Raw genomic sequence first — 52,971 nt, forward strand, 5'->3', positions numbered from 1 at the left:
GACAAGAATATCGCTGATGGGGCGGCCGTAGCGGCCATGCGCCACATTCTCAACCAGATCGAGATCGATGGTGAGATTGTGATCGGCGAAGGTGAAATTGATGAAGCGCCGATGCTCTATATCGGCGAGAAGGTCGGTACCGGACACGGCGACGCGGTGGATATCGCGGTCGATCCCATCGAGGGTACCCGCATGACCGCCATGGGTCAGGCCAACGCGCTGGCCGTGCTGGCGGTGGGCGACAAGGGTTCTTTCCTGAAAGCGCCTGACATGTACATGGAAAAGCTGATCGTCGGGCCCAAGGCCAAAGGCGCCATCGACCTGGATCAGGCTCTCGAGCTGAACCTGAAGTCCGTGGCCAAGGCGCTGGGCAAGCCGCTCTCCCGTCTGACCGTCATTACCCTGGCCAAGCCGCGTCATGACAAGGCAATCAAGGAGATGCAGGGTTTGGGCGTGCGGGTGTTCGCCATTCCTGATGGTGACGTTGCCGCCTCCATCCTCACCTGTCTGCCGGACAGCGAAGTCGACATGCTGTATGGCATCGGCGGCGCACCGGAAGGGGTGATCTCCGCGGCGGTGATCCGTGCGCTGGATGGCGACATGCAGGCCCGTCTGGTGCCGCGTCACCGCGTCAAGGGTGACAGCCCGGAAGTGCGTGCGCTGGGCGAGCAGGAAATTGCCCGCTGCGAAGCGCTGGGCATCGACGTTAACAAGGTGCTCAAGCTGGAAGACATGGCGAAGAATGACAACGTCATCTTCTCCGCCACCGGCATCACCAAGGGTGATCTGCTGGACGGCATCACCAGCGATGGCGTGATGGCGACCACCGAGACTCTGTTGATCCGTGGTAAATCCCGTACCATTCGTCGTATCAAGTCGATCCATTACCTGGAACGCAAAGACAGCGTGGTACGCGACATCATCCTGTGATTATGTCTCGCTGAACCGGCTGTGTTGTCTGAAGCCTGATCGCCCGTGCGGTCGGGCTTTTTCTTGTGCGCCAGCTACGTTTGTGCCGCCGCTTCGGCTATGGTGGCTCAGACCGTCCCAAAGGAGTGGAGTCTATGGAGTGTCGTAGCGGCTGCGCTGCCTGTTGCATCGCCCCCAGTATCAGCAGTGCCATTCCCGGTATGCCAGATGGCAAACCGGCTGGCGTCCCCTGTATCCAGCTCGATAGCGCCCTTGGCTGCAAGATCTTCGGTCAACCGGAGCGGCCGGCGGTGTGCGGCGGTTTTCGCCCCATGATGGATGTGTGCGGCAGCCATCGCGCCGAGGCCATCTGGCTGATCGGCGAGCTGGAGCGGCTCACCACCTGACGAGGGCAGGGCGAAGAGATAAAAAAAGAGGCCGCATCATGCGGCCTCTCGCGTTTCTGTTCGCCGGGGATCAGACTCCCGCCAGTTCCAGTGCCTGACGATAGTACTCGTTGGCCTTGTTGGTGAGGCGGCGCTTGTCCATCAGCTGGCCGAGGGCGTGGTAGGCGGCGGCGCTCGGCGCCCGCTCCACTTCCTGCTCCAGCAGCTTCTGGGCATCGTCCAGCTGACCGGCCAGCAGATAGAGCTGGGCCAGTGCGGTGTCCACCTCCGGTTGCCCCTGCTGTTTTTGCAGCAGCGCCAGCAGCGGCTGGTAACTGTCGAGTTTCAGCTTGGGCAGGCGAGCCAGCAGCTGCGGCATCGGCTGTTTGCGCAGCGCCTCCTGCCACAGGGTGGCGGCTTCGCCGTCGGCACCCAGCTGGCGCAGCAGATCGCCGTAGCAGGCCAGCAGTTCTGGCTCGAGGCGCAGCTTGCGCGGCAGATCCTGCCATACCGCCTTGAGGGTCTCGAGGCTGCCGGCAGCCTGTTGCAGACGACCAGACCAAGCCTGTTGCAGCAGATCTTCTTCCTGTTTGGGGGTCAGCTTGCCCACCTTGTGCAGCGCCGGGATCAGGTCGCACAGGGCGCTCCAGTCCTGACGGGCCAGATGTACCTGACGCAGCTGATCCAGCACCATGGGGTGGCGCGGGTTGAGGGCGTAGACCGACTCCAGCATCGCCAGCGCGGTATCGTACTGGCCCTGCTCGATCTGCAGCTGGGTCTGGGTCAGGGTGAGCGCCAGCTCGGCTTTGGGGTTCTCCTCCTGCGCTTTTTGCAGGTATTGATCCCGGCGGGCGTCGTCACCACGGGCCTGTGCCGCCTTGGCGGCGCTCAGGTAGTTGAGCAGCGGGGTGTCGCTGTTGCTGGCCCCCTTGATCAGCAGCTTTTCAGCCTGACTGTAGTGCCCTTCGGCCATTGCCAGGGTGGCGGCGACGGTCTGTTGATTGGCCTTGCGGCGGCGGCGCGAGCCGTACCAGCCGAGGGTCTTGCGGCGCAGGCCGAATACCCGACCCAGCAGCCACTCGACGATCAGCAGGGCGCCGTAGAACAGCACTGCCATGATCACCGCGCTGGTGACGGAAGATTCGATGGTGTAATTGCCAAGGGCAATCAGCACATAGCCCTTGTTACCGGAGGCTTGCGGGCCAAAGATCAGCCCTGCGACCATCACGGCAACCAGAATGATTATACGGATCATGGTGCCCTCCTCAGCTGCTGGCCAGAATGCGTTGCAGGCGTTCGGTCAGCACCTGCTCCAGCATCGCCTGGGTCTTGAACTGGGCCGGATAGTCGATCTGGATCTGCTCACCCTTGAGCTTGTCGATCTCGCCCTGCATGTAGCGGGTGGCGCTGTTGTCGGTGTCGAAATACTGGGTCAGCCAGCGCTGGGCCTTGTCCAGGCTGTCTTCGTAGAGCGCCTGCTGCTCGCGATAGACGGAGAGCTGGGCCTGCAACAGCTTGGTTTTGAGGTTTTCACGCAGGAAGATCTCCTGCTGTGGCGAGAGCAGCGCCTCGACCGCGCCATCGCGGCGACGGATGGTGACGAAGTTCTCGGTGAACTTGACCCAGTTCTTCTTCAGGTTGCTCTCCCACTCGTCGGGATTGGTGCTGACCGCCTGATCCGGCTCGGCCTTGGCTTCCGGCATGCTGACGGTGGAGAGGGGCAGCAGCTCGATCTGGTCGGACAGCGCCGCCAGCTTGAGGGTCAGCCCCTCGCGGTCGATGCGCGGCATCCCCTTGAGCTTGGCGATATCCTCGGCCAGCGCCTTGCGGATCGGCATCAGGCTGGGGTCGTTGAGGGCGGCGATCCGCTCGTCGGCATTGCCGAGCAGGGTGATGGCGGAGACGAGGTCATGCTCCAGCCACAGTTTGCGGCCCGCCATCCGTACCAGATACTCGGATTCGGCCAGCATCCAGTCGTTGGGGCGCTTGTCATTCAGATCCAGTACCCGGTTCTGCAGACCCTGCATCTCCCCTTGCAGCCGCTGCTGGGTTTGATCCAGTGCGGCCAGCTGCTCGGCATCCTTGCTGCTGGTCTGGTCGATCTTGCTCAGGGCGCTCGCCAGCTGCTGCTTGAGCTGGGCCAGTTCAGCCTGCTGGGCCACGGCATTCTTGTGACCGTGCAGATAGAGACCGCCGGTCAGGCCAAGGGCCAGCAGGATGGCAACCCCTCCCAGTACGGCACCGGAGCGGCTCTTGCTGCCATTGACCGCAGCGGTCGGCTGGGGTTTGACCTGGGATTCTTGTTGTTCTGTCATTCCATCTTCCTCAGTTCCAGTGCGGCCGTCAGGGCCTGGTTGGATGCACCTTGGGCAATCGTGATATGGATAAAGCCAGCGGAGTGGGCCATCTCGGCCACGCGCGGGCTGGGGACCACCAGCAGGCGGTCAAAAAGCCAGGGCTGCTGGCTGGTGGGAACCAGCTCCAGCAGCCGTTGCAACAGTTCACCACTGGTAATGAGCAGGCTGTCCAGCCCCGCTGCCTGCCAGTGGCGGGTTAATGTGTCCCCGTCTAGCTCGGGGTAGTGGCGCTCATAGGCCGCACAATAGTGCACCAGAGCACCGCGTGAGGCCAGCGTGCTGGCGATGAGATCCCGCCCGCCATTGCCGCGCAGGATCAGTACCCGTTTGCCAGCTACCTGCTGCAGGGCGGGCAGGGCCAGCAGCCCTTCGCTACACGGGTCATCCGGGCAACTTGCCGTGATGCCGATGGCTGCAAACGCATCTGCGCTGGCCTGACCCACCGCAAAGTACTCAATATGTGGCCAGGTCTGACCAGTTTGCAACAGAAAATCGTGTGCAAAATGAACGGCATGGATGCTGACGGCGATAACCGCGTCGGCACTGCGCAACAGGTCGGGCAGGAGAGGGAGTTCGCTGCCCGCCACGGTTTCCAGCAGCGGGCAGCAGAGTGGTGCATGGCCGTGCTGGCGCAGCAACTGCACCAGCTCGGCGGCCTGGGCGGCCGGACGCACCACCAGCGGGATCATGTGCGGTAGACCTCGGCGAGGATCTCGTCGGCACCGGCGGCCAGCAGGCGCTGGGCCAACTGCTCGCCGAGGGCCTCACCATCGGCCAGTGGGCCGCGGATCTCGTCGCGGATCACCTGGCTGCCATCCGGGCTACCCACCAGACCACGCAGCCAGATCTGCTCGCCGTCGACCAGTGCGTAGGCACCGATAGGCACCTGACATCCCCCTTGCAGAGCGCGGTTCATGGCTCGCTCGGTCAACACCCGGGCGCGGGTCTCGGCGTGCTCCAGCGGCGCCAGCAGAGCGTGCAGCTCAGTATCGTCGAGGCGGCATTCGATGCCGACGGCGCCCTGACCGTTGGCCGGCAGGCTCTGCTCCGGCTCGATAAAGGCGGTGATGCGGTGCGCCATCTCCAGTCGTTTCAGACCGGCGACGGCGAGGATGATGGCGTCATACTCACCCGCATCCAGCTTGGCGAGGCGAGTATTGACGTTGCCACGCAGGTCGCGGATCACCAGATCCGGGCGGGCGGCGCGCAGCTGGCACTGGCGGCGCAGGCTGGAGGTGCCGACCACGGCCCCTTGCGGCAGTTCGGCAATGGCCTTGAAACGATTGGAGACGAAGGCGTCGCGGGGATCTTCCCGCTCGCAGATGGTGTGCAGACCGAGCCCCTCGGGGAACTCCACCGGCACGTCTTTCATGGAGTGAACGGCGATATCGGCCCGTCCTTCCAGCATGGCGGTCTCCAGCTCCTTGACGAACAATCCCTTGCCACCGACCTTGGCCAGCGGGGTATCGAGGATCTTGTCACCCTGAGTGCTCATGGGCACTAGTTCGACCTGCAACTGCGGGTGCAGGGCTTCGAGCCGGTCTTTGACAAAGTTGGCCTGCCACAGGGCCAGAGGGCTCTTGCGAGTGGCAATTTTCAGGGTTCGGGCTGCCATATCAATCAGTTGTTTCATTTTTAGAAGGAAATCGATATTACCACCCTTTGCCCGGGCTTTCATGGCGGAGCCAGCAAAAGCGGGGCCAAGCTCAAAAATGCATGCTGAAAATGATTTTCATTAAGCATGTGGTGTTGATTAATTAATTGAATTTATTGGAATTTAATGATTTCCCCTGATACTTGATGTGGTCATACCAGAAATAATCTGGTGTTTAGCTGAAGGCTTGTTTACCACCGCTGTTTGCATTGTTAACATGATCACACTTTTTTGACGTATCCCCCTTTTGGTGCGTCATTTTCACTTAGGTGATAGGCAGGGCATTGCAGGAACACATCGATACGCTGGTTGCGCGTTATGACGACATTACCCGTCTCAAGACGCAACGGGCGTTAGGCCTCATGAGTCGCTATGGGCAGCAGGTATTCCAACTGCTGCCTGTCATGCTGCACTTCAATCATCCCCTGCTGCCCGGTTATGTCTCCGGTGATGTCCCTCATGGCATCTGGAGCTTCAGCGCCAGCGCCGAGCAGCAAGCCTTTATCGATGACCTCTGCCGCAACGCCAACTGTCAGAGCGGTCTGGCAACCCATGATCGAGCCATTCAGGGGCTCTACTCCATGGGCAGCACCTCCTCCATCGGCCAGTGCTGTCACTCCGATCTCGATATCTGGGTCTGCCACGTGGCCGGTTTGTCGCAGGAGCGGCTCGATCTGCTGGAGCTGAAGTGCCAGCAACTCTCCAAGTGGGCCGAACAGCGCGGGGTCGATCTCAACTTCTTCCTGATCCCGGAAGATAAGTTCCGCCAGACCAACGATGCCCAGATGCAGGGGGAGAGCTGCGGCAGTGCCCAGCACCTGCTGTTGCTCGACGAGTTCTACCGCAGTGCCATGCGTATCGCGGGCAAACGCTTGATCTGGTATCTGGTGCCCACCGAGTGTGATGATCACTACGATGCGTATGTGAACGAGCTGTTCGAGAGTGGCAAGCTCAAGCAGGAAGACTGGCTCGATCTCGGCAGTTTTGACCGTATTCCGGCCGAAGAGTATTTCGGCTCCGCCCTGTGGCAGCTCTATAAGGGGATCGACTCCCCCTACAAGGCGGTGCTCAAGTCGGTGCTGATGGAGGCCTACTCCCACGAGTATCCCAACACCCGCCTGCTGTCGATGATTGGTCGCGACTGGTTCCAGCACAACGAGGGTATGCACTACCGGCTCGACAACTACTGTCTGATGCTGGACAAGGTGACCAACTACCTCAAGTCCATCGGCGACATGGCGCGGCTCGATCTGGTGCGCCGCTGCTTCTACCTCAAGGTGTGCGACGGTCTCAGCCATCCCAAGGATGATCACTCCCCCGAGTGGCGCCGCGAGCAGATGAGCCAACTGGTCTCCTACTGGGGCTGGAGTCAGGACAAGCTCTATCAACTCGATCATCGCCACGAGTGGAAGATCGAAGAGGTGAAGATCGCTCACGCCGAGCTGCTGGAAGCCCTGATGCAGAGCTACCGCAACCTGATCCAGTTCGCCCGCCGCAACAACATCAGCGAGTCGATCAACCCGGAAGATATCGGCATTCTGTCGCGCAAACTCTACGCCGCGTTCGAGAGCCTGCCGGGCAAGGTGCAGCGCATCAACCTCAAGATCGCGCCAGATCTGAGCGAGCCGGATCTCAGCTTCGTGCAGGTGCCCCACGGTCGCCTCAACCGCGCAGGCTGGTATCTCTACAAACATTCGCTGGAGCCGGTGGACATCATTGGCCGCGCGCCGCTGGAGTTCAACGGTTACATCAGCAAGCTGGTCTCCTGGGCCTACTTCAACGATCTGTTGACGCCCCAGTCGCGGGTGCACCTGTTCAATCAGGGGTCGGATCTGCACATCGACAATCTGCACCAGTTCTGCCGCGATCTCTCCGGCTGCTTCCCCGAGAAGTACCCGCTGGCCACCAACCTGGCCCTCAGCCGACCATGCGAGATCCGTCAGCTCTCGATCTTCCTCAATCTGGAGATGGACCCGACCAGTCACTGGGTAGGTCAGGTGATCGAATTTGACGCCAACACCGTTGATGTCTTCTCGTTTGGTCGCAATCAGGAGTGTCTGGTCGGCTCGGTGGATCTGGTCTATCGCAACTCCTGGAGCGAGATCCGTACCCTGCACTTCCAGGGGGATGAAGCCGTGGTCGATGCCCTCACCACCATCCTCGGCAAGATGCATCAAGATGCTGCCGCCCCCGAGATGATCGAGGTGTTCTGCTACAGCCAGCACTTCCGCTCTCTGGTGCGCTCCCGCTTCCAGACGCTGGTGGCGGAGTGTATCGACCTGCGCCTTGCCCGCGACAAGCAACAGCTGGTCAAGACCATGGCCCTTGGCCGCGAGAAGTACGGCATCTTCTTCGAGCGGCGCGGGGTGTCGGTGAAGAAGCTGGAAAACGCCATCGATTTTTACCGCCACATCTCCCACAACAAGCTGGATCACCTGCCGCTGCGGCTCGACAAGACCCACAGCCAGCATCTGCCGAGCATCGTCGATGCCTATGCCAGCGAAGGGTTGGTGCAGTTCTTCTTCGATACCCGGGATGCGGGCACCAACATCTATATCCTCGATGAGGCGAACCGGGTGGAGATCTACCAGCACTTTGCCGGCAACAAGGATGAGCTGGTGGCGGGGGTCAACCGCTTCTACACCTCCAATCACGAGCGGTTCAGCGATGATGGGCAGTTCATCAACTTCAACCTGCCTCAGTACTACGAGATAGTACAGGTGAATGGCGAGCTGGATGTGATCCCCTATCGCAGTCAGGGCACTCTGCGCGAACAGGTGCCGCCCGCTCGAGAAGTGGGCTGACCCGCCAGTTGGAATCGCCATAAAAAACGGCCTGCAGATGCAGGCCGTTTGCTTTGCCGGAAGGGCTCACGCGCCGAGGCGGGCCAGCAGCCAGCTGCGAATGTCGCCCAGCTGCGGGCGGCAGATCTCGTGACGCATCGGGTACTCGTGCCACTCGGGGGCGAGCCCGGCAGCTTCAAGCCGGTTCTTGGCATCCCAACCGAGCGACAGGCTCACCACATCGTCATAGATGCCGTGCATATAGCAGATGGGCAGGGTGCGAGCAGCCTCGCTCATCTCGCCGAGCAATTTGTCGGGGGCTGCCAGATAGGTGGACATGCAGAGCAGGCCAGCCAGCACTGCCTGGTAGCGCAGCGCGGTGAAGGAGGCAATTACCCCGCCCTGAGAGAAACCTGCCAGCACGATATGCTCGGGGGCAAACCCGTCGGCCACCAGCTGGTCAAGCAATGCGGCAATCTGGTCGGCCGATTCACGGACATGGGACTCCACGGCCCGCTCGGCGGGATCCTCGAAGCTCCTGATGTCGTACCAGCCGCGCATCTTGTAGCCCATGTTGATAGTGATGGGGCGCTCGGGGGCATCCGGCAGCAGGTGACGCACCGGTAGCTCGGCGGGCAGATCCAGCGCGTCCACCAGCGGGGCGAGACCGGCGCCGGAATCACCCAGCCCATGCAGCCAGATCACCGCGTGACGGGCGCCCTGCGGGTGCAGATCGATCATGGGAACACCACCTCTTCGCCCGCCTGAGCGGTGCAGGATTGGCTCAGCAGCGTCTTGAGCTCGTGGCCGAAGCGGTTGTCGATCCAGGTGTCACCCTGCAGTTCGAAGTGGAAGCCGTTCTCGCGGGTGGCGACCCAAATCTGGTGCAGTGGCTCCTGCTTGTTGATGATGACCTTGGTCTTGTTCTCGAAAGAGAGGGTCAATACGCCGCCGCTGCGTTCGCAGTCGATATCCGGATACCCCTCGTCGAGCGTGTCTTCCACATATTGGAAAAAGGCGTCGGTCAGGGCGTGATACTCGTGATCCTTCATCGGTTTATCCTGTTGCTTTTAACAATGTGAGTGCGATTATAGAGGGCCAAAAATTTTTTCGCAGCGAACCATTATGATCACTCAGTTCACCAAGTGTCTGCTTGCCACTCTTCTGTCCCTCGGGTTGGCCGCGTGCGGTCTGAAGGGGCCGCTCTATATGCCGCCCCCCGAGCAGCCACAGAGCCAGAGTACACCGCAAGCAGCACCGCCTGCGACCTCCGAGGCTGCCACCGAGGCCGCGCCGCACTAATGCCGCACCCATTCTAGGAAGGAACCGCCCCCTTGGATCACTTTAACTACGACGCCGACGGCCAGCTTCAGGCCGAGCAAACCTCGCTGCAACAGCTTGCCGAGCAGTACGGTACCCCGCTTTACGTATACTCCCGTGCGACCCTCGAGCGCCACTGGCACGCCTTCGACAAGGCCGCTGGCGATATTCCCCATCTGATCTGCTATGCGGTGAAGGCCAACTCCAATCTGGCGCTGCTCAACCTGCTGGCACGACTGGGCTCGGGGTTTGACATCGTCTCCGGTGGCGAGCTGTCGCGGGTACTGGCGGCGGGCGGTGATCCGGCCAAGGTGGTCTTCTCCGGGGTGGCCAAGAGCGAGGCCGAGATGCGCCTTGCGCTGGATAAAGAGATCCTCTGTTTCAATCTGGAGTCGGAAGCCGAGCTGGAGCGCCTCAATCGGGTGGCAGGCAGCATGGGCAAGAAGGCTCGCGTCTCGGTGCGGGTCAATCCGGATATCGATGCCGGTACTCACCCCTATATCTCCACTGGCCTCAAGCAGAACAAGTTCGGCATTCCCATCGAGCTGGCGCCAGCCATCTATCGCAAGGCGGCCGCGATGGCGAACATCGAGATCGTCGGGGTGGATTGCCATATCGGCTCGCAACTCACTGAATTGAATCCCTTTATGGAGGCGGCTGACAAGTTGCTGCGGCTGATCGACGGTCTGGCTGCAGAAGGGATTCATATCCATCATCTGGATGTGGGGGGCGGTCTGGGGGTCAACTATGGTTCCGAGCAGCCACCCCTCCCACCGAATATGCCGAAGCGCTGAAGCAGAAGCTGGCGGGCCGGGATCTGACCCTGCTGTTCGAGCCGGGCCGAGCCATCGTCGCCAATGCCGGCGTGCTGCTGACCCGGGTCGAGTACCTGAAGCCGGGCGAGACCCGCAACTTCGCGCTGATCGATGCCGGCATGAACGACATGCTGCGCCCTTCGCTCTACGGCGCCTGGATGAACATCATCGAGGTGGATAGCCGTGCCGGCCATGCTCCCGCGGTCTATGACGTGGTGGGCCCGGTGTGCGAGACCGGCGACTTCCTCGGCAAGGAGCGCACCCTGGCCATTGCCGAGGGCTCCCTGCTGGCAGTGCGTTCGGCCGGAGCCTACGGCTTTACCATGTCATCCAACTACAACACCCGTCCGCGCGCAGCCGAAGTGCTGGTGGATGGTGCCGAAGCACACCTGATCCGCGAGCGTGAGCAGTTGGCCGATCTCTGGCGCGGTGAGCACCTGCTGCCCTGATGGCGCAGGCTGGGACAATGATTTCATAACGGTTGACGGTGAGTTTTTACAGCCCTAACAGCACAGGAATGCACGATGTTGATAGATTTTTCCAAGATGCATGGCTTGGGCAACGACTTCATGGTGGTGGATGGCGTCACCCAGAAGGTATTTTTCAGCAATGACGTCATCAAGAAGCTGGCAGATCGCCACTTCGGGATCGGCTTTGACCAGCTGCTGCTGGTGGAGCCGCCCTATGACCCTGAACTCGACTTTCACTATCGCATTTTCAATGCCGATGGCAGCGAGGTGGAGCAGTGTGGCAACGGTGCCCGCTGTTTTGCCCGTTTCGTGCGTCTCAAGGGGCTGATCAACCGGGATCGCATCGCGGTCAGTACCGCCCGGGGTCGCATCGTGTTGCAGCTGGAGGGGGAGAATCAGGTCACGGTCAACATGGGTGTTCCCCAGTTTGAGCCGGGCAAGATCCCGTTCCGGGCCCAGAAGGCAGAGAAAACCTATCTGCTGCGGGCGCAGGAGCATACCGTGATGTGTGGCGTGGTCTCCATGGGTAATCCCCACTGCGTCATCGAGGTGCCTTCGGTCGCCGATGCACCGGTCGAGACGCTCGGTGCCATCATGGAGCGCCACGAGCGTTTTCCCGAGCGGGTCAACGTCGGTTTCATGGAGATGGTCAACGCCACCGAGATCAAGCTGCGTGTATTCGAAAGGGGCTGTGGCGAGACTCTGGCCTGCGGCACCGGTGCCTGTGCGGCGGCGGTGATTGGCATCAGTCAGGGCAAGCTCAAGGAGCGGGTCACCGTCAGTCTGCCGGGCGGCAAGCTGACCATCGCCTGGAAGGGGCCGGGACAGCCGGTCTATATGACAGGCCCCGCCGAGCATGTGTTTGACGGCCAGATAGAGGTTTAGCCGATATAAGGTTCAGGTACGGGGGGCGTTGGCCCCCTTTGCCCATGATGTCGGGGCAGCGAGCCCCATTTCTCTGATGGATCAACCAATTTATGAGCGAACTCAAACGGCAGGAGCAATCGGTGGATGAAGCCACTGTGCTGGAGTACCTGGCCCGTTATCCCGAGTTTTTCCAACGCCATGCCGCCGTGCTGGACCGGATCCGCATTCCCCATGAACGCAAAGGGTCGGTCTCGCTGGTCGAGCGCCAGCTGGAGCGCCAGCGCGAGCGGATCGAACAGCTGGAGCAGGAGATCACCGAATTGATGGGGATCGCCAGCGAGAACGAGCGGATCTTCAGGGTCTATGCCGATCTCTACGGCGAGCTGTACGGTTGCCAGACCCTGTTCGAGGTGAGTGCCGTGATGGGCAAGGCCTTTGTCCAGCGACTGCGCCTGACCGGGCTGCGACTCTGGCTCAATCCCAAGAAGTTTGCCCTGAGCGGGCCCGAGCAGCGTTTTCTGGCACAGGGCAAGCAGCTCGAATCCCTGCTGGGTCAGCGTTTGCCGGGGCAGGATTACTACTTTGGCCGCCTAAGCCAGAGCGAGAAGCAGGCGCTGTTTGGCCACGATGTGCTGGTCAACTCGGTGGCCCTGATGCGGCTCGGCGATCTCGGCGTGCTGGCCTTCGCCAGCTCGGATCCCGGCCACTTTACTCCCCACAACGACACCCTGCTGCTGGGCCAACTGGGGCGCCTGCTGCAACTGCGTCTGCCCGAGTTGACTCATGGCTAGAACACCGGCCAGGGCGCCCGCCAAAGCTCCCGTCGTCGCACCGCCACTGCCTGCGGTACTGGCGGACGAGCTGGCGGCCTTTATCGAATATCTGAGGGTCGAGCGTCAGCTCAGCCCTCATACCCGCAATAACTATCAAGCCCATCTGGAGGCGATGACCGCCGAGCTGGTGGCCCTGGGGCTCACTGACTGGGGTCGGCTCGAGGCGAGTCAGGTGCGCACTCTGGTGACCCGGATGCACAAGGGGGGCCTTGCTCCTCGTTCCCTTTCCACCAAGGTCTCTGCCCTGCGCAGCTTTTGCGACTGGCAGGTGCGGCAGGGGCGGCTGACCGCCAATCCGGCCCGTGGCATCGTCACCCCCAAACAGGGGCGGCCGCTGCCGAAAAACCTCGATGTGGACGAGATGCATCAGCTGCTCAACATCACCGACGAGCAGGATCCGCTGGCGGTGCGGGATCGCGCCATCATGGAGCTGATGTACTCTTCAGGGCTGCGTCTGGCCGAGCTGGTGGGGATCAATCTGGTGGATCTGAAGCTCGACGACCGCCAGCTCAAGGTGACTGGCAAGGGCGCGCGGGAGCGGGTGCTGCCCATCGGCCGGATGGCGGTCGAGTGGCTGCAGAAGTGGCTCAAGGTGCGCCCGCTGCTGGCCGGGGACGAGAGCGAGGCGCTGTTTGTCTCCAGCCGCAAGCAGCGGCTTTCGGCCCGCTCGGTGCAGGCCCGCCTTGATGGCTGGGGCAACAAGCAGGCGCTCAACGCCCACGTCCATCCCCACAAGCTGCGCCACAGCTTCGCCACCCATATGCTGGAGTCCTCCGGCGATCTGCGGGCGGTGCAGGAGCTGCTGGGACATGCCGACCTCTCCACCACCCAGATCTATACCCACCTCGACTTCCAGCATCTGGCCAAGGTTTACGACAGTGCCCACCCCAGGGCCAAGCGTGACCCGGATGCGCAGGATGATGAATAACGGGCCAGAGCCCGTGATGCAGAGGAGAGTCCATGCACTTCTATCGCCGCTGGCAGCCGGTTGCTGCCATCTCGTTTGACCTCGATGACACCCTCTATGACAACGGCCCCGCCATCGTGCGCGCCGAGCAGTGGATGCTGAGCCATCTGCGCAGCGAATATCTGGCCACCGCCATGCTCGACAAGCCGCGCTGGCTGGAACTCAAGCGCAGTGTGCTGAACGGTTCCCCCGAGCTGCGCCACGATGTCAGTCTGGCGCGCCAGCAGACCATCCGTACCGCCATGGTCGAGGGGGGGATGGCCGACCAGCAGGCCAGTCGCGAGGCGGAGCAGGTCTTTGCTGCGTTTCTGGCAGAGCGCTCGAAGATCGAGGTGAGCGAGTCCACTCATCAGCTGCTGGCCAGACTGGCCGAATGCTACCCGCTGGTGGTCATCACCAACGGTAATCTGGATCTGGCGCAGGCAGGGCTGGATCGCTACTTCACGCTGGTCTGCAAGGCGGGGGCGGGCGCCAGAATGAAACCGGCACCGGATATGTTTGAGCAGACCCGCAGCACCCTCAAGCTGCCAGCAGAGCGGATCCTCCATGTGGGGGATCATCCCGAGACCGATGTGCTGGGTGCCCGTTTGCACGGCTTTCGCGCCGCCTGGCTCAACGAGCGGCAGCAACCGTGGCAACAGCTGCAACTGTTGCCGGACGTGGAGCTGACTGCACTGGAGGAGCTGGCCGAGCTGCTGCTCTGATGGCGCTGGCGGGTTGCCCGGCTCAGGCGGGAATGGCTGTCATCGAATAGCGATATATGGCAAGGGGTTACGCCCGCTATTTGCGACAAACCAGCCCGAGCAGGGTGTAGTGGTCGCGCTGGTTGACGCGGCAGTAACTGATGCCGACGGGCAGCGCCTGCTGCAGGGTGATGACGCTGTTCTGATAGCGGCAGACCAGATAGAGCGGGCGCAGGCTGCTATCGAGCTGGCTCCAGTAGTGGATCTCGTCGCTGTCGCCATTATCCGGTTTGAGTTGGGCCAGTTCGGCAGGATCTCCGTCGAACAGGGCCAGATTATCGAGCCGGTGGCTGAGGGTTTCGTCCGGTTTGCCATCGTCATTGCGAGTGAACGCCTGCCAGCCCTGCTGCGGGGTCAGCAGCTGCTGGCGACTCTCGATGGTGGCGGGACAATCAAATTGCAGGCTGGCGGCAAGGGCCAGGGTAGTCAGTAACATGGCTGCGGTTCTCTCTTCACGTCCTCAATACGATGCCATGCTACGTCATCTTCCGCCGAACAGCTTCATCAGTTTATCAAGCAGATCAAGCTGTTGTGGTGGGTGCTTCATGGCTTCCGCCTCCCGCTCCAGCAGCGCCCGCTGCTCCAGCTGGCGGTCGCTCAGCACCCGGTAGAGGGGCTCGACCAGCGCCTCGCGCTGCATCACCAACTCCTGAAACATTGCCTGATTGATGCGATAGGTTTCGACGGTGGCCACCGCCCGCACCGTGAAGGAGCTGGGCTCGCCGGTGAGCAGGCTCAGTTCGCCAAAAAAGTCTCCCGCGTTGAGCGTACCGAGTTTCAGCTCTCGCCCTTCGACATTGACCACCATCTCTGCCTCCCCTTTGACCAGCACGAACAGCCAGCTGGAGACATCCCCCTGCTCCAGCATGATGTCGCCGCTGACGAAGGGGGCGAACTTCACCTGATCGGCCAGCTGGAGCAGCTCGTTCTCCTGCAACATGGCAAACAGCGGCAGCTTGCGCAGGGTATCGGTTCGTTCGGCGGTGTGGCGCTTGTGGCGGGCATCCAGATGCTGCTTCTCCTTGGCCATAAAGACGTTGAAGATCGGCGGGGTGAGGCGGCGATCGTTGCGGCGCAGGGCGGCATCGATAAGGCTGCGCACCATGGAGTCGGTCGGATCGTCGCGAGCCAGATCGGTCAACCAGTAGCGCACCGCATAGCGGGCAATCCCACCCTCGACATTCATCAACAGGCAGTCCGGTTGCGGATGCTTGGCGACGCAGGGGAGCTTGGTCTCCCGCAGGGATTTCTCGATCAGCGCGATGATCTGGGTCGGCAGGGTATCCAGGGTCAGATCGAACCAGACCCAGCGCCGCCACTGCAAGGGTTCGCCACGGCGGCGCCCGAGCACGGTGAAGCGCTGTTTGAGCAGGTGGCTGTTGGGGATGACGACTGTCTCCCAGTTGCGGGTCTCGATGGTGGTGGCACGCCAGTTGATCTCCACCACCCGGCCCTGGGTGGTGTCAACTTGCAGCCAGTCACCGATGGCGATGGAGTTGTCGAGCTGAATGGAGACCCCGGCCAGCAGGTTGCCAAGGGTGTCCTGCATGGCGAAGGCGATGACCGCAGTGATTACCGCGGAGGTAGTAACTATCTCTCCGAGCGCCATGCCGGAGGCGTAGAGGCGAAACAGACCCCAGCCGATATAGCCGATGGTGATGACGATATCGGCGATGATCCGCGGGATCCGCACATGGCAGAGGGGGAGCAGAAATTCGAACAGCAGGATCCCCCATATCTTGACCAGTATCAGGCCAGCCAGCAGGGTGGAGATCTCGATCAGCAATTGATGGGGCAGCGGCAGTTTGAACCAGCCCCCTTCCAGCTGGATCAGCAGGATTACCACCGCGCTAATCATCACGAAACTCAGCTCGGAGAGCAGCTCCCGTCGCTGTCCCGGACGGCGCCAGAAGTGGATCAGCATCAGGGAGAGGGTGAGCAGGGTCCAGAACGGGTGTTCGCCAATCCAGCTCAGCGTCGGTAGCGCGGTGAGGTTTTCGCCAGCCATAGCAGCACCTTATTGTGGTTTTATTTCCAGCATAGCTGCTGCGGCGCGGGGAAATGGTGCGTTGGGGCGGCAATTTATTTATCCTGTGCAGAACCGGGCAAAGGAGTGCGATTGAGTGAAATTTTCAAAGAAAATCATCTGTTTGATGGCCCTGTTGCCATTGGCTGGCTGCGATCTGCTGGCCGAGAAGTATCGGGTCGAATTCCGGGATGGCTCCTGGCGTGAAATAGCCATTACCCCCTTCTCCAGCGAGGCGCGCTGGCGCGAGGGGTGTGCCACCGGCGAGGTGCTGAGTGATATGAAGGTGCCCATCAAGCGGGGTGACACGGTCAATGGCCGTGAGCAGTTGCTGATCGGCGGCGAGAAGTTCGAGCTGGATGACAACAACCTCTACCGCAGCAACGGTATGGTGTTTGGCCATTCGCCTGATCATATCCAGCGCGGGCTCAAGGGGATGGATATTTGCCGTACCCTGCGCCCCGAGCGGGGTGGACTGCCCAAGCTCAAGGCGCGCGGGTTTGGCGACTGAATCGATGAGGGATTAACTAGCCGCTATCAATGCACTGCGTTGGCGGCAGGCATCGCCAAAGGCTTGAAAGATCTTGATGGAGTGGGGGTTTTCATTGGCCTTCCACTCCGGATGCCACTGCACTGCCAGCAAAAAGGGTGACAGTGCGGGAGCATGAAGCGCCTCGATCAGCCCATCTTCGGCGTTGGCCAACGGCTCCAGACCCTTCCCCAACCGGTTGATACCCTGTCCATGCAGGGAGTTGACCTGAATCTGTTCTTCCCCCATCAGCTTGGCAAACCAGCTGCCTGGCAGCAGTTTGATCTGATGGCTCGGCCCATACTGCTCGTCGACCGGATCGTCGACATCCTCCCGGTGATCGTCATAACCCGGCTCGCTGTAGACCTTCTGATGGATGTCTCCCCCCAGCGCTACGTTGATCTCCTGCATGCCGCGGCAGATCCCGAGGATCGGCAAGCCACGGGCGAGCGCCCCCTTGATGAGGGGCAGATCGAACAGGTCGCGATCCCTGTCTTGCTGTTTTTCCGGCGTGAGGTTCTCCTGGCCGTAAAGGGCTGGATCGATATTGGAGCCGGCGCCGCTCAGATAGATGCCGTCAGCCAGATCCAGATACTGCTCCAGATCGGCGGTGCCGCAGCAGGTGGGCACCAGCAGCGGGACGCAGCCGCTTATCTCCACCAGCGGCATGATGTATTTGTGGGTCATCACCTGATAGGCGTGGCCGTTGCGGGGCTGGGCACCCATGGTCATCAGCACGACAGGTTTACGGGGTGCGGGAGGCTGGGGATTTGGCATAGGGCACCTTGATTATCCTTGGCGTTGAAGTCTCATCCTGCGCCTTGGGCAGGCCCTTGCAAACCGGCAGGGCAAGGGCATGCCTCAAGGCATGGTCATGGGATCCCGCGTCGGGCCGGGTGACAGAATCGTTGGTCAGCCTGGGCAGCGACGGCATGGATCCTCTCTTCAGTCTGCCAAGGCCGTTCAATATGTCAAACAAAATGATACCAAGTTGTTAACTGATTTGTCTTGAACTGCTCTGAAGCGGCGATTTAACGGGGTTGTTGAGATGGGCCGTTATGGCTGGGGTAGCAAAATGGTGGATATATTAAACGCGCAGGGATGGCGGGGTATGGGGAGAGGAAAAGGCATCAATAGAAGCACGCCTCCCCGAGGGGAGGCGTGTTTCGGGGATCACAGCAGGTCTTCGATCTCGCCGCGCAGATACTGATACATCTCGCGGTAGGCGACCGGCGGCTTGTTCAGCTCCCGCTCCTTGTTGGCGGAGCGGATCAGCTGGCGCAGCTTCTGGCGATCCAGCTCGTGGAACTGGGACATCAGCTCATTGAGGGCGCTGTCACCTTCGGTGATCAGGCGCTCGCGCCACTGCTCCAGGCGATGCAGGCGTGCATTCACGGTGGAGTGACGGTTCTTGATGATGGAGAGCGCTTCGGCAATCGGCTCGATATCGCGGCTGCGCATCAGGCGGCCGATGAACTGCAGATGGCGACGGAAGGACTCATCCTTCTTCGGCTTGAGTTTGCGACCCAGCTCGACAGCTTCTGCAAGCTCTTCATCCAACGGGATTTTTTCCAGCTCGCTGTGGCTGAGGGAGACGATCTCTTCCCCCATTTTCTGCAATGCTTCGGCATCGCGCTTGAGCTGGCTCTTGCTGGGGCCCCAGTCTTCGAACTCGTTGTCGTCTTGATATTGACTCATCGGTCTCTTGATTCCTGTCATTCACGTTTGGCGGATATGTTACCAGCTTCTCCCGCTGGGCGCAGGGGTCTGATATGCTTACCCCCCTTTCCTTCTTTCATACAGATGTGAGTTATGGATCAGCAAGACCAAATCCGCCAGGATCAAGCCCATCTCGAGGCCGTGGTTGCCGAAGCCCTGGAGATAGCCAAAGGACTGGGCGCCTCGCTGGCCGAAGTCTCCATCAGCAAGCAGACCGGGTTGTCGGTGAACACCCGGGGTTGTGAACTGGAAAGCATTGAATTCAATAAGGATGGCGCCCTCGGTATCGCCGTCTATCGCGATGGTTGCAAGGGATCCTCCTCGACCACCGATCTGAGCAAACCCGCCATTCGTGCCGCCGTTGAAGCGGCCATCGAGATTGCTCGCCATACCTCGGCGGATGATTGCGCCGGTCTGGCGGACGCCGAGCTGCTGGCCTGGGATGCCCCTGATCTGCAACTGTGCCACCAAATCGAACTGGATCCCCAGCGCGGGATCGAACTGGCCATCGAGTGCGAGCGACTCGCTCTGGGCCGCGATGCCCGCATCAAACACTCCGACGGTGCCGGTTTCTCCAGCCATCTTGGCATCAAGGTCTACGGCAACAGCCATGGCTTCGTCAAAGGCTACGCGGCGTCGCGCAACTCCCTGAGCTGCGTGCTGATCGGCGAGCAGGATGGCGATATGCAGCGGGATTACGGCTACTCCTCCAGCCGTACCCTCGACGGGCTCTGGAGTCCGCAGCGCATTGCCGACGAAGCCGTTGAGCGTACCGTCTCCCGCCTCGGCGCCCGCAAGATCTCTACCCGTCACGCGCCTGTGCTGTTCCACCCAGACACTGCCTCCGGCCTGTGGGGCCATCTGGTGATGGCCATCAGCGGTGGCAACCTCTATCGCAAGTCGAGCTTCCTGCTCGACAAATTGGGCAAGCAGATCCTGCCCGAGTGGCTCACCATTCAGGAGTTCCCCCACCTGCTGGGCGGGCTCGCCAGTACCCCGTTCGATGGCGAAGGGGTGCGTACCCGCGACATGGATATCATCCGTAACGGCGAGCTGATGAGCTGGCTGCTGACTTCCTACTCTGCGCGCAAGCTGGGGTTGACCACCACGGGTCACGCCGGTGGCATCCACAACTGGCAGGTCTCCAATACCGGCCAGGATTTTCAAGGCATGCTGAAAGAGATGGGCACCGGTCTGCTGGTGACCGAGTTGATGGGGCAGGGGGTCAATATCGTCAATGGCGACTACTCCCGCGGCGCCGCCGGTTTCTGGGTCGAGAATGGCGAAATAGCCTATCCGGTCGAGGAGATCACCATCGCCGGCAATCTGGCCGAGATGTTCAGCCATATCGTGGCGGTGGGCTGTGACGAGGATGAGCGATCCAGTCTCAAGACTGGCTCGGTGCTGGTAGAGAATATGAAGCTAGCGGGCCACTGATCCCGGTTTCAACAGAACCGAAACCATGAAAAAGGCCCCCTCGCCAACGCGAGGGGGCCTTTTTATAGGCTAGCGATCAGTGGGCTATCAGCCCTTGATGCGCTCGATGCGGCCACCCAGACCCTGCAGCTTCTGCTCGATGTCTTCGTAGCCACGGTCGATGTGATAGATACGGTCGACGATGGTGGAGCCTTCGGCCACGAAGCCGGCCAGTACCAGACTGGCGGAGGCGCGCAGATCGGTCGCCATTACCTGGGCACCCTTGAGTTGCTCGGTGTCACGGCAGATGGCTACGTTGCCCTGCAGTTCGATGTCTGCGCCCATCCGTACCAGTTCGGGAACGTGCATGAAGCGGTTCTCGAAGATGGTCTCGGTGACCATGCCGGTGCCTTTGGCGACAGCGTTCAGCACGGTGAACTGTGCCTGCATGTCGGTCGGGAAGGCCGGGTAGGGGGCAGTCTTGATGGTGACCGGCTTGAGGGTGCGGCCGGTCATGTCGAGGGTGATCCAGTCTTCACCCTTCTCAATCAGGGCGCCAGCCTCTTCCAGCTTGACCAGTACCGCTTCCAGCAGAGTCGGGTCTGTCTTGCGGCAGGTGATCTTGCCGCCAGTGACCGCTGCGCCCACCAGGAAGGTACCGGTTTCGATGCGATCAGGCTGCACGCTGTAGTTGCCGCCGTGCAGACGCTCGACACCGTCGATGGTCAGGGTATCGGTGCCCGCGCCCTGGATCTTGGCGCCCAGAGTATTGAGGAAGTTGGCCAGATCGACCACTTCCGGCTCGCGCGCGGCGTTTTCGATCACGGTGCGGCCATCAGCCAGGGTCGCGGCCATCATCAGGTTTTCGGTACCGGTGACGGAAACCATATCCATCAGGATGTGGGCGCCTTTCAGGCGACCATCGACACGGGCCTTGATGTAACCATCTTCGATGGTGATCTTGGCACCCATCAGTTCCAGGCCGTGGACGTGCAGGTTGACCGGACGGGCACCGATGGCGCAGCCGCCGGGCAGGGAGACATCAGCCGCGCCGAAACGGGCGGCCAGCGGACCCAGCGCCAGAATGGAGGCGCGCATGGTCTTCACCAGCTCGTAGGGGGCAACGTGGTTGTTCACGGCACCGGTCAGCACGGTCACATTGCCGTTGACTTTGGTGGTGGCGCCCAGCATCTCCAGCAGCTTGATGGTGGTGCCCACATCTTTCAGACGCGGCACGTTGGAGAGGTGTACCTCTTCATCACAGAGCAGGGTCGCGAACAGGATCGGCAGCGCGGCGTTTTTGGCGCCGGAGATGGTCACTTCGCCGTTGAGAGTACAACGACCATCGATTTTGAATTTGTCCATTTTTACTTCGTTACCAAATCAGGAGGGCAATAGGAATTTACGTTCGCGTTTCCACTCGGCGTCGGTGAATGCCTTGATGGAGAGGGCGTGAATGGCGTTGCTGGCGATCTTGTCCATCAGCGGGGCATAGATGGCCTGCTGCTTCTTGACCCGGCTCATGCCGTCAAACATGTCACCGACGGCGATCACTTGGTAGTGACTACCGTCCCCTTTGACATGGACTTCGGACAATGGCAGAGCCTCAAGGAGTATCGCTTCAATTTCAGAGACTTGCATTATGCGTCCTCAGTTGTGAGCGGGGTTGACTGAAACAGCCCGGCCACCCCGTAGAGGTTGGCCAGGGTATAGAAATCACTGGAGGCGCTCACCAGTTGCGGTGTGGCGCCTCGCGCTAATACAGCTTTGGCCCATTTGACCAGCAGGGCCAGTCCGGCAGAGTCGAGGGTGGTGACGCCGCCGAGCTCGAGCTGGTCGTCCTGCCACCATTCGGCGCGGCGTTGCCACAGGTCATTGACCTGTGGCGCTTGCAGCTCACCGCTGAGGGTCATGGTTTGAGTACCAGCGGCTTGGCGTTGTGTTCGCGCAACTGGGCGATCACCGCATCGATGCCGTTCTGGCGGATCAAACCGCCGAGCTCGCTCTGTTTGGCGGAGAGCAGGCTGATCCCCTCTGCCACCATGTCGAAAGCTTTCCACTCGCCGGTCTTGTTGTTCTTGCGCAGCTTGAACTCAAGGAAGATGTCCGGCTTGCCGGCCTCTTTCACGCTGACGTTGACGGCGGTGATGTTGCCGCTGGGAGCTTTGCCCGGCTCGACCTTGACGGTCTGCTTGTCAAAATGGGCCAGCGCATCGGCGTAGGAGCTCACCATGTACTCGGTGAACACCTCGACGAAAGCATTGCGCTGCGCTTCGGTGGTCTCTTTAATCTGGTTGCCAAGCACCTTGTAGGCGGCGAAGCGGTTGTCCACATAGGGCAGCAGCTCTTCGCGGATGATCACCCGCAGGTGATCCGGATTGCTCTTCACCTGGGCCTGATCGGCTTTCAGGCGGGCAAAGGTCTGCTTGGCAGCCTGATCCACCAGCGCGTTGGGGTCGGTGGCATCGACTGCGGACTGGGCAGACAGGGAAAAGAGCATGCTGGTCATCAGGCCCAGCAGCAGGGCGATTTTCTTGAACATGATTACTCCTTCTTGCTGTCTGATTTGCTGTCGGAGGATTGGCTGTAGAGGAACTTGCCAATCAGATCTTCCAGTACGATGGCGGATTTGGTGTCTTCAATCAGGTCGCCATCCTTGAGCATCTCGGTGCCCATCTCCTCATCGCTGAAGCCGGGGGCCAGACCGATGTACTGCTCGCCGAGCAGACCGGAGGTGAGGATGGAGAGGGAACTGGTATCGGCGAACTCGCCAGCGCTCTTTTGCATCATCAGGGTGACTTCGGGCACCTGGGTTTTCGGGTCCAGTACGATGTCGCTGACCCGACCGACCACCACGCCGCCGACCTTGACCGGCGAACGGACTTTCAGGCCGCCGATATTATCGAAATGCGCGCGCAGGGTATAGGTTTCTCCTTCCGGTTTGAAGCTCAAACCGGCCACTTGCAGGGCCAGTGCCAGAATGGCACCGATGCCAGCCAGCATGAAGGTGCCGACCAGGAATTCTACTTTGCTGAACTTCATCTTTACCTTATCCAAACATGACTGCAGTGAGTATAAAATCCAGGCCGAGCACGGCGAGGGATGAGTGGACCACGGTACGGGTCGTGGCCTGACTGATCCCGGCCGAGGTCGGCTTGGCATCATAGCCGTTAAAGAGCGCAATCCAGGTGACCACCAGGGCGAAAATCAGGCTCTTGATGGCGCCCTGCATGATGTCCTCATGCCAGTCGACGGAGGCCTGCATGGCAGACCAGAAGCCCCCTTCGTCCACGCCGAGCCAGTCCACGCCGACCAGCTTGCCGCCGAAGATACCGATCAGGCTGAACATAAAGGCCAGCAGCGGCATGCTGATGACGCCAGCCCAGAAGCGGGGGGCAACCACCCGGCGCAGTGGGTCGACCGCCATCATCTCTAGGCTTGAAAGTTGCTCGGTGGCCTTCATCAGGCCGATTTCAGCGGTCAGGGCCGAACCGGCACGGCCGGCAAACAGCAGCGCCGTGACCACAGGCCCCAGCTCCCGCAGCAGAGAGAGGGAGACCAGCGGTCCCAGGCTCTGCTCTGCGCCGAAATCCTTCAATACGTTGTAACCCTGCAGCGAGAGCACCATGCCGATGAACAGGCCGGAGACCAGAATGATGGCCACCGACTGCACACCCACCACATAGAGCTGCTGGACAAGCAGCGGGAAGTGCTTGCGCGGCTCGGGTTTGCCCGCCAGCGCATGGAACAACATGATGGTGGCGCGACCGACGGAGCTGATAAACCGCACTCCGACCCGCCCCAGCTTGCTTATTTGACTTATCAACATCAGAGATCCTGTAGCAGATCGCCTGCCGGAAAATGAAACGGAACAGGACCATCGGGCAATCCTTTGAGGAACTGCTCGACTTCGGGATTGTGCTCCTCGCGCAGCTGATCCGGCGTGCCGTGCGCCACCACCTTGCGATTGGCAATGATGTAGGCGTAATCGGCGATGCTCAGCACCTCTTTCACGTCGTGGGTGACGATGACGGAGGTGATGCCGAGGGCATCGTTCAGCTCCTTGATCAGCTTGACCAGCACCGCCATGGTGATGGGATCCTGCCCGACGAACGGCTCGTCATACATGATGAGGTCAGGATCGAGCGCAATTGCCCGAGCCAGCGCCGCCCGGCGCGCCATGCCGCCGGAGAGCTCGGAGGGCATCAGTTTCGCCGCGCCGCGCAAGCCCACCGCCTGCAACTTCATCATGACGATGGTGTGGATCAGCTCCTCCGGAAGGCCGGAGTGCTCCCGCAGCGGGAAGGCCACGTTGTCGTAGACCGTCATGCCGGTAAACAGGGCGCCGCTCTGGAACAGCATGCTCATCCGCTTGCGCACTTCATAGAGGCGCGAACGGGAGAGGGTGGGGATATCTTCCCCGTCAAACAGAATGTGACCGGACTCCGGCTTGAGCTGGCCACCGATCAGCCGCAGCAGGGTGGTTTTACCGATGCCGCTCGGGCCCATGACGGCGGTCACCTTGCCACGAGGAATGGTCAGGTTGATCCCGTCATACAACAGCCGATCTCCGTGACTGAAAGTCAGATCGGAGATGGTGATCAGGTCATTGTTCAAACAATTGTCCATCCGGTGTAAATGAGGTGCGAATTTTATGGGGTAGTCTAGGTCTAAGCAACAGCAAGGAACAACTATTGAACAGGCTGCAAGCCCATTTGCACGACAGTTTTCTGTAACAAAGTGCGTCATTGAGAGCGGGACTTGCCATCCGATTCGCTTATCCGGGCAGACTTTTTTATAATCCCGCAGCTAATTTCGGCCCGGAGCTGTGTCTTTATGTCTGTAAAGCCTGAGAAAGTGTCTGAACTGTTCGATTTTCGTCGCAGTGCCCGCGCGGTGCTGGACACAGAAAAGCAAGCCATTGATGGACTCTATCAGTATCTGAACGACGCCTTCGACAAGGCGTGCGAAATGGTGCTGCGCTGCGGTGGCAAGATAGTGGTCACCGGCATGGGCAAATCGGGCCATATCGGCAGCAAGATCGCCGCCACCCTCGCCAGCACAGGCACACCGGCCTTCTTCCTTCACCCGGGAGAAGCGAGTCACGGCGATCTGGGGATGATCTCCAGTGGCGACCTTATCATCGCTATCTCCAACTCCGGTGAGAGCGACGAAATCCTGGCCCTGCTGCCGGTACTCAAGCGCCGCGGCATACCGCTCATCTGCATGACCGGCAATCCGGCCTCCACCATGGCCAAAGAGGCCAATGTGCACCTGTGTATCAAGGTGGAGAAAGAGGCCTGCCCGCTGGGTCTGGCACCAACTTCGAGCACCACGGCAACCTTAGTCATGGGCGATGCCTTGGCGGTCGCCCTGCTGGAAGCACGCGGTTTTACCGCCGATGACTTCGCCCTCTCTCACCCAGGCGGTTCCCTTGGCAAGCGTCTGTTGCTGCGGGTTGGCGATCTGATGCACAGTGGCGAGCTGTTGCCCCGGGTGGGGATAGATGCCACCATCAGCCAGGCGCTGCTGGAAGTGAGCCGCAAGGGGCTCGGCATGACGGCGGTGGTCGATGGCAATGGCCTGCTGGCCGGGCTCTTTACCGATGGCGATTTGCGCCGCATTCTCGACCAGCAGATCGATATCCATCACACCCCCATCAGCCGTGTGATGACGGCCAACTGTGTTACCGTAGGTCCAGAGATGATGGCTGCGGAAGCCGTCAAGCTGATGGAAACGAGAAAAATCAACGGATTACTGGTCGTGGATGAAGAGAAACGCCCGCTCGGCGCCTTCAACATGCACGACCTGCTGAAAGCCGGAGTAATTTGATGCAAAACGTACCGACCCTCTATGGTCCGGTGACGCGCAGCCAGTTCGACAAGGCGGCGCAAATCCGCCTGCTGGTGTGCGATGTGGACGGGGTGCTCTCCAACGGCCTCATCTACATGGGAAACAACGGCGAAGAGCTGAAAACCTTCTGCACCCGCGATGGTGCGGGCATGCGAGCGTTGCTCAATGCCGGGATCGAGATCGCCATCATCACCGGGCGCAACTCCCGTATCGTTAGCGATCGGATGAAAAGCCTGGGTGTGGCTCACGTGGTGCAGGGAGCTGATAAAAAGCTGCCTCACTTCGAAGCGCTGCTGGCCAAGCTGGGGCTGAGTCCGGAACAGGCCGCCTATATGGGCGATGACACCATCGATCTGCCGGTGATGGCCGCCTGCGGCCTGGGTATCGCGGTGGCCGATGCCCATCCGCTGGTGCTGAGTCGTGCCGATATGGTGACCCGGCTTGGCGGTGGCATGGGCGCGGTGCGTGAGGTGTGTGACCTCATTTTGCAGGCGCAGGGCCACGACGATTATCAGCCCGAGGCTTCGGTATGAGCAGACAGACCTTGTTGTTTGCCCTGCTGTTTCTGGTCGCGCTGGTTGCTTGGCAGTTGGGCAAGGTTGAGCTGGTGCCTGAGAGCGCCGTCAAAATCGAAAACTATCAGCCGGATTTTGTCGCCAAAGATCTGGTGACCACCCGTTTTGATATCAACGGCAAGCGCACCGAGCGGCTGGAGTCGACCTACGCCGAGTATTATCAAATCCTCGAGCAGGCCACCTTCGACAAGCCGGTGGTCTACATGTATGACGATCAGGGTGCCGCCGAGTGGAAGGTGACCGCCGAAACCGGCGTGCTCAACACCGGCGACAACGTCATCCTGCGGGACAAGGTGCATCTGGATGGTCTGCTGCCCACCTCCTTTATCTCCACACTGGATACCCCTTATCTGGAGCTGGATCTGGTGACACAGGATGTGCGCAGCAACCGGGAAGTGAACATTCTGGGTCGGGATTTCCAGACCCAAGGGGTTGGCCTCAAGGGCCATCTGGACCGCAAATATTTTGAGTTACTGGATCAAGGCCATGCCATCTATTTCAATGAAAAACGCTAATCTGGCCCTCGCAGCCCTATTGTTGTGTGGTGCGGTGACCGCCAAAGAGTCCGACTTTGCCGAGAAGGTCTACGTCGATGCCGTCAAACAGGTGGCCGAGATGCAGGACAACCGCATCACCTTCGAAGAGGATGTGACCATCAATCAGGGCACCATCCGGATCAAGGCTGACAAGGTGGTAGTGACCCGTTCCGGCGAGAAAGGAGCCGAGGTGATGACTGCCTACGGTAAGCCCGCCACCTTCTTCCAGATCCTGGATAACGGCAAGCCGGTCAATGCACACGGCAATACCATCCGCTACGAGCTGAAGAACCGGCTGGTGACCATCACCGGCAACGGTCAGCTCAAGCAGGAAGATAGCCAGGTCAATGGCGATCTGATCCGCTACGACATCGTCAAACAGAAGATGATTGCCGAGAGCAAGAGCCCGAGCCAGCGGGTCAAAACCGTGTTCCTGCCGGATCAGGTAGAGAATTTCGACAAGCCCGCCGACCAGAAGAAGCAGGGAAAATAAGCCATGGCAGTGTTAAAAGCAGTGGGCCTGCAGAAGAGCTACAAGCGCCGCATGGTGGTGAGTGACGTCAGTCTTGAAGTGGGCACCGGCCAGATTGTCGGCCTGCTCGGCCCCAACGGGGCGGGCAAGACCACCTCCTTCTACATGATCGTGGGGCTGGTGCAGCGCGATGCCGGTCTCATCACCATCGACGATCAGGACATCAGCCTGCAGCCCATGCATGTGCGGGCGCGCAATGGCATCGGTTACCTGCCGCAGGAGGCCTCCATCTTCCGTCGCCTGTCGGTGTTCGACAACCTGATGGGCGTGATGCAGACCCGCAAGGGGTTGAGCCGTGAGGAGCGTGAGGACAAGGTTCAGCAACTGCTGGAAGAGTTCAACATCACCCACATTCGCGACAACCTGGGTCAGAGCCTCTCCGGCGGTGAGCGCCGTCGGGTCGAGATCGCCCGTGCCCTGGCGGCCGAGCCGCGTTTTATTCTGCTGGATGAACCCTTTGCAGGGGTTGACCCGATTTCTGTGATAGACATCAAGAAGATCATTCAGCATCTGAAAGATAGGGGCCTTGGCGTCTTGATTACCGACCACAACGTCAGAGAGACTCTGGACGTATGTGAGAAGGCCTATATCGTCAGCCACGGCAAGATGATTGCCGAAGGTGCACCGGCTGACATCCTTGCCGATGAGCAGGTCAAGCGCGTCTATTTGGGCGATCAATTCAGTCTATAGTAAGGGGGCATGCCTTCATTTCCTTTGACGAGTGCCTCGCTGAACATAAGGATATCCCGACGTAGATGAAGCCGACATTACAGTTGCGTCTCGGTCAGTCCCTGACCATGACGCCGCAATTACAACAAGCGATTCGTCTGCTCCAGCTCTCCACTCTGGAACTTCAGCAGGAAATTCAGCAAGCGCTCGAAAACAACCCTCTGCTGGAGCAGGAAGAGAGCGAGGCGCAAGAGACCAGTCCGGAAGCGCCGGTCGATGCCAGCCAGCTGGATTCCAGCGATGCCATGGCCCAAGAGCAGATGCCGGATGAGTTGCCGGTGGATACCACCTGGGACGAGGTTTACTCTGCCGGCACCGCCCAGAGCGCGGGCCCCATCCACGATGGGGAAGATAGCGTCTATCAGGGAGAGACCACCGAAAACCTGCAGGATTATCTGTTGTGGCAGATGCGGCTCACACCGTTCAGCGATGTGGATGCCGCCATCGCGCTCGCCATCATCGATGCCATCGACGAATCCGGTTATCTGACCGTTGCGCTGGAGGATATCCAGGCTGCAGTCACTAGCGATGACGTAGAGGTGGAACTCGATGAGGTCGAGGCGGTACTCAAGCGGGTGCAGCACTTCGATCCGGTCGGCATTGCTGCCCGTTCGGTGCAGGAGTGTTTGCTGATCCAGCTGGATCAATATGACCCGCAGACCCCCTGGCTCAACGAGGCCAAGGAGGTGATCCTCGAGCACATGGAGCTGCTCGGCAACCGGGATTACCGCACCCTCGCCCGCAAGACAAAACTCAAGGAGAGCGACCTCAAGGAGGTGCTGGATCTGATCCAGCTGCTGGAGCCGCGCCCCGGCAACGGCATCATCCAGAGCGACTCCCAGTACGTGATCCCCGACGTCTCCGTGGTCAAGAAGGGCTGCAAGTGGGTGGTCGAGCTCAATCCCGACTCCGCCCCCCGCATCCGGGTCAACGAGACCTATGCCGCCATGGCCCGCAACGCCCGCAGCAGCACCGACACCCAGTTTATCCGCTCCCATTTGCAGGAAGCCAAGTGGTTCATCAAGAGCCTGGAAAGTCGCAATGACACCCTGCTGAAAGTGGCTAGTTGCATTGTCGAGCAGCAACAGGGCTTTTTCGAGTATGGTGAAGAGGCGATGAAGCCGATGGTGCTCAATGACATCGCCGAAGCGGTAGAGATGCATGAGTCGACCATCTCCCGGGTGACGACCCAGAAGTACATGCATACCCCCCGTGGTATCTTCGAATTGAAGTTTTTTTTCTCCAGCCATGTGAACACCGAAGGAGGAGGAGAGTGCTCATCGACCGCAATTCGCGCGCTCATCAAGAAGCTGGTCACGGCAGAGAATCCTGCCAAGCCGTTAAGTGATAGCAAGATCGCGGATTTGCTGGCCGAACAGGGTATTATGGTGGCGAGACGCACGATCGCTAAGTATCGCGAATCCTTGTTTATCCCACCTTCCAATCAGCGCAAACGCCTGGTTTAGGCAAACAAAAGGATGATGTTATGCAAATTAACCTGACCGGACACCATGTCGAGATCACCGAAGCTCTGCGTGATTATGTGAATAACAAATTTGCCAAACTCGAGCGTCACTTCGACCACATCAACAATGTTCATGTGGTGCTTAGCGTGGAAAAACTGAACCAGATAGCGGAAGCCAAATTGCACGTCAGCGGTGGCGAAGTGTTTGCCAACTCTGAACATGCCGATATGTATGCTGCGATAGACACCTTGCTCGACAAGCTGGACAGGCAGATCATCAAGCACAAAGATAAGTTAAATAAAAAATAACCATGCAACTTGAACACATACTGAGTCGGGACTGCACCAAGAGTGCAGTCCCTTGTACCAGCAAGAAACGCGCCCTCGAAATCATCAGCGAGCTGGCCGCCGAACGCCTTGGCACCTCCCGTCAGGCACTGTTCGAATGCTTGCTGGCCCGCGAAAAAATGGGTAGTACCGGGATCGGTGCCGGTATTGCGATCCCCCACGGTCGCATTGACGATGAGTTCCCGCCAACCGCGATCCTGATGACCTTTGCCGACCCTATTCCTTTCGACTCCATCGACAATCAACCGGTTGACCTGCTGTTTGCCTTGCTGGTGCCGGAAAGCGAGTGCAAGCAGCATCTCAAGACCCTTTCTCTGATGGCTTCCAAGCTGGGTGACAAGGCGGTTTGCCGCCAGTTGCGTCAGGCAACCAGCGACGAAGAGCTCTATCAGATCATGACCTCGGCCTGACAGCAGGCCAAGGATGAGACACCCGTTTTGGCGTGAGGGAACAAGATGCAGTTAATCGTGGTAAGTGGACGTTCGGGCTCCGGTAAAACGGTAGCCCTGCGAGTGCTGGAAGATCTGGGTTACTACTGTGTGGACAACCTGCCGGTCAACCTGCTGCCCCAGCTGATTGTCTCGGTGGAGAGCCAGTACGACAAGCTGGCGGTCAGTATTGATGTGCGCAACCTGCCGAGCGATCCGGAGAAACTGGAAAATTTACTGGCTCAGGTGCGCAATGAGGGGCGGGTAGAGTTCTCCAGCTTTTTCTTCGACGCCGACAACGGCACCCTGCTCAAGCGCTATGGCGAGAGCCGCCGCTTGCACCCCCTCTCACGCAACAAGCTGTCGCTGGATGAGGCGATTCGGGAGGAGACCCACCTGCTGGCGCCACTCTCCTCGACCGCTGACCTGCGTATCGACACCACCACCCTCAGCATTCACGACCTGAGCGAGCTCATCAAGACCAGAGTGCTTGGGAAGAAAGAGAACGAGCTGGTGCTGGTGTTCGAGTCGTTCGGTTTCAAATATGGCATCCCCAAGGATGCCGACTTCGTGTTCGATGCCCGCTTCCTGCCCAATCCGCACTGGATCCCCGAGCTCAAACCGTTTACCGGCAAGGATGAGCCGGTCGCCAACTACCTCTCGGCGCAGGCTGACGTGATGCTGTTTACCCAGCAGATCGAGAACATGCTGGTGACCTGGTTGCCCCATCTTGAGCGCAACAATCGCAGCTATGTGACGGTCGGCATCGGTTGCACCGGCGGTCAGCACCGCTCGGTCTTTATTGCAGAACGGCTGGCCAGTGCATTCCGTTCGCTCGGCAAGAACGTGCAGATCCGCCACCGCACTCTCGACAAGAGTGCCCCCCAATCCTGACGGACCAATAGGACGACCCGATGACTGTTTCCGCCTCGGTTGAAGTGAAAAACAAGCTGGGTATTCATGCCAGACCGGCCATGATGCTGTTCGAGCTGGTGCAGGGTTTCGATGCCCACGTGCTGCTGCGCAATGAAGATGGTGTGGAGGCCGATGCTGACAGCATCATCGGCCTGCTGATGCTGGATTCCGCGCAAGGGCGGCAGGTGGAAGTGCAGGTTGAGGGGCCCGAAGAGGTCGAGGCCCTGGCCGCCGTGGTGGAGCTGTTCACCTCCGGCTTCAATGAGGAGTAGTCACTCCTCGTTTTATGTTATGAACCGGTACGCGCCAGCGCTTTGAAGCTGGCAAAATCGCGACAAGCCAGCAGATTCCTGCTGGCTTTTTCGTTCATCAGTGCCAGAAACAGGTCGTAGAGACCCATCGCCTCCTCGTAGTCGGCTTTGCTGATGGCCAGCACGAAGATGAGCGTCGCGATTTCCCCGTTGCCCCAGTCGATCCCCTGCGGTGCCAGTACGGTGTACACCAGAGTGCGGCGCGCCAGCAGACCGAGAGAGTGGGGCAGGGCGATCCCTTCTCCCAGCATGGTGGAGACGATCCGCTCCCGCTCCTGCAGTGAGGCTCTGAAGCCGCTCTCCACCAGATCTTCCGCCTCCAGCTGATCACAGATACGGGCAAACAGTTCGGCCTGGGTAAGGGGTTCTTTGACCACCATGAAGTGGTCGGCATCGAAATATTTGTCGAGCATGTAGGGGCGGGTGCGGTCGATCAGCACCAGCTTGCCAAGCTGCTCCAGCTGGTATTGGGTCGGGAAGGGGGCAACGAGTACCACGGGGGCGTTTTTTTCGTTCACCTTGACGGTACTGATGACAAAGTCCTGCGCGATCTGCGCTAGACCTTCGTAATCCCGCACCGATTCAAGTGTGGTCAGCTGCAACTGGGGATACTCCCGCTTGATACGTGCTTCCAGCACCCGGAAGGTGGCGTTGCCCGCATCGCAAAGCAATAGCGCCTGCGGGCGGCGGGTATAGCCGATATCGTAATGGCGCTCCAGCTCGACCCCGATATGGATCACCAGATAGCCGATCTCGTGATGGGTCAGTCGGTAGGGGGTCTGCTTGATCCACTCCGAAATGGCCGCCAGCGTGATGTCGTAGGCGAGGGGGTAGTACTGCTTGATATGATCGGCCAGCGGGTTGTGGTTGCCAATCTGGTATTTGACCCGTAGCAGCATGGCGCTGATATGGGTTTGCAGGTCGGCTCGCAGCTGTTGGTCGCCTCGCAGGTCGTAAGGGTAGTGTTGATGAATGTAGGTCAGCAGATGTTCCACCAGCTGTTCGCTCTCGGCGGCCATGGCAGGGCTGAGCTGGGGAGTATCGGCAATCAGGCGCGCCTGGATTTGGATAGCGAGACCGGCGATCTCGTCCTCTACGGGGGGCGTCAGGGTGGGTAATACCGCATATATATCGCGAGATACTGCCAGCAGCGGCAGAGTCAGATCCTCGCTGGCGAAGTGGCGCAACTCGTGACCGGATGCCTGACGCAGCAGGGCAACGGCGCAGTAGATGGTGAGCTGCTGCAGACTCTCGTCAGCGAGACGCAGCTGATGTCGGGCAAGCTGGGCATGGATGTGATTGCCCACTACCTCCATCGTCTTGCTGGGGCAGAGGTTGGGCAACAGGGTTTGCAACTGGTTGTTGTGCAGCAACTCCTGATAGAGCAGTTGGGTCAAACAGGCTCGGATCGCCGTCTCCTCCCCCTGAATGCGCATCCCCAGGCGGGGTTTGCTCTCGACGCTGAGCCTGAAGTGGCTGAGTTGCTCACGGACTTCCGCCATATCCCCCTGCAGTGCCGCCCGGCTCAGATACCAGGTATCAGCCAGCTCATCGAGCTTGATCCCCTGCTCTGCCGTCAATAACAGGATCTGCAGGTGCAGCACCCGCTCCCGGCTGGTGCGTGGCAGGCTGCTATCCTGACCCTGGGCCGCCAGCAGAGCCTCGAACAGTCCCTGATTGTAGATTTTCAGCTGGTAGCCGCTACCACGCTGGTGGATCAGGTGAGCGCCGTGGGTGGCAATCAGTTCGTTGAGGGTCGCCACATCGGTGCGCACCGTGCGGGTGGAGACATTGAGGCGGCGAGCCAGCTCCTCCTGTGGCAGCGGTTCGGCGTGGAGCTGGATCAGCAGTTGATGGAGCCTGGGGTGTGGCAGCTTGATCATAGGGGGTATGCAAGACTCCTGTTGCGAGATAAAGGGTCGATGTTAACAAGTGGGTCATCAACAAGCCAGGCACCGGTCAGTGATTGAACCGGCGCCCGTGACTGCCATCAGGCCAACAGTCGTTTCACTATGGCCAGCAGAGTGCGCACATCCTCGGGGCGAGTGTGCCCGCTCGCGCTGTCGATGATGGAGCTGTAGACGTGCGGGATCACCTTCTCGACTCCGGCGTCCAGCGCAATCCTCACTATCTCCTCGAAGTTCTCCAGATCGATGCCACCGGTGGGCTCCAGCCAGAAGTTGTTGCGGGCACAAGCCTCGGCCACTGCCTGATACTCGTCGCGGCAGGCCAGCCCGCCCATGGGGAAGAACTTGACCGAGCTGCCGCCCATGTCCTTGAGCAAGGCAATGGCGGTATCGATGGGCACTATGCCATCCGGCTGCCCGGCGCTGAGTGGACCGGTGGAGATCTTTACCATGCCCGACATGCCAGTAGGGGAGATCAGCCCATTCACCAGCGTTTGTGATTGGCCGAGCAGCGCCCGGCTGGCGCCGACACCGGTGAACACCTGATTGACGTGCTGGGGCTGCAGCTGGCAGGCCAGCTCGGCCACCATAGCGGATTGGCGTGGATCCCCGGCGCCCAGTCCGATGGAGAGGGCGTTGTCGATAAGCTTGGCGTACTCCTTCATATCGGCAACTGCGGAGGGAATATCCGGGTAGTTTTTGGAGAGCACACCGACCAGCACGTGGCCTTCGGCTGCGTCGTACACCTCGACGGCATTCTCCTTGGATCCAGCCAGCACGTTGAGACAGACCCGATCACGGTAGTAGTTGGGGGTAAGGGACATCAGCGATTCTCCTGAACGAGGTTGGCAATGGAGGTGTGGATTTGGTCGAGCTGGGGCACGGAGACGCTGCGCACATCGATCTCGATGTGCCCCTCGTTGGCCTTGTAGCCGCGGCAGTAGATGGCAGGCGTGCCCTGTTGCAGACGGCTGACGACCTGCACTGTGGTCATGCCGATCTGTTGGTGGTCAAAAGCGATATCGGTGCGGGCAATGTCGCGTCCTGCGCTGTCCCATACCACCTTGGCGGTGACGCCAGGCAGCTGGTTGAGGCGCTCGATGAAGGGGCTCATCTTGGCGACCATGGCGGCTCCGCTCTCTTTCTCTTTGGCCAGATAGCGCTCGATGGCGTGGGTCAGGCCGAGGATACCCTCCTTGCCCACCTTCATGGCGCGACCGATGCCATTGGCCTGCTGTTTGACCCACTCCACGTACTGACGCTTGCCGAGCACCAGCCCGCTGGTGGGCCCTTCAATGGCCTTGGCGCCGCTGTAGATGACCAGGTCCGCCCCCTGGTTGTAGTAGAGGCGCAGATCCTCTTCGGCAGCCGCATCGACGATGAGCGGGAGCCCGTGGGTCTTGGCCACCTCGGCGGCCTCGGCCACCGACAGAATGCTCTTCTGCACGCAGTGGTGGGACTTGATATAGAGGATCGCAGCGGTGTTGGCATTGATGGCGGCTGCCAGCTGGGAAGGGGAGCACTCGTTGGCGTAACCGGCTTCCACTACTTTGCCGCCACCCAGATTGACCATGGTACCGACCGGGGCGCCGAAGTTGACGTTATGCCCCTTGGGCAGCACGATTTCACTCGGCACCTCATGGGGATGGGCATGCAGGTGCTCGAGGCGGTAGGGATCGCCGCGCACTATCATGGCGGCGACTGACTGGGCGATGCCCGCGCTGGCACAGGAGACTACCACCGCATCTTCCACATCCAGCAAGCCAGCCAGATAGGTGCCGGTCTTGTTGACCAGATCCTTGACCTCGAAGTAGTGGCCCAGGCCGAAATTGACCGCATCTACCACCTCCTGCTCGGGGGTGGAGACGCCGAGAATGGTCATGCGCCCGGAGGCGTTGATCACAGGTTTGAGCTGATATTTCTCATAAACAGAAGGCATGGTGTGATTTCCCATAGTGAGTCAGAACCAGTTCGCCACCGACCAGGGCGGCGAGAGGCTGCAGTTGTTGGTCACCGCTGCGGGACTGGGCTTCGGTATCCATAAACAGGGTCGGGCCGCTGGTGACCTCGAACAGGGTCAGATCGGCATCGGCGCCCACCTCAAGCCGCCCCTTGCCGGAAAGGCGCAGGGCATCGGCCGCTTGATGGGTGACACAGGCGAGCACCTGCTCCAGCGTCATGCCGATGGCGAGAAACTTCGACATCACGTGAGCCAGACTGTAGACCGGCCCCTTGATGCGGTTCTTGCAGTAGATGTCGGAGCTGATGGTGCGGGGCAGGATCCCCTGCCGGATAGCCAGCTCCGCCACCTCGAAGCTGAAGCTGGCGCCGCCGTGGCCGATGTCGAGCAAGAGCCCCCGTTTCATCGCCTCGCGCACCGCGACCCGCAGCTCGCCAGCCGGAGTCAGGATGCGGTTCGGTTTGCCGTTGAAGCAGTGGGTCAGCAGATCACCATCCCCCAGCAGAGCGACGATCTCGTCCAGGTCCGGCGGCGTGTTGCCCACGTGCACCATCAGCGGTAGCCGGCCGTGGGTCTGTTGCAGGGCCTTGGCCATGCGCAGCGGTTGCAGACCGTTTTCTCCGACCACGCTGCCGCTCATCCGCGCCTTGATGCCGACGATAAAGTCGGGGTGGCGGCGAATGGCTGCCGAGGCAAGATCCATATCGAGGTCCCGGCTATCCGCCAGCTCGTTCTGGCGCAGCAGACCGATGCGGGAGATGTTGAGCAGGGCATGCACCCGAGTCTTGCAGCCCGCAGCGATCTGCTGGAAGTCATCCACATCGTCGGCTCCGGTGCTGCCGGCGTCGATGACGGTGGTGACGCCGGACTCTACGCCCACCTTGTCCGGCTCATCGTGATAGATGGGGGAGGCGGGGTAGCAGTGGGTGTGGCCATCGATCCAGCCTGCGCTCACATGCACCCTGCCGCCGAGCTCCAGGATCTGCCGCGCCGTTGCCGTCCCCGGCAGGGAGCCGATGGCGGCGATTTTGCCCTCCCTGATGGCGATATCGACGAGCTGGCCATCTCCCTGGCGCCCCGCTTTGATGATGATGTCGTACATGCTGAAAACCTCTGGCGAGCCGCCCCGCAGGGCGGCTGGTACTTACACAAGGGCGACCGGGAAGAAGGTACCCAGCAGCATGGCTCCCAGGATGGCACCGCCGGTGATGGGTTTGCCCCACACGTAGAACAGCAGGGCACCCAGCAGGGACCCGATACCGATGGGGATGGAGGCACCCATGGCGGAGAGGATGATGAGGGGGCCGAGGAAGCGGCCAGAGCTGTTGCCTGCGCCCATCATCACGTCAGCACCGTAAGTGGAGTTGCTCTGGTTGATGGTGAACTTGCGTGCCAGAATGATGACGTAGCCGATGGCCAGACCAATCCCCATGCCGGTTGCCAGCGAGGCGCCGAAGTTTTCCACCGGATAGACGATGCCGGCTCCCAGCAGCAGGGCGGGAACGCCCAGTCCGACCCCGGTCTGGATAGCGCCGCCGATATCCAGGATCCCCACCAGGGATCCCTCGATGATGCGGGCGAACAGGAAGCTGGCACCGAACGCGGCTACCGCGCCGTAGGCACCCGTGTCCATCCCGGCCTTGAGCATGGCGACGAAGGCTACTTCGTTGAAGGCACCAACCCCGTACAGATAGAACATGTGGGTACCGGCAAAGACCCCGGCCGAGAGCAGGCCGACGAAGATGGGGAAGGACCAGTCGGCGTACCAGAAGTTGTTTTTCAGTTTCTCATCCATGGTGTTACCCCTTATTTGCCGCTCAGCAGGTTATGGACACTTTCCAGCCACAGGGGGACACCCATATGGAAGGATTCAATCAGTTTCATGTCGAAGCCGCGGAAGAAGCCGCTCAGCACGAACAGCAGGACGATGGCTGCCATCATCACCTTGGTGACATGGTTCCAGCCGCTCTCTTCCACGCCCTTGCCGATCAGGATGCCGAGCACCAGACCCGGTACCGCGTTGCCCATGATGAGCTGCGCCAGACCGCCGAAGATGGTGGCCCAGAAACCGGATTTCTTGCCCGCTTCGATGGCAGCGAGCCAGAAGATCACCGGCATAACGGTGTTGACCAGCAGGTTGGCTGCCGGTACCAGCACCTTGACCGCAGTGACCTGCAGGGCGGCCGGGACGGCTGCGGCCGTGCTGTTGAGGAAGGCAACCACGATGGCACCTATGATGCCGCCGGCGATGGCCATCTTTTTCGGGTCGTGCAGAGTGGTGGCGAGATCCCGATTTTTGAACAGCAGTGCCGCCGTGGCCCAGTGCGGGATGATGCGGTGATCCACATCCTGGGTGAAGGCGCCTGCAGCCACGGTCGAGGCCCAGGTGTTGAAGAAGAAGCCCAGACCAAACGAGAAGTGGGAAGCGGGATCCCCTTCGCAGGAGTTGAGTTCGCCCAGGGTGCGGAAGGCACCCATGCCCTGTACGGTCGGGGCGTGGAACATCCGCGCCGCGCCGGCCCCCACCCCGACGCCAACCAGGCCGCCAATGATGAGTGACTTGATAAAAATGATTAGAAACATCCAACGTATCCTTCTTGTGGGGTTGTGCCTGCGCAGGCATCACACCTGGGTGAACGTCACCTTGGCGACATCCAGACTGGTGACCTGAACCTTGATCTCCAGCTGGACGCGGTATTCGCGGCGCTGGCGCGGCAGGAAGAAGAACAGGAACTTCTCCACCCGGACCAACTCCTCGGCTTTGAGCACCTGTACATCGACCGGCTCAATACGCAGCAGTACCTGCTGGTTGTTCTTGAGCAGTGTGGGTTGCACCTGGCTGAGGGCGGAGGCAAACGCCTGCTGGCGGGTCGTCCCCTTGCCGTTGACGATGACCTGGGTGGTGAAGTTCTCTTTCATCAGGCGCGTCCGTGCTTCTTGGCGAAGGCTTCGACCAGCTTCTGGCCCAGCTCTTCCTTGTCCATGAAACCGAAGCCCAGCACCACGCACCCTTCGTTGATGGCGGTGACGCCCTCTTCAACAGAGCGCATGCCGTAGCGGCACTTGTAGCCGTATTTGGTCTGGGCGGTGATCGCCCCGGCGCCACCGCTGCCGCAGAAGGAGATGCCGAGATCCGCCTGCTCCTTGTTCATCACGTCGCCGAGCTTCATGTCAGCGGCCATGCCTGGGATGATGGTCACGTTGGCTCCGGCTGCTTCCGCGCCTGCGCCCACTTTCTGACCCTTGCCGAGACGGTCTCCAATCACGAGTTTGATGGCTGTCATATCGATTTCTCCTTGAGTTACGGGTTCTGCACCGAGCTGAGTTCGTTTTCTTTGGCGACTTCAAAATGGACGGACAAGAGGTGTGCCTCCTCATAAGCAAGCTGATCCAGCCAGCTGACGACCTGTTCGGCGAGACGCAGTGAGAGGGGGGAGATCTCTTCAAACAGGCTGAGGTCAACCTCCGGCAGGGGCTCGCCACTGTGGGAGCGCCACACCATGGCTTTGACATGGGAAGCCAGCATCTGCCGTTGCACCTCGTTGGGGATGATGCCCTGTTCGGCCAGCAGGGGATAAATGCGCGCGAGGATATGATCGGTCTGGCGCAGCAACTCCGGGCTGTTCGGGGTCAGGGTCTGGTCGTGAGTATCTGTTTGCAATGTCTGCTCTCCAAGGCTGGCAGAAGGTATGGAGTTACCCTAAGCCTGCGCGTCGATGTGGAGGAGGCAGTGTTTTTCCGATTCGAAGCGGAAATTCCTGATGAAATGGCCCCGAAGTGATCGTTTGGATACTGAAAAGGCAAAAAGAGTGCTTATTGAAGCTGGTTTTGTGTGATCGGTAGCGCACAAATCGGGGGGCGGGGGCAGGGCAAGCGTTGCGGGAAACTGTGAGTCATCTCACGGTAAGAGACGTTGCCGAGAGGGCAGATATGGAAAAGGGCGGTTTCCCGCCCTTCTCATTAAAAGGAGTGACGCTAGCTGGCCGATGCTGCGCTCGAGCTGGCCGTTCTCTGCTGATAGCGCAGGTCTTCCTCTATAGTGACCACCACTTCCAGCGGCTTGCCGGAGCGGAATACCGAGATGGTCAGCTTGGTGCCGGGGCGGCTCTCGACAATCTTGTCCATGGCGCTGCGTACGCCACTGATGGCCTCTCCGTTGATCTTGAGCAGCACATCCCCTCGCTGCAGGCCGCCTTTGGCCGCCGGGCCGTTGGGATCCAGACTCTCCACCACCAGACCACGTAGGTCGCCGAGGTTCATCATCCGCGCGACTATGGGGTTGATCTCGACACTGGAGATCCCGAGGTAGCCGCGGATCACCCGGCCGTTGGCGATCAGCTCATCCATGATCCGTTTGGCCAGCCGGTAGGGGATGGCGAAGCTGATGCCGTAGCTCTCCTGATTGCCGTTGAGGTGATAGGTGGCGGTGTTGATACCCACCAGATCGCCACGGCCGTTGACCAGCGCGCCACCCGAGTTGCCCTCGTTGATGGCTGCATCGGTCTGCAGCAGATCCTGGCGGCCATTGCTGTCGGGTCCCATGCTGGAGAGGCCGGTACGTCCGGTCGCGCTGATGATGCCCTGGGTGATGGTCTGGCCGACGTTGTAGGGGTTGCCGATAGCGAGCACCACATCCCCCACTTCTGGCAGTCGCTCTGGATCCTGCGGGATCACCGGCAGGTTGTCTGACTCGATATAGAGCACGGCGAGGTCGGTGAGCTGATCGGTACCGACCAGCTCGGCGCTGAAGACCCGGCCATCCTGCAATGCGACGATGATCTGGTCGGCATCGGCGATGACGTGGTAGTTGGTCAGTACATAGCCGCGCTGATTCATGATGACGCCGGAACCCAGCCCTTGCGGGCGCAGTTCCCCCTGATTGCCCTGATTGGGGGCAAAGCTGCGGGTATAGATGTTGACGACGGCAGGGCCTGCCCGATGGGCGGCATAGGAGAAACTCAGTTCACGGGCATTGGTGATGATGCCGGGCAGTTGGGCACCACCACGAAAATGGGGAAACAGCAGCAACAGCAGCGCCGCGACGGTCAATCCAAAACCGACAGACTTGCCCAAGTAACTGACTAAAGGGGGGATTTTCATGTCATTCTCATCCGTACAGGCTGCGCGCAGAGAATAACACTATCGATGGATAAAAATCACCCGCGGTGAAGGCCGCGGGTGATAGAGGGGTTGGCGAACAGCTTGAGCGTTAGCGGATCACCAGATAGAGCGAGGAGTCGCCGCGCTGGATGTTGAGCGCCAGCACGTCAGGCTTGTTCTTGAGCGCCTTGGTCAGCTCGCCCAGGGTGTTGATGCGCAGGCGGTTGACCCCGATGATGATGTCACCCTTCTGCAGGCCGGAAGCGGCTGCCGGAGAGCGAGGATCAATATCGGCAACCGCGACACCGGAGACCGGGTCGGTGGTGGTGCTCAGCTTGGCCCCTTCCAGTGCCGGATGCAGCGCGCTGGCGCGTACTTCGCTGTCATCGGCCTGCTTCAGGGTCACTTTGGCAGTTTGTGACTTGCCATCGCGGATCAGCCCCAGTTCGACCTGCTTGCCAGCGCCCATGGTGGCAATCTTGGCGCGCAGCTCGCCGAAGGAGCGAACCGGTTTGCCATCGATGCTGACGATGATATCGCCGGCCTTGATGCCCGCCTTGTCGGCCGCCGAATCAGGCATGACCTGATTGACGAAGGCACCATCCTTCTTGTTGTAACCGAAGGTTTTGGCGATGTCGGAGGTGAGCTCGGTGCCGGTAATACCCAGCTGGCCGCGACGCACTTCACCGTACTTGACGATCTGCTCGGTCAGATCCCGCACCATGTTGGAGGGGATAGCAAAGCCGATGCCGATGTTGCCGCCGTTCGGGCCCAGAATCGCGGTGTTGATACCGATCAGCTCGCCACGCAGGTTGAGCAGGGCTCCGCCGGAGTTACCGGAGTTGATGGCCGCATCGGTCTGGATGAAGTTCTCCAGATTCTCGATGTTGAGGCCGCTGCGACCCAGCGCACTGACAATACCGGAGGTGACGGTCTGGCCCAGCCCAAACGGGTTGCCGATGGCCAGCGCATAGTCACCTACCCGCAGCTCATCGGAGTCGGCGAACTTGATCTGCACCAGATCCTCGGCCTTGATTTGCAGCAGGGCGATGTCGGACTGCTTGTCTTCACCGATCTTCTTGGCTGCGTACTCACGACCATCCTTCAGATTGACCTTGATCTCGTCCGCCTCGTGCACCACGTGGGCGTTGGTGATCACGTAACCCTTCTTGGCATCGACGATGACACCGGAGCCGAGCGCCTGGAATGGCTGCTCGCTCACCTGTTCATCGGGCATGTTGGGGCCGAAGAAGAACTTGAACTGTTCCGGCAGACGCTGACGGGTAATTTTTTTGCCAGAAACCGAGATATTGACCACCGCCGGGGTGACCTGTTCGAGAACAGGCGCCAGGCTTGGCATCTCCTGATTTGAACCTAACAGGGAAGGCAGTGCAGCCTGAGCAGGGGCCGCAGACATGGCGATACCGACACTGAGGGCTAGCACACTGAGCATGGAAAGAGGTTTACGCATATGAAAAACAGCTCCCAGAAAAAGTTGCATTGCAATCGTCAAGGTCAGACCACGGGACTGGCCAATTAGTTCCGCGAGGAACTAGTTTGGTTGCTTGAGCAGCCCGGAAGAGGCGCCAGCATAGTCGCGAGGCGGAACGCCCGGCTCTTCTGCCACATTGGCAGGGGCTTCTTCTACCAATGACTCGCGGAACAGCGGTTCCTGCGCCTTGGCCAGGAATTTGCTCTGCTCGGCCATGTGGCGATAGAGGGTCTGATACTGCTCGGCCAGTTGCTCCATCAGGGCGGCACTGTCGGCGAAGTGGGTGTTGATCTGGCCCTGATAACTCTCGAGCTCCTTGTGGGCCTTCTTCAGTTCCTGTTCGAGACGGCCAGCATCGCGGCTACGCACCGAAAAACGGCCGAGAACGATACCGATAATCAAGGCCGCGACAGCCAGCAGGATCCCAGTTAACAGACTCATAGATGCTCCTTGTTACAGCTAAAACAGAGTGGGTTTATGCGGTCGTCATAACCGCCATGCCTTGATGGCACTATACCGTGCGTCCTGAGGCCGTGATACCATTTTGTCCTCGATTCAGGGACTTGGAGAGGCGCTCAAGGATGACACCGCAGCAAAAATACCAGCAGGATCTGCTGCACCCCGGCTTTGTGGCCGACCCCGCGCAGGGGATGGCCATTAGCAGGCTGGAGCGACTGTATCAGGATTTGCTACGGCGCCCGACTCCGACCAGATCTCGAGGGCTGCTGGGGTGGCTACAAAAGCCCAAGTCGCCGGAGCCCGTCCTCGGTATCTATATGTGGGGCGGAGTGGGCCGAGGCAAGACCTGGCTGATGGATACTTTTTTCGACAGCCTGCCGGGGACGCGCAAGATGCGCAGCCATTTCCACCGCTTCATGCACCGCATTCACGATGAACTGCAGGGACTGAGCGGGCAGTCCGATCCCCTCAAGCTGGTGGCCAGCAAGCTTGCCAGCGAGACAGACATCATCTGTTTCGACGAATTTTTCGTCTCCGATATCACCGATGCCATGTTGCTGGGCACGCTGTTCCAGGAGCTGTTTGGTCACGGCGTCGTGCTGGTCGCCACTTCAAATATTCCGCCGCAGGATCTTTATCGCAACGGGCTGCAGCGAGCCCGTTTTCTGCCAGCTATCGAGCTTATCGAGCGCCATTGCGAGGTACTTAACGTGGATGGAGGTATCGACTATCGCCTGCGTACGCTGGAACAAGCGGAGATTTATCACTGCCCGCTGGATTTACAGGCAAAAGCCAATCTTGACCACTATTTTCAGCAATTAACCGGTGGGCACACGGCTTGCGAGGGGGCGTTCGAGGTCAATCATCGTCAGCTGAGGTCGCTCGGGATGGGGGAAGGGGTGCTCTATATGGAATTTGAGCAACTTTGTTGTACTCCCCGCTCCCAGAACGACTATATCGAGCTGGCCAGGCTGTTCCATACTGTTCTGCTGGCCAATGTGCAACCCATGGGCACAGGCTCGGATGACGCGGCTCGCCGCTTCATTGCCATGGTCGATGAGTTTTATGAACGGCACGTCAAGCTCATCATGTCGGCAGCGGTTCCCATGGCAGAACTCTACGGCGAAGGGCTGCTGAATTTCGAATTCAAACGCTGTCTTTCGCGGCTTCAGGAAATGCAATCGCACGAATACCTTGCCAGAGTGCACCTTCCTTAGTCACAATACCGCGCCTGCCAGTCGGATGGGCATCTGCGGCAGGTAGGGCCGGGCGACATTTGCTGGTTTCATGGCAGTGAAATTAGCAGGTGATATTTAAGGCAACTTCACTTATAATCGCCCGGCCCACGTTACAGCTGTCGATAAGACAGCAACACTTTAAGCTTTACTTGTATTCGAAGGGGTACAGGTAGGCCATCGTTTGTTGTTTGTGGGAGAGCCCCCATAAGCAATTGGGTCTGTAACAGGTAATTGGGTTTAACTTAATGAAAACTTTCGTTGCCAAGCCAGAAACCGTAAAACGTGACTGGTACATTGTGGACGCAGAAGGTAAAACTCTGGGTCGTATCGCAACCGAGATCGCTGCTCGTCTGCGTGGTAAGCACAAAGCTGAGTACACTCCGCACGTTGACACCGGTGATTACATCATCGTTGTAAACGCTGAGAAGGTACACGTAACCGGTAAGAAATTTACCGACAAAATGTACCACGCTCACTCCGGTTTCCCGGGTGGTATCAAGTCAATCAGCTTCGACAAGCTGATTCAGCGTAAACCGGAAATGGTAATCGAAGCAGCCGTAAAAGGCATGCTGCCGAAAGGTCCTCTGGGCCGTGCCATGTTCCGTAAACTGAAAGTTTACGCAGGCGCCGAGCATGCTCATGCTGCTCAGCAACCTCAAGTACTGGATATCTAATCGGGAACTGGCAACATGGCAGAAAATCAATACTACGGTACCGGCCGTCGCAAAAGCTCCACTGCTCGCGTATTTATCAAAGCGGGTAGCGGCAAGATCGTAATCAACCAGCGCTCCCTGGAGCAGTACTTCGGCCGTCCGACTGCCCGCATGGTAGTTCGTCAGCCGCTGGAACTGGTTGAGATGACCGAGAAACTGGACCTGTACATCACCGTTAACGGTGGTGGCATCTCCGGTCAAGCTGGTGCGATCCGCCACGGTATCACTCGTGCTCTGATGCAGTACGACGAAACCCTGCGTTCCGAACTGCGTAAAGCTGGCTTTGTTACTCGTGATGCCCGTAAGGTTGAGCGTAAGAAAGTTGGTCTGCACAAAGCTCGTAAGCGTCCGCAGTACTCCAAGCGTTAATTCGCTTTTTGTACTCACTCTTTCGAGTGTCAAAAAAGCCTGGCAACCGCCAGGCTTTTTTTATTGGTAATATTACCGACATCAATGCTAACCACGCGTCACAAAAGACAAAAAATTGTTTCTTTATTGTTTTCATTGCTCACCGCTCTTTCTTGTCAAGTTGTTATCTTTTCTTTAAAATTTCCCCTGTTTTCTGTGGCAATTGTAAATCCAGCTTCCGCCGCTGTTGTCACGGGAAAAATGGGGAACAGGGACACTATAAGAATGTGCGGAGTCCACATGGGAGAGTTTTTGGATGAGCAATGCGCCAGTTGATACCGGTCGCCGCAGATTTCTTACCTGGTCAACGGTTGCCGTTGGTGGGGTAGGAGCTGCGTTTACCGCAGTGCCGTTTATAAAGTCATGGAATCCGAGCGCCAAGGCCAAAGCAGCCGGTGCGCCGGTTGAAGTCGATATCAGCAAGTTGGAACCGGGTCAGCTCATCCGTGTCGAGTGGCGAGGCAAGCCTGTCTGGGTGGTGAAACGCACCAAACAGACGCTGGATGCCTTGGCCGCGCATGATGACAAGCTGCGGGATCCCTCATCTGAAGAGCCGCAGCAGCCTGACTATGCCCATAACGGGTACAGATCGATCAAGCCCGAAATTTTTGTCGCGGTCGGTATTTGCACCCACTTGGGGTGTTCACCTTCCTATCTGCCTGATAGCTTTGGCGAGCAGGTGCAGGGCGTTACGTCCGGCTTCTTCTGCCCGTGCCATGGCTCCAAGTTCGACATGGCCGGCCGTGTGTTCCAGGGGGTGCCTGCACCGCTGAACCTGGTCATTCCGCCCTATCAATTCATTAATGACACCACCATCCTGGTCGGTGCCGATGGCAAGGAGGCCTGACCATGTTGAGTAAACTGATGGGCTGGATCGATTATCGATTCCCGCTCACGGCCATGTACAACGACCACATGGCCAAGTATCCGGCACCGAAGAACCTGAACTTCTGGTACTTCTTCGGCTCGCTGGCCATGCTGGTGCTGGTTAACCAGATCATCACCGGTATCTGGTTGACCATGAACTACAACCCCTCTGCGGAAGGTGCGTTTGCCTCCGTGGAGTACATCATGCGCGATGTGGAGTACGGCTGGCTGCTGCGTTACATGCACTCAACCGGTGCGTCTGCATTCTTCATCGTGGTCTACATGCACATGTTCCGCGGCATGATCTATGGCTCTTATCAGAAGCCTCGTGAACTGTTGTGGATCTTCGGCATGCTGATCTTCCTGGTGCTGATGGCAGAGGCCTTTATGGGCTACTTGCTGCCCTGGGGCCAGATGTCATTCTGGGGGGCTCAGGTCATCATCTCGCTGTTTGGCGCCATTCCGGTCATCGGTGACGATCTGACCCTGTGGATCCGCGGTGACTACGTGATCTCCGGTGCGACCCTGAACCGCTTCTTCGCGCTGCACGTCATCGCGTTGCCGCTGGTGCTGGTGATGCTGGTTGCCATGCACATTCTGGCGTTGCACGAAGTGGGCTCCAACAACCCGGATGGTATCGACATCAAGAAGCACAAGGACGAAAACGGCTGGCCGCTGGATGCGGTGGCATTCCACCCTTATTTCACCGTCAAGGACATGATCGGTGTGGCGGGCTTCCTGTTCTTCTTCTGCGCCATCATTTTCTTCAAGCCGGATATGTGGGGTTACTTCCTCGAGAAGCCGAACTTTGAAGTGGCCAACGGCCTGAAGACTCCTGCTCACATCGCGCCTGTGTGGTACTTCACTCCCTTCTACGCGATTTTGCGTGCCGTACCCGACAAGCTTCTGGGCGTCATCATGATGGGCCTCTCTATTGTGGTGTTGTTCCTGCTGCCTTGGCTGGATCGCTGCAAGGTGCGTTCTGTTCGCTATCGCAGCAAGCTGCACAAGCTTAACATCGCCCAGTTCGTGGTCTGCTTTATCATCCTGGGGGTGCTGGGGGTGCTGCCGTCGACGCCGACCCTGACGCTGGTTGCCCAGATTTGTACCTTGGGTTATTTCGGTTTCTTCGTGCTGTTGTTCTTCTACAGCAAAAACGAACGCACCAAGCCGCTGCCGGAGAGGGTTACATTTAAATGAAAAAAATAATATTTGCAGTGCTGACCCTGCTGCCATCTCTGGTATTTGCAAGTGGCGGAGCTGTTCATCTGGACAAAGCCAATTACGATCTGAGTGACAAGGCATCGCTGCAACGCGGCGCGGCCACCTTCATGAACTATTGCGCCGGATGCCACTCTACCCAGTATCAGCGTTATAACCGGGTCGCAGAAGATCTCGGGATCCCCGAAGATTTGATGAAAGAGAACCTGATTTTCACCGGCGCAAAGGTCGGTGACCTGATGAAGAGCGCCATGTCAGAGAAGGATGCCGCCAAGTGGTTTGGTGCGCCGCCCCCCGATCTGACTCTGGTTGCCCGGGTACGTGGTGCGGACTGGATTTACACCTATCTGCGCTCTTTTTACGTGGATCCGACTCGTCCGTTTGGGGTGAATAATGTGGTGTTCCCGTCTGTGGGTATGCCTCATGTGTTGGAACCGTTGCAGGGAACCCCCCGTGCCGAGTTCGTCACTCACACGGTCGATGGAGTCGAGACCCAGCAGGTTGTCAGCATCAAATCTGACGGTAATGGTGAAATGGATGACGAAGAGTATGATCAGACGGTACTGGATCTGGTAAACTTCTTGGTCTACTCGGCTGAACCGGTACAACAGGAGCGTGAACGCATGGGCTTCTGGGTGCTTGGTTTCATCGTGATCTTCTTCATCTTCACTGTGCTGTTGAAGAAGGAATTCTGGCGCGACGTTCACTAAGCGACCAGATACGGGTAATATAATGCACGGCAATGAAGACCAAGATGCTTCATTGCCGTTTCTGCTTTTTAATGACGGGAGGGTTCAATGGCTGTAGCTGCCAATAAGCGTTCGGTAATGACGCTGTTTTCCGGTGCCAACGATATGTTCAGCCATCAGGTGCGTATTGTCCTGGCGGAGAAGGGTGTTAGCGTGGATATCTGCCAGGTTGATCCAGCCAATCTGCCGGATGAGCTGGCCGAGCTGAACCCGTACAACTCTGTACCGACCCTGGTTGATCGTGAGCTGGCACTCTACACCTCGCGCATCATCATGGAGTATCTGGACGAGCGCTTCCCGCATCCGCCCCTGATGCCTGTTTACCCGGTTGCCCGCGGTAACAGCCGTCTGATGATGCACCGCATCGAGCTGGACTGGTACTCACTGGCTGACAAGATCATGGCCGGTACCGATGCTGAAGCGGCACGCAACGAACTGCGTGACAACCTGCTGGCCATCGCGCCGATCTTCGGTGAAATGCCCTATTTCATGAGCGAAGAGTTCGGTCTGGTGGATTGCTACATGGCACCGCTGCTGTGGCGTCTGCCGAGCCTTGGCATCGACCTGACCGGTCGTGGCGCCAAAGAGCTGAAGGCCTACATGGTTCGTCTGTTCGAGCGTGAGTCCTTCCAGGCTTCCCTGACCGAAGCCGAACGCGAGATCCGTGCTGGCGTATGAGCATGGAACCGACAATGACACCGAGCCGCCCGTACTTGTTACGGGCGTTCTTTGACTGGTTGCTGGACAACGATCTGACCCCTCATCTGGTGGTCAACGTCAACATTCCCCATGTGATGGTGCCGATGCAGTTTGCTCAGGACGGGCAAATTGTACTGAACATCGCGCCCCGAGCCGTGATGCAATTTCACATGGATAACGAGGCTATCAGCTTCAGTGCCCGTTTTGGCGGGGTCTCCCAGCAGGTTTATATCCCGATGGCGGCAGTGTTGGCTATCCATGCCCGGGAGAACGGTGTGGGCACCATGTTCCCGCCCGAGCCGGGTTACGATATCTGGCTTGAGCAGGCTGAAGCGCCGGTGGAGCCTGAGCCGGAACCGCCGCGTCCAAGCGGTCGTCCGACCCTGAAGGTAATCAAATAAAAAACGCAGCCGATTGGCTGCGTTTTTTTATGTGCGGTCGGGCTTAGTTCTGGGCGAACTCGAAGGCCTTGATCACGCGCTTCACGCCGGTTACATGGCGGGCGATGTTGACTGCCTGCTCTCCCTCCTGGCGAGTCACCAGACCAATCAGGAACACCTCGCCGTTCTCGGTGACCACCTTGACCTTGGTGCTGTCGAAGTTCTTGGTGCCGAACATATCGGCTTTCACCTTGGAGGTGATCCAGGAGTCATTGCTGCGAGTGGTGAAACTGGCAGGTTGGCCGATGCGCAATTCGTTGTAGACGTGGCGCACCCCTTCGATGCGACTGACAATTTTGCCCGCCTCAATCTTGTAAACGTCAGAAGGTGTCTGGCCGACCAGCAGGACGCGGCCATTGTTGCTGTAGACGCTGATCTTGCTGGCTGCGCTGAGTGGTTTGTTGTCGGCCAGCAGATTGGCCGCTTTCAGCTCGATGGTCTGGTCATCCCACTGCGCGCCCAGCGTCCGGCGATCGCCAGAGGCCTTGGCAGTCCCTGCGGCGCCGCCAACAACCAGGGCTGCGCAGCCTTGCAGCAGCAGGGTGCTAACCAGCAGACCGAGCAGGATAGTGTGCTTTTTCATGGTTTCAATCTTCCTGTTGCGGGAAAAGTGTCTGGTCGATGAGATCACACAGGCAGTGCAGGGTCAACAGGTTCACTTCCAGAATGCGAGGGCGACGGGCGGAGGGAACACGGATCTCCACATCGTTCGGGCCGAGCAGACCTGCCATTTCGCCACCGTCACCCCCACTCAGCACCACTATGGTCATGTCGCGGGAGAGGGCGGCCTCGGCGGCCTTGATCAGGCTGCGGCTGTGGCCGGAGGTGGTGATGACCACCAGAATGTCGCCAGGCTGGCCCAGCGCGCGGATCTGCTTGGCGTAGACCTCTTCAAAACCGTGGTCGGTGGCGATGGCGCTGATGGTCGCCATGTCCGGGGTCAGGGCCATACCGGGCAGGGAGGGGCGCTGGGTCTCGTAGCAGTTGACCAGCTCGGAGATGAACAGTTGCGCCAGTGCGGCAGAAGGACCGTTACCGCATGCCAGCACCTTGTGGCCATTGAGCAGGCAGATGGTGATCATCTGGGCTGCAGTATGGATGGCATCCGGCAGCGCCTCGGCGGCGGCTATCTTGGTCTGGATGCTTTCGGTGTAGTTCTCTTTGATGCGGTCAGTCATAGGGTCCTCTTAAAATGCGTTCTGGATCCAGGCTGGCTGGTCGCCCTCGAACGCAATCACATCGAATCGGCAGGCCTGATTGGCCTCGTTGATGGCATGTTGCTTCAAATAGTGGCGCGCTGCCAGCATGATCTTGTGCTGTTTGCTGCGGGTGACCGAGCTGGCGGCCCCGCCATGGCTGCCGGTGGCCCGGTAGCGCACCTCAACAAACACCAGGGTCTGGCCCTGGTGCATGATGAGATCTATTTCACCGCCACGACAGCGGTAGTTGCGAGCTACCGGTTGCAGGCCCCGGGCCTGCAACCAGCGTTCAGCGACTTGTTCAAAGTGCTGTCCCTTGCTCGTTGGTGAGGGGAACAGGCTCGGCAACTGCTGGCGCATCCGTTTCCATAGTTCCTTCATTGGAGGGCTCCTCCAGTTGCTGAACGGCGTTCTCGTCGACCAGTTTGCCGTTCTGGTAAGTACCCCAGCTCAGCATACGTACGATATTGCCCTGGGCATCCACGCTCAGCTGACCGCTCATGCCGGCCTGCTGCATGCCGCCCACCTTGCGCATCTGCTGCAGGTTCTCAGCCAGACTGACGGCATCGTAGCCCATGGCAAACAGGCGCAGCAGGTCACCCTGAGTCTGCGGCCAGAGCAGGGCGATCTGCTCGCGCTGTTTCTCGTAGCCGCCCAGCAGCAGCGGCATATCGGCGATATGCATGCCGTTGAGCTCGGAGGCGACCTCGGTTGCGGCGCTGTCGTAGCCACGGGAGCTGGTGTAGATGGGCAGGCTGCCCATCGGATTGACCGAGACATCCACGTAGGGCTTGATCATCCGGGTTTCCAGGCTGTTGGCCACCACGTAAACGGCATCGATGCTGCGCGGTGCGGCATCAGAGAGTTGCACCACTTCACCAGCTCGGGCGGTAGAGCGGCCGCTCAGGGCATTCTTGACCATCCCCTGCACTTCGTTACGGGCACCGAAGGTGGCAACGACCGGCTTATCCTGGCTCAGGGTGGCCCAGCTCTGCTCGAACGCCTTGATACTGCTGTAACCGATCCGCCCCTGAGCGGCGATCAGCAGCGGTTTGCGGTAGCCCTGGGTGTAGAGGTACTGGGCTGCCTGCGCGGCATCTGCGGCGGCAGAGAGGGAGAAGTAGTAGGTGGTGTCGTTGACGACCGGCTTGTCCAGCTCGTTGAGCGCCAGTACCGGCACGGTCGGATTGGCCTTGAGCAGCTCCTCGACCCTGTCTTTCAGCAGCGGGCCGATGATCATGTCTGCCCCTTCCTGAATCGCCTGCTTATAAAGGTCGCCGGTCGACTTGCTCTGGGTGTCGTAGAAGTTCAGGGTGAATTGCCCCTGATTTTCCTTATAAGACATCAGCATACCGTTACGGATGGCGGCGCCCTGCGGTTCCAGATTGCCTGAGAGGGGCAGCAGCACAGCGATCTGTTGCACCGAGGTGCTGGCAGTGGCCGCCAGATCGCCCAATCCTGCCGGCATATCTTTCTGGGCCGGATGGTTGGGGAAGTCACGCTTCCAGCCTGCCAGCTGGCGGGCCAGCAGGTTCGGCTGGGCGCCAAACTCGTTGACCAGTGCCGCCAGTCGCAACCAGCCGGTGGTCACATCAGGGGCCGGAGCCTCTTCCAGTGCTTGCAGGGTGGAGGGGGTCATGCTTTTGAGCAACGACCAGATTTGCTGATGGTTGGTCGCCTGCTCGCTCTGATTGAGGTAGGGCTCCAGTGCAATCAACGACTTGGCTGCGCCAAACTTGTTGTTGATGTCGAGCTGTAGCACCACGCGCTGGCGATACCAATCCTTCTGGGTATCGGCATCCAGCACCACCTCGGGTTTGCCTTCCAGCAGGATCAGCGCCTGATTGGCGTGGCCTTGTGCCAGCAACAGATGGGCTTGCAACAGTTGCAACTGTGCCTTCTGGGCGGGGTCCTTGGCCTGCTTCTGCAATTGCTGGAACAGCGCCGAGGCCGGTTTGGCCTGGCCCAGCGCCAGATAGCTGCGTGCCGCCAGCATCTGCCAGGTAAAGGCCTCGGCCGGCTTGGCGGGATCCACCTGCTCAAGATACCACTGGGCATTCTTGGTCAGATTGGAGAACGCAGAGGGCATGCCTGACTGCCCTGACGGTTGATTGGGCTCCGACGCACAGGCGGCGAGCAGTACTGCCGCGAGTATGATGCCGAAGAGTCGTGATACACTTAGCTGCTTTGTAACCCGGTTCAAGTTCATTCCCCGACCAGTGTTGAAGTTCCCCATAGTGTAAACGGGCCAATATGGCGACACAATTGTCGGGGCACTCGGAGATCCCATGAGTGACATCCCAACCCTGTATATAGTCCCCACTCCGATCGGCAATCTGGCGGACATCACCCAGCGTGCATTGGACATTTTACGCAGTGTCGATCTGGTGGCAGCTGAAGATACCCGTCATACCGGTATCCTGCTCAGCCACTACCAAATCTCGGTGCCGACCTTCGCCCTGCACGATCACAACGAGCAGCAGAAAGCCGATGTGCTGATCGGCCGGATCAAAGAGGGCAAGAGTGTTGCGCTGGTCTCCGATGCTGGCACCCCGCTCATCAGCGACCCCGGTTATCACTTGGTCACCCGCTGTCGTGAAGCCGGGGTCAAGGTGGTGCCGCTGCCCGGTCCCTGTGCAGCCATCACCGCTCTGAGCGCGGCCGGTCTGCCCACCGATCGATTTGCCTTTGAGGGCTTCCTGCCCGCCAAGAGCAAGGGGCGTGAGGATCGCCTGCAAGCCGTTATTGAAGACACCCGCTCGCTGGTGTTCTACGAATCGCCGCGCCGTGTGCAGGATACAGTAGAAGCGATTGCTCGCATTCTCGGCGAGCGTCATGTGGTGGTGTGCCGCGAGCTGACCAAGACCTTCGAGTCAATCCATGGTCTGCCAGCCTCTGAAATGCTGGCCTGGCTTGGTGAAGATGACAACCGTTGCCGCGGCGAGATCGTGCTGGTCGTGGCTGGCGCCTCCAAAGAGGAAGAGGATTTGCCAGCCGAGGCGATCCGTACTCTGGGTCTGCTGGTGGCCGAGC

General features: G+C 59.6%; 62 protein-coding genes and 1 pseudogene (2 of these 63 running past the window's edge). 30 read left to right on the plus strand and 33 right to left on the minus strand.

Annotation, left to right across the window (positions count from 1 at the left end; all coding sequences use genetic code 11):
• Nucleotides 1-930: the 3' portion of a class II fructose-bisphosphatase gene (gene glpX / locus ACTG2T_RS11140; protein WP_005336386.1), read on the plus strand. It extends 81 nt beyond the left edge of the window; only the last 930 of its 1,011 coding nucleotides appear in the window; its start codon lies beyond the left edge, outside the window; the stop codon is at nt 928-930.
• Between the two features lie 134 nt (nt 931-1,064).
• Nucleotides 1,065-1,316: a YkgJ family cysteine cluster protein gene (locus ACTG2T_RS11145; RefSeq protein WP_005336384.1), complete on the plus strand. Its 252-nt coding sequence runs from the start codon at nt 1,065-1,067 to the stop codon at nt 1,314-1,316.
• Nucleotides 1,317-1,386: 70 nt separating this feature from the next.
• Here the strand turns inward: ACTG2T_RS11145 and ACTG2T_RS11150 are convergent, their stop codons facing one another.
• From ACTG2T_RS11150 to hemC, 4 genes are read right to left on the minus strand one after another with little or no spacing between them, the layout of a single operon-like run.
• Nucleotides 1,387-2,550, minus strand: coding sequence for a heme biosynthesis HemY N-terminal domain-containing protein (locus ACTG2T_RS11150; protein ID WP_330124696.1), 1,164 nt, complete (start codon nt 2,548-2,550; stop codon nt 1,387-1,389).
• A 10-nt stretch (nt 2,551-2,560) separates the two neighbouring features.
• Nucleotides 2,561-3,610, minus strand: coding sequence for a uroporphyrinogen-III C-methyltransferase (locus ACTG2T_RS11155; RefSeq protein ID WP_005336380.1), 1,050 nt, complete (start codon nt 3,608-3,610; stop codon nt 2,561-2,563).
• Nucleotides 3,607-4,341 (minus strand): uroporphyrinogen-III synthase, encoded by a 735-nt coding sequence (locus ACTG2T_RS11160; protein WP_330124695.1) that lies wholly within the window; start codon nt 4,339-4,341, stop codon nt 3,607-3,609. Before ACTG2T_RS11160 ends, ACTG2T_RS11155 begins: the two co-directional genes overlap by 4 nt.
• Nucleotides 4,338-5,267 (minus strand): hydroxymethylbilane synthase, encoded by a 930-nt coding sequence (hemC, locus tag ACTG2T_RS11165; protein WP_330124761.1) that lies wholly within the window; start codon nt 5,265-5,267, stop codon nt 4,338-4,340. The genes ACTG2T_RS11160 and hemC overlap by 4 nt, the downstream gene beginning before the upstream one ends.
• Before the next feature lie 323 nt (nt 5,268-5,590).
• On the opposite strand from hemC, the gene ACTG2T_RS11170 reads away from it, so the two are divergent.
• A complete protein-coding gene (locus tag ACTG2T_RS11170) occupies nt 5,591-8,110 on the plus strand; it encodes a class I adenylate cyclase (protein ID WP_330124694.1) in 2,520 nt (839 codons plus the stop codon).
• A gap of 66 nt (nt 8,111-8,176) precedes the next feature.
• On the opposite strand, the gene ACTG2T_RS11175 is transcribed toward ACTG2T_RS11170, so the two are convergent.
• Nucleotides 8,177-8,830 carry an alpha/beta hydrolase gene (locus ACTG2T_RS11175; RefSeq protein ID WP_330124693.1) on the minus strand — a complete coding sequence of 218 codons (654 nt, stop codon included), beginning with the start codon at nt 8,828-8,830 and terminating at the stop codon, nt 8,177-8,179.
• Nucleotides 8,827-9,141 (minus strand): iron donor protein CyaY, encoded by a 315-nt coding sequence (cyaY, locus tag ACTG2T_RS11180; protein ID WP_323978103.1) that lies wholly within the window; start codon nt 9,139-9,141, stop codon nt 8,827-8,829. Before cyaY ends, ACTG2T_RS11175 begins: the two co-directional genes overlap by 4 nt.
• A 73-nt stretch (nt 9,142-9,214) precedes the next feature.
• Between cyaY and lptM the strand changes: the two genes are divergently transcribed.
• The 6 genes and pseudogenes from lptM (at nt 9,215) to ACTG2T_RS11210 (ending at nt 14,065) form a co-directional block, all read left to right on the plus strand.
• Nucleotides 9,215-9,391 carry an LPS translocon maturation chaperone LptM gene (gene lptM / locus ACTG2T_RS11185; protein ID WP_074045189.1) on the plus strand — a complete coding sequence of 59 codons (177 nt, stop codon included), beginning with the start codon at nt 9,215-9,217 and terminating at the stop codon, nt 9,389-9,391.
• Between the two features lie 32 nt (nt 9,392-9,423).
• A pseudogene (lysA, locus tag ACTG2T_RS11190) lies at nt 9,424-10,673 on the plus strand (diaminopimelate decarboxylase).
• Between the two features lie 75 nt (nt 10,674-10,748).
• The gene (dapF, locus tag ACTG2T_RS11195) at nt 10,749-11,579 is read left to right on the plus strand and encodes a diaminopimelate epimerase (RefSeq protein ID WP_005336371.1); all 831 of its coding nucleotides are present in this window, start codon (nt 10,749-10,751) and stop codon (nt 11,577-11,579) included.
• Nucleotides 11,580-11,671: 92 nt separating this feature from the next.
• Nucleotides 11,672-12,352, plus strand: a complete 681-nt coding sequence (locus tag ACTG2T_RS11200) for a DUF484 family protein (protein WP_005336370.1) — start codon at nt 11,672-11,674, stop codon at nt 12,350-12,352.
• Complete coding sequence (xerC, locus tag ACTG2T_RS11205) at nt 12,345-13,322, plus strand: tyrosine recombinase XerC (RefSeq protein ID WP_245095676.1); 978 nt, start codon at nt 12,345-12,347, stop codon at nt 13,320-13,322. Before ACTG2T_RS11200 ends, xerC begins: the two co-directional genes overlap by 8 nt.
• A 32-nt stretch (nt 13,323-13,354) precedes the next feature.
• Entirely contained in the window at nt 13,355-14,065 is a 711-nt protein-coding gene (locus tag ACTG2T_RS11210) for an HAD-IA family hydrolase (protein WP_330124692.1), read from the plus strand.
• Between the two features lie 76 nt (nt 14,066-14,141).
• Here ACTG2T_RS11210 and ACTG2T_RS11215 read toward each other — a convergent pair whose 3' ends face one another.
• Together ACTG2T_RS11215 and ACTG2T_RS11220 are read right to left on the minus strand one after the other, a co-directional pair.
• On the minus strand, nt 14,142-14,540 hold the full coding sequence (locus tag ACTG2T_RS11215; RefSeq protein WP_330124691.1) for an STY0301 family protein: 399 nt from the start codon (nt 14,538-14,540) through the stop codon (nt 14,142-14,144).
• 45 nt (nt 14,541-14,585) lie between these two features.
• Nucleotides 14,586-16,112 carry a mechanosensitive ion channel family protein gene (locus ACTG2T_RS11220; RefSeq protein WP_330124690.1) on the minus strand — a complete coding sequence of 509 codons (1,527 nt, stop codon included), beginning with the start codon at nt 16,110-16,112 and terminating at the stop codon, nt 14,586-14,588.
• A 145-nt stretch (nt 16,113-16,257) separates the two neighbouring features.
• On the opposite strand from ACTG2T_RS11220, the gene ACTG2T_RS11225 reads away from it, so the two are divergent.
• The gene (locus ACTG2T_RS11225) at nt 16,258-16,641 is read left to right on the plus strand and encodes a hypothetical protein (RefSeq protein ID WP_040069030.1); all 384 of its coding nucleotides are present in this window, start codon (nt 16,258-16,260) and stop codon (nt 16,639-16,641) included.
• Between the two features lie 12 nt (nt 16,642-16,653).
• On the opposite strand, the gene ACTG2T_RS11230 is transcribed toward ACTG2T_RS11225, so the two are convergent.
• The gene (locus tag ACTG2T_RS11230) at nt 16,654-17,436 is read right to left on the minus strand and encodes a gamma-glutamyl-gamma-aminobutyrate hydrolase family protein (protein WP_330124689.1); all 783 of its coding nucleotides are present in this window, start codon (nt 17,434-17,436) and stop codon (nt 16,654-16,656) included.
• Nucleotides 17,437-17,832: 396 nt separating this feature from the next.
• A complete protein-coding gene (yjgA, locus tag ACTG2T_RS11235) occupies nt 17,833-18,357 on the minus strand; it encodes a ribosome biogenesis factor YjgA (RefSeq protein ID WP_005336359.1) in 525 nt (174 codons plus the stop codon).
• 114 nt (nt 18,358-18,471) lie between these two features.
• Here yjgA and pmbA point away from each other — a divergent pair, with 114 nt between their 5' ends.
• Nucleotides 18,472-19,815 carry a metalloprotease PmbA gene (gene pmbA, locus ACTG2T_RS11240; RefSeq protein WP_005336357.1) on the plus strand — a complete coding sequence of 448 codons (1,344 nt, stop codon included), beginning with the start codon at nt 18,472-18,474 and terminating at the stop codon, nt 19,813-19,815.
• 87 nt (nt 19,816-19,902) lie between these two features.
• Here pmbA and murA read toward each other — a convergent pair whose 3' ends face one another.
• Genes murA through mlaF form a run of 7 tightly spaced genes read right to left on the minus strand, consistent with a single transcriptional unit; the run spans nt 19,903 to nt 24,423 of the window.
• Nucleotides 19,903-21,159 (minus strand): UDP-N-acetylglucosamine 1-carboxyvinyltransferase, encoded by a 1,257-nt coding sequence (murA, locus tag ACTG2T_RS11245; RefSeq protein WP_005336355.1) that lies wholly within the window; start codon nt 21,157-21,159, stop codon nt 19,903-19,905.
• Between the two features lie 18 nt (nt 21,160-21,177).
• Nucleotides 21,178-21,435 carry a BolA family iron metabolism protein IbaG gene (gene ibaG / locus ACTG2T_RS11250; protein WP_005306001.1) on the minus strand — a complete coding sequence of 86 codons (258 nt, stop codon included), beginning with the start codon at nt 21,433-21,435 and terminating at the stop codon, nt 21,178-21,180.
• Entirely contained in the window at nt 21,435-21,707 is a 273-nt protein-coding gene (locus ACTG2T_RS11255) for an STAS domain-containing protein (RefSeq protein WP_330124688.1), read from the minus strand. The genes ibaG and ACTG2T_RS11255 overlap by 1 nt, the downstream gene beginning before the upstream one ends.
• Complete coding sequence (locus ACTG2T_RS11260) at nt 21,704-22,336, minus strand: phospholipid-binding protein MlaC (protein WP_330124687.1); 633 nt, start codon at nt 22,334-22,336, stop codon at nt 21,704-21,706. Before ACTG2T_RS11260 ends, ACTG2T_RS11255 begins: the two co-directional genes overlap by 4 nt.
• 2 nt (nt 22,337-22,338) lie before the next feature.
• On the minus strand, nt 22,339-22,836 hold the full coding sequence (mlaD, locus tag ACTG2T_RS11265) for an outer membrane lipid asymmetry maintenance protein MlaD (RefSeq protein WP_005336348.1): 498 nt from the start codon (nt 22,834-22,836) through the stop codon (nt 22,339-22,341).
• Between the two features lie 7 nt (nt 22,837-22,843).
• Nucleotides 22,844-23,623 (minus strand): lipid asymmetry maintenance ABC transporter permease subunit MlaE, encoded by a 780-nt coding sequence (gene mlaE / locus ACTG2T_RS11270; RefSeq protein WP_005336345.1) that lies wholly within the window; start codon nt 23,621-23,623, stop codon nt 22,844-22,846.
• Nucleotides 23,623-24,423 (minus strand): phospholipid ABC transporter ATP-binding protein MlaF, encoded by an 801-nt coding sequence (mlaF, locus tag ACTG2T_RS11275; RefSeq protein ID WP_005336343.1) that lies wholly within the window; start codon nt 24,421-24,423, stop codon nt 23,623-23,625. Before mlaF ends, mlaE begins: the two co-directional genes overlap by 1 nt.
• Nucleotides 24,424-24,630: 207 nt before the next feature.
• Between mlaF and ACTG2T_RS11280 the strand changes: the two genes are divergently transcribed.
• The 10 genes from ACTG2T_RS11280 (at nt 24,631) to npr (ending at nt 31,447) form a co-directional block, all read left to right on the plus strand.
• Nucleotides 24,631-25,626: a KpsF/GutQ family sugar-phosphate isomerase gene (locus ACTG2T_RS11280; RefSeq protein WP_058057518.1), complete on the plus strand. Its 996-nt coding sequence runs from the start codon at nt 24,631-24,633 to the stop codon at nt 25,624-25,626.
• Nucleotides 25,626-26,180, plus strand: a complete 555-nt coding sequence (gene kdsC / locus ACTG2T_RS11285; protein WP_108542371.1) for a 3-deoxy-manno-octulosonate-8-phosphatase KdsC — start codon at nt 25,626-25,628, stop codon at nt 26,178-26,180. Before ACTG2T_RS11280 ends, kdsC begins: the two co-directional genes overlap by 1 nt.
• On the plus strand, nt 26,177-26,737 hold the full coding sequence (gene lptC / locus ACTG2T_RS11290; protein ID WP_005336338.1) for an LPS export ABC transporter periplasmic protein LptC: 561 nt from the start codon (nt 26,177-26,179) through the stop codon (nt 26,735-26,737). The genes kdsC and lptC overlap by 4 nt, the downstream gene beginning before the upstream one ends.
• Nucleotides 26,724-27,251, plus strand: a complete 528-nt coding sequence (gene lptA, locus ACTG2T_RS11295; protein WP_040068817.1) for a lipopolysaccharide transport periplasmic protein LptA — start codon at nt 26,724-26,726, stop codon at nt 27,249-27,251. The genes lptC and lptA overlap by 14 nt, the downstream gene beginning before the upstream one ends.
• Nucleotides 27,252-27,254: 3 nt before the next feature.
• Nucleotides 27,255-27,980 (plus strand): LPS export ABC transporter ATP-binding protein, encoded by a 726-nt coding sequence (gene lptB / locus ACTG2T_RS11300; RefSeq protein ID WP_005336333.1) that lies wholly within the window; start codon nt 27,255-27,257, stop codon nt 27,978-27,980.
• Between the two features lie 65 nt (nt 27,981-28,045).
• On the plus strand, nt 28,046-29,485 hold the full coding sequence (locus ACTG2T_RS11305) for an RNA polymerase factor sigma-54 (protein ID WP_204419786.1): 1,440 nt from the start codon (nt 28,046-28,048) through the stop codon (nt 29,483-29,485).
• Between the two features lie 20 nt (nt 29,486-29,505).
• Nucleotides 29,506-29,793 carry a ribosome hibernation promoting factor gene (hpf, locus tag ACTG2T_RS11310; RefSeq protein ID WP_005336323.1) on the plus strand — a complete coding sequence of 96 codons (288 nt, stop codon included), beginning with the start codon at nt 29,506-29,508 and terminating at the stop codon, nt 29,791-29,793.
• A gap of 2 nt (nt 29,794-29,795) precedes the next feature.
• Nucleotides 29,796-30,242 carry a PTS IIA-like nitrogen regulatory protein PtsN gene (gene ptsN / locus ACTG2T_RS11315; RefSeq protein WP_005336322.1) on the plus strand — a complete coding sequence of 149 codons (447 nt, stop codon included), beginning with the start codon at nt 29,796-29,798 and terminating at the stop codon, nt 30,240-30,242.
• Between the two features lie 45 nt (nt 30,243-30,287).
• A complete protein-coding gene (gene rapZ / locus ACTG2T_RS11320) occupies nt 30,288-31,154 on the plus strand; it encodes an RNase adapter RapZ (protein WP_330124686.1) in 867 nt (288 codons plus the stop codon).
• 20 nt (nt 31,155-31,174) lie between these two features.
• Nucleotides 31,175-31,447, plus strand: coding sequence for a PTS phosphocarrier protein NPr (npr, locus tag ACTG2T_RS11325; RefSeq protein ID WP_005336318.1), 273 nt, complete (start codon nt 31,175-31,177; stop codon nt 31,445-31,447).
• Nucleotides 31,448-31,464: 17 nt separating this feature from the next.
• Here npr and ACTG2T_RS11330 read toward each other — a convergent pair whose 3' ends face one another.
• The 12 genes from ACTG2T_RS11330 to ACTG2T_RS11385 all read right to left on the minus strand — a co-directional run bounded on the left by ACTG2T_RS11330 (nt 31,465) and on the right by ACTG2T_RS11385 (nt 42,386).
• Complete coding sequence (locus ACTG2T_RS11330; RefSeq protein ID WP_330124685.1) at nt 31,465-33,369, minus strand: BglG family transcription antiterminator; 1,905 nt, start codon at nt 33,367-33,369, stop codon at nt 31,465-31,467.
• Nucleotides 33,370-33,476: 107 nt separating this feature from the next.
• The gene (gene dagF, locus ACTG2T_RS11335) at nt 33,477-34,217 is read right to left on the minus strand and encodes a 2-dehydro-3-deoxy-phosphogluconate aldolase (protein ID WP_330124684.1); all 741 of its coding nucleotides are present in this window, start codon (nt 34,215-34,217) and stop codon (nt 33,477-33,479) included.
• Nucleotides 34,217-35,332: a DgaE family pyridoxal phosphate-dependent ammonia lyase gene (locus tag ACTG2T_RS11340; RefSeq protein ID WP_330124683.1), complete on the minus strand. Its 1,116-nt coding sequence runs from the start codon at nt 35,330-35,332 to the stop codon at nt 34,217-34,219. Before ACTG2T_RS11340 ends, dagF begins: the two co-directional genes overlap by 1 nt.
• The gene (locus tag ACTG2T_RS11345) at nt 35,316-36,455 is read right to left on the minus strand and encodes an amidohydrolase/deacetylase family metallohydrolase (protein WP_330124682.1); all 1,140 of its coding nucleotides are present in this window, start codon (nt 36,453-36,455) and stop codon (nt 35,316-35,318) included. The genes ACTG2T_RS11340 and ACTG2T_RS11345 overlap by 17 nt, the downstream gene beginning before the upstream one ends.
• A 42-nt stretch (nt 36,456-36,497) precedes the next feature.
• Nucleotides 36,498-37,148: a DUF4310 family protein gene (locus tag ACTG2T_RS11350; protein ID WP_005355144.1), complete on the minus strand. Its 651-nt coding sequence runs from the start codon at nt 37,146-37,148 to the stop codon at nt 36,498-36,500.
• 11 nt (nt 37,149-37,159) lie between these two features.
• The gene (locus ACTG2T_RS11355) at nt 37,160-37,936 is read right to left on the minus strand and encodes a DUF4311 domain-containing protein (protein ID WP_330124681.1); all 777 of its coding nucleotides are present in this window, start codon (nt 37,934-37,936) and stop codon (nt 37,160-37,162) included.
• A gap of 39 nt (nt 37,937-37,975) precedes the next feature.
• The gene (locus ACTG2T_RS11360) at nt 37,976-38,272 is read right to left on the minus strand and encodes a DUF4312 family protein (protein ID WP_149151990.1); all 297 of its coding nucleotides are present in this window, start codon (nt 38,270-38,272) and stop codon (nt 37,976-37,978) included.
• Nucleotides 38,272-38,637, minus strand: coding sequence for an SFCGS family glycine-rich protein (locus tag ACTG2T_RS11365; protein ID WP_005355141.1), 366 nt, complete (start codon nt 38,635-38,637; stop codon nt 38,272-38,274). Before ACTG2T_RS11365 ends, ACTG2T_RS11360 begins: the two co-directional genes overlap by 1 nt.
• Before the next feature lie 17 nt (nt 38,638-38,654).
• Nucleotides 38,655-39,014, minus strand: a complete 360-nt coding sequence (locus ACTG2T_RS11370) for a transcriptional regulator (RefSeq protein ID WP_076493250.1) — start codon at nt 39,012-39,014, stop codon at nt 38,655-38,657.
• Between the two features lie 314 nt (nt 39,015-39,328).
• Nucleotides 39,329-40,453: an outer membrane-stress sensor serine endopeptidase DegS gene (degS, locus tag ACTG2T_RS11375; protein ID WP_005336297.1), complete on the minus strand. Its 1,125-nt coding sequence runs from the start codon at nt 40,451-40,453 to the stop codon at nt 39,329-39,331.
• A gap of 109 nt (nt 40,454-40,562) precedes the next feature.
• Nucleotides 40,563-41,924, minus strand: coding sequence for a Do family serine endopeptidase (locus ACTG2T_RS11380; protein WP_005336295.1), 1,362 nt, complete (start codon nt 41,922-41,924; stop codon nt 40,563-40,565).
• An 81-nt stretch (nt 41,925-42,005) separates the two neighbouring features.
• Nucleotides 42,006-42,386, minus strand: coding sequence for a YhcB family protein (locus ACTG2T_RS11385; RefSeq protein WP_005356646.1), 381 nt, complete (start codon nt 42,384-42,386; stop codon nt 42,006-42,008).
• A gap of 140 nt (nt 42,387-42,526) precedes the next feature.
• Between ACTG2T_RS11385 and zapE the strand changes: the two genes are divergently transcribed.
• The 8 genes from zapE to ACTG2T_RS11425 all read left to right on the plus strand — a co-directional run bounded on the left by zapE (nt 42,527) and on the right by ACTG2T_RS11425 (nt 48,700).
• Nucleotides 42,527-43,621 carry a cell division protein ZapE gene (gene zapE, locus ACTG2T_RS11390; RefSeq protein ID WP_330124680.1) on the plus strand — a complete coding sequence of 365 codons (1,095 nt, stop codon included), beginning with the start codon at nt 42,527-42,529 and terminating at the stop codon, nt 43,619-43,621.
• Nucleotides 43,622-43,887: 266 nt separating this feature from the next.
• Entirely contained in the window at nt 43,888-44,316 is a 429-nt protein-coding gene (gene rplM, locus ACTG2T_RS11395) for a 50S ribosomal protein L13 (protein WP_005336289.1), read from the plus strand.
• A gap of 15 nt (nt 44,317-44,331) precedes the next feature.
• The gene (gene rpsI, locus ACTG2T_RS11400; RefSeq protein ID WP_005336286.1) at nt 44,332-44,724 is read left to right on the plus strand and encodes a 30S ribosomal protein S9; all 393 of its coding nucleotides are present in this window, start codon (nt 44,332-44,334) and stop codon (nt 44,722-44,724) included.
• 295 nt (nt 44,725-45,019) lie between these two features.
• A complete protein-coding gene (gene petA / locus ACTG2T_RS11405) occupies nt 45,020-45,610 on the plus strand; it encodes a ubiquinol-cytochrome c reductase iron-sulfur subunit (protein ID WP_040068840.1) in 591 nt (196 codons plus the stop codon).
• Between the two features lie 2 nt (nt 45,611-45,612).
• A complete protein-coding gene (locus ACTG2T_RS11410) occupies nt 45,613-46,830 on the plus strand; it encodes a cytochrome b (protein ID WP_040068842.1) in 1,218 nt (405 codons plus the stop codon).
• A complete protein-coding gene (locus tag ACTG2T_RS11415) occupies nt 46,827-47,561 on the plus strand; it encodes a cytochrome c1 (protein ID WP_151286525.1) in 735 nt (244 codons plus the stop codon). The genes ACTG2T_RS11410 and ACTG2T_RS11415 overlap by 4 nt, the downstream gene beginning before the upstream one ends.
• An 87-nt stretch (nt 47,562-47,648) precedes the next feature.
• The gene (gene sspA / locus ACTG2T_RS11420; protein ID WP_005336279.1) at nt 47,649-48,278 is read left to right on the plus strand and encodes a stringent starvation protein SspA; all 630 of its coding nucleotides are present in this window, start codon (nt 47,649-47,651) and stop codon (nt 48,276-48,278) included.
• Entirely contained in the window at nt 48,275-48,700 is a 426-nt protein-coding gene (locus ACTG2T_RS11425) for a ClpXP protease specificity-enhancing factor (protein ID WP_005336278.1), read from the plus strand. Before sspA ends, ACTG2T_RS11425 begins: the two co-directional genes overlap by 4 nt.
• Before the next feature lie 43 nt (nt 48,701-48,743).
• Here ACTG2T_RS11425 and dolP read toward each other — a convergent pair whose 3' ends face one another.
• Genes dolP through ACTG2T_RS11445 form a run of 4 tightly spaced genes read right to left on the minus strand, consistent with a single transcriptional unit; the run spans nt 48,744 to nt 52,027 of the window.
• The gene (gene dolP, locus ACTG2T_RS11430) at nt 48,744-49,322 is read right to left on the minus strand and encodes a division/outer membrane stress-associated lipid-binding lipoprotein (protein ID WP_005336277.1); all 579 of its coding nucleotides are present in this window, start codon (nt 49,320-49,322) and stop codon (nt 48,744-48,746) included.
• Between the two features lie 4 nt (nt 49,323-49,326).
• Nucleotides 49,327-49,917: a D-sedoheptulose-7-phosphate isomerase gene (locus ACTG2T_RS11435; protein ID WP_005336275.1), complete on the minus strand. Its 591-nt coding sequence runs from the start codon at nt 49,915-49,917 to the stop codon at nt 49,327-49,329.
• 9 nt (nt 49,918-49,926) lie between these two features.
• On the minus strand, nt 49,927-50,298 hold the full coding sequence (locus ACTG2T_RS11440; RefSeq protein ID WP_005355127.1) for a YraN family protein: 372 nt from the start codon (nt 50,296-50,298) through the stop codon (nt 49,927-49,929).
• The gene (locus tag ACTG2T_RS11445) at nt 50,240-52,027 is read right to left on the minus strand and encodes a penicillin-binding protein activator (protein WP_019444831.1); all 1,788 of its coding nucleotides are present in this window, start codon (nt 52,025-52,027) and stop codon (nt 50,240-50,242) included. Before ACTG2T_RS11445 ends, ACTG2T_RS11440 begins: the two co-directional genes overlap by 59 nt.
• A gap of 199 nt (nt 52,028-52,226) precedes the next feature.
• On the opposite strand from ACTG2T_RS11445, the gene rsmI reads away from it, so the two are divergent.
• A protein-coding gene (gene rsmI, locus ACTG2T_RS11450) for a 16S rRNA (cytidine(1402)-2'-O)-methyltransferase (protein WP_330124679.1) crosses the window boundary here: on the plus strand, nt 52,227-52,971 show its 5' portion. Its footprint extends 89 nt past the window's final position; the window shows 745 of its 834 coding nt (coding positions 1-745); it begins with the start codon at nt 52,227-52,229; the stop codon falls past the right edge of the window.

Origin of the sequence: Aeromonas sp. 75A, from assembly GCF_051919425.1 — a bacterium.
GTDB lineage: Bacteria > Pseudomonadota > Gammaproteobacteria > Enterobacterales > Aeromonadaceae > Aeromonas > Aeromonas veronii.

What these genes read in the sequence shown, in the direction of transcription:
- lptB (WP_005336333.1), top strand. Translation starts at nt 27,255, where the DNA reads ATGGCAGTGTTAAAAGCAGTGGGCCTGCAGAAGAGCTACAAGCGCCGC.
- ACTG2T_RS11330 (WP_330124685.1), bottom strand. Translation starts at nt 33,369, where the DNA reads ATGATCAAGCTGCCACACCCCAGGCTCCATCAACTGCTGATCCAGCTC.
- mlaD (WP_005336348.1), bottom strand. Translation starts at nt 22,836, where the DNA reads ATGAAGTTCAGCAAAGTAGAATTCCTGGTCGGCACCTTCATGCTGGCT.
- ACTG2T_RS11350 (WP_005355144.1), bottom strand. Translation starts at nt 37,148, where the DNA reads ATGGATGAGAAACTGAAAAACAACTTCTGGTACGCCGACTGGTCCTTC.
- ACTG2T_RS11340 (WP_330124683.1), bottom strand. Translation starts at nt 35,332, where the DNA reads ATGCCTTCTGTTTATGAGAAATATCAGCTCAAACCTGTGATCAACGCC.
- kdsC (WP_108542371.1), top strand. Translation starts at nt 25,626, where the DNA reads ATGCAAAACGTACCGACCCTCTATGGTCCGGTGACGCGCAGCCAGTTC.
- murA (WP_005336355.1), bottom strand. Translation starts at nt 21,159, where the DNA reads ATGGACAAATTCAAAATCGATGGTCGTTGTACTCTCAACGGCGAAGTG.
- ACTG2T_RS11360 (WP_149151990.1), bottom strand. Translation starts at nt 38,272, where the DNA reads ATGAAAGAGAACTTCACCACCCAGGTCATCGTCAACGGCAAGGGGACG.
- ACTG2T_RS11305 (WP_204419786.1), top strand. Translation starts at nt 28,046, where the DNA reads ATGAAGCCGACATTACAGTTGCGTCTCGGTCAGTCCCTGACCATGACG.
- xerC (WP_245095676.1), top strand. Translation starts at nt 12,345, where the DNA reads ATGGCTAGAACACCGGCCAGGGCGCCCGCCAAAGCTCCCGTCGTCGCA.
- mlaE (WP_005336345.1), bottom strand. Translation starts at nt 23,623, where the DNA reads ATGTTGATAAGTCAAATAAGCAAGCTGGGGCGGGTCGGAGTGCGGTTT.
- sspA (WP_005336279.1), top strand. Translation starts at nt 47,649, where the DNA reads ATGGCTGTAGCTGCCAATAAGCGTTCGGTAATGACGCTGTTTTCCGGT.
- dolP (WP_005336277.1), bottom strand. Translation starts at nt 49,322, where the DNA reads ATGAAAAAGCACACTATCCTGCTCGGTCTGCTGGTTAGCACCCTGCTG.
- ACTG2T_RS11380 (WP_005336295.1), bottom strand. Translation starts at nt 41,924, where the DNA reads ATGCGTAAACCTCTTTCCATGCTCAGTGTGCTAGCCCTCAGTGTCGGT.
- zapE (WP_330124680.1), top strand. Translation starts at nt 42,527, where the DNA reads ATGACACCGCAGCAAAAATACCAGCAGGATCTGCTGCACCCCGGCTTT.
- ACTG2T_RS11255 (WP_330124688.1), bottom strand. Translation starts at nt 21,707, where the DNA reads ATGACCCTCAGCGGTGAGCTGCAAGCGCCACAGGTCAATGACCTGTGG.
- ACTG2T_RS11385 (WP_005356646.1), bottom strand. Translation starts at nt 42,386, where the DNA reads ATGAGTCTGTTAACTGGGATCCTGCTGGCTGTCGCGGCCTTGATTATC.
- ACTG2T_RS11425 (WP_005336278.1), top strand. Translation starts at nt 48,275, where the DNA reads ATGAGCATGGAACCGACAATGACACCGAGCCGCCCGTACTTGTTACGG.
- ACTG2T_RS11210 (WP_330124692.1), top strand. Translation starts at nt 13,355, where the DNA reads ATGCACTTCTATCGCCGCTGGCAGCCGGTTGCTGCCATCTCGTTTGAC.
- ptsN (WP_005336322.1), top strand. Translation starts at nt 29,796, where the DNA reads ATGCAACTTGAACACATACTGAGTCGGGACTGCACCAAGAGTGCAGTC.
- rplM (WP_005336289.1), top strand. Translation starts at nt 43,888, where the DNA reads ATGAAAACTTTCGTTGCCAAGCCAGAAACCGTAAAACGTGACTGGTAC.
- lptA (WP_040068817.1), top strand. Translation starts at nt 26,724, where the DNA reads ATGAAAAACGCTAATCTGGCCCTCGCAGCCCTATTGTTGTGTGGTGCG.
- ACTG2T_RS11225 (WP_040069030.1), top strand. Translation starts at nt 16,258, where the DNA reads ATGGCCCTGTTGCCATTGGCTGGCTGCGATCTGCTGGCCGAGAAGTAT.
- cyaY (WP_323978103.1), bottom strand. Translation starts at nt 9,141, where the DNA reads ATGAAGGATCACGAGTATCACGCCCTGACCGACGCCTTTTTCCAATAT.
- ACTG2T_RS11345 (WP_330124682.1), bottom strand. Translation starts at nt 36,455, where the DNA reads ATGTACGACATCATCATCAAAGCGGGGCGCCAGGGAGATGGCCAGCTC.
- ACTG2T_RS11215 (WP_330124691.1), bottom strand. Translation starts at nt 14,540, where the DNA reads ATGTTACTGACTACCCTGGCCCTTGCCGCCAGCCTGCAATTTGATTGT.
- ACTG2T_RS11220 (WP_330124690.1), bottom strand. Translation starts at nt 16,112, where the DNA reads ATGGCTGGCGAAAACCTCACCGCGCTACCGACGCTGAGCTGGATTGGC.
- ACTG2T_RS11145 (WP_005336384.1), top strand. Translation starts at nt 1,065, where the DNA reads ATGGAGTGTCGTAGCGGCTGCGCTGCCTGTTGCATCGCCCCCAGTATC.
- dagF (WP_330124684.1), bottom strand. Translation starts at nt 34,217, where the DNA reads ATGTCCCTTACCCCCAACTACTACCGTGATCGGGTCTGTCTCAACGTG.
- ACTG2T_RS11200 (WP_005336370.1), top strand. Translation starts at nt 11,672, where the DNA reads ATGAGCGAACTCAAACGGCAGGAGCAATCGGTGGATGAAGCCACTGTG.
- pmbA (WP_005336357.1), top strand. Translation starts at nt 18,472, where the DNA reads ATGGATCAGCAAGACCAAATCCGCCAGGATCAAGCCCATCTCGAGGCC.
- ACTG2T_RS11230 (WP_330124689.1), bottom strand. Translation starts at nt 17,436, where the DNA reads ATGCCAAATCCCCAGCCTCCCGCACCCCGTAAACCTGTCGTGCTGATG.
- ACTG2T_RS11440 (WP_005355127.1), bottom strand. Translation starts at nt 50,298, where the DNA reads ATGCGCCAGCAGTTGCCGAGCCTGTTCCCCTCACCAACGAGCAAGGGA.
- rpsI (WP_005336286.1), top strand. Translation starts at nt 44,332, where the DNA reads ATGGCAGAAAATCAATACTACGGTACCGGCCGTCGCAAAAGCTCCACT.
- rapZ (WP_330124686.1), top strand. Translation starts at nt 30,288, where the DNA reads ATGCAGTTAATCGTGGTAAGTGGACGTTCGGGCTCCGGTAAAACGGTA.
- ACTG2T_RS11410 (WP_040068842.1), top strand. Translation starts at nt 45,613, where the DNA reads ATGTTGAGTAAACTGATGGGCTGGATCGATTATCGATTCCCGCTCACG.
- ACTG2T_RS11175 (WP_330124693.1), bottom strand. Translation starts at nt 8,830, where the DNA reads ATGATCGATCTGCACCCGCAGGGCGCCCGTCACGCGGTGATCTGGCTG.
- npr (WP_005336318.1), top strand. Translation starts at nt 31,175, where the DNA reads ATGACTGTTTCCGCCTCGGTTGAAGTGAAAAACAAGCTGGGTATTCAT.
- ACTG2T_RS11160 (WP_330124695.1), bottom strand. Translation starts at nt 4,341, where the DNA reads ATGATCCCGCTGGTGGTGCGTCCGGCCGCCCAGGCCGCCGAGCTGGTG.
- lptC (WP_005336338.1), top strand. Translation starts at nt 26,177, where the DNA reads ATGAGCAGACAGACCTTGTTGTTTGCCCTGCTGTTTCTGGTCGCGCTG.
- ACTG2T_RS11280 (WP_058057518.1), top strand. Translation starts at nt 24,631, where the DNA reads ATGTCTGTAAAGCCTGAGAAAGTGTCTGAACTGTTCGATTTTCGTCGC.
- ACTG2T_RS11365 (WP_005355141.1), bottom strand. Translation starts at nt 38,637, where the DNA reads ATGACAGCCATCAAACTCGTGATTGGAGACCGTCTCGGCAAGGGTCAG.
- ACTG2T_RS11445 (WP_019444831.1), bottom strand. Translation starts at nt 52,027, where the DNA reads ATGCCCTCTGCGTTCTCCAATCTGACCAAGAATGCCCAGTGGTATCTT.
- ACTG2T_RS11260 (WP_330124687.1), bottom strand. Translation starts at nt 22,336, where the DNA reads ATGTTCAAGAAAATCGCCCTGCTGCTGGGCCTGATGACCAGCATGCTC.
- petA (WP_040068840.1), top strand. Translation starts at nt 45,020, where the DNA reads ATGAGCAATGCGCCAGTTGATACCGGTCGCCGCAGATTTCTTACCTGG.
- hpf (WP_005336323.1), top strand. Translation starts at nt 29,506, where the DNA reads ATGCAAATTAACCTGACCGGACACCATGTCGAGATCACCGAAGCTCTG.
- lptM (WP_074045189.1), top strand. Translation starts at nt 9,215, where the DNA reads ATGATCACTCAGTTCACCAAGTGTCTGCTTGCCACTCTTCTGTCCCTC.
- dapF (WP_005336371.1), top strand. Translation starts at nt 10,749, where the DNA reads ATGTTGATAGATTTTTCCAAGATGCATGGCTTGGGCAACGACTTCATG.
- yjgA (WP_005336359.1), bottom strand. Translation starts at nt 18,357, where the DNA reads ATGAGTCAATATCAAGACGACAACGAGTTCGAAGACTGGGGCCCCAGC.
- ACTG2T_RS11355 (WP_330124681.1), bottom strand. Translation starts at nt 37,936, where the DNA reads ATGTTTCTAATCATTTTTATCAAGTCACTCATCATTGGCGGCCTGGTT.
- hemC (WP_330124761.1), bottom strand. Translation starts at nt 5,267, where the DNA reads ATGGCAGCCCGAACCCTGAAAATTGCCACTCGCAAGAGCCCTCTGGCC.
- ibaG (WP_005306001.1), bottom strand. Translation starts at nt 21,435, where the DNA reads ATGCAAGTCTCTGAAATTGAAGCGATACTCCTTGAGGCTCTGCCATTG.
- degS (WP_005336297.1), bottom strand. Translation starts at nt 40,453, where the DNA reads ATGAAAATCCCCCCTTTAGTCAGTTACTTGGGCAAGTCTGTCGGTTTT.
- ACTG2T_RS11435 (WP_005336275.1), bottom strand. Translation starts at nt 49,917, where the DNA reads ATGACTGACCGCATCAAAGAGAACTACACCGAAAGCATCCAGACCAAG.
- ACTG2T_RS11150 (WP_330124696.1), bottom strand. Translation starts at nt 2,550, where the DNA reads ATGATCCGTATAATCATTCTGGTTGCCGTGATGGTCGCAGGGCTGATC.
- ACTG2T_RS11155 (WP_005336380.1), bottom strand. Translation starts at nt 3,610, where the DNA reads ATGACAGAACAACAAGAATCCCAGGTCAAACCCCAGCCGACCGCTGCG.
- ACTG2T_RS11415 (WP_151286525.1), top strand. Translation starts at nt 46,827, where the DNA reads ATGAAAAAAATAATATTTGCAGTGCTGACCCTGCTGCCATCTCTGGTA.
- mlaF (WP_005336343.1), bottom strand. Translation starts at nt 24,423, where the DNA reads ATGGACAATTGTTTGAACAATGACCTGATCACCATCTCCGATCTGACT.